Source organism: Citrobacter sp. Cc139 (assembly GCF_030334645.1).
GTDB classification, from domain to species: Bacteria; Pseudomonadota; Gammaproteobacteria; order Enterobacterales; family Enterobacteriaceae; genus Citrobacter; species Citrobacter werkmanii.
The window spans coordinates 20,263-77,933 of the sequence record NZ_JAOWDM010000093.1; the positions used below are offsets into that span (position 1 = coordinate 20,263).

48 protein-coding genes and 6 pseudogenes (1 of these 54 running past the window's edge) are annotated in these 57,671 nt (G+C 47.1%); 27 read left to right on the forward strand and 27 right to left on the reverse strand.

From position 1 onward, the window contains the following. From tssF to OGV69_RS25395, 17 genes and pseudogenes are all read right to left on the reverse strand, one after another. The coding region (gene tssF / locus OGV69_RS21515) for a type VI secretion system baseplate subunit TssF (RefSeq protein ID WP_286469489.1) at positions 1 to 1,437 on the reverse strand (1,437 nt) is incomplete at its 3' end. 290 nt (positions 1,438 to 1,727) lie between these two features. Then, the gene (locus tag OGV69_RS21520; RefSeq protein ID WP_069325351.1) at positions 1,728 to 5,099 is read right to left on the reverse strand and encodes an ImcF-related family protein; all 3,372 of its coding nucleotides are present in this window, start codon (positions 5,097 to 5,099) and stop codon (positions 1,728 to 1,730) included. After that, positions 5,092 to 6,300 (reverse strand): KPHS_23130 family T6SS system protein, encoded by a 1,209-nt coding sequence (locus tag OGV69_RS21525; protein WP_069325350.1) that lies wholly within the window; start codon positions 6,298 to 6,300, stop codon positions 5,092 to 5,094. Before OGV69_RS21525 ends, OGV69_RS21520 begins: the two co-directional genes overlap by 8 nt. Before the next feature lie 2 nt (positions 6,301 to 6,302). After that, a complete protein-coding gene (locus tag OGV69_RS21530) occupies positions 6,303 to 6,566 on the reverse strand; it encodes a PAAR domain-containing protein (protein ID WP_069325349.1) in 264 nt (87 codons plus the stop codon). 1 nt (position 6,567) lies between these two features. Next, the gene (locus OGV69_RS21535; RefSeq protein ID WP_141700259.1) at positions 6,568 to 7,482 is read right to left on the reverse strand and encodes a hypothetical protein; all 915 of its coding nucleotides are present in this window, start codon (positions 7,480 to 7,482) and stop codon (positions 6,568 to 6,570) included. Positions 7,483 to 7,806: 324 nt separating this feature from the next. Further along, positions 7,807 to 8,607, reverse strand: a complete 801-nt coding sequence (locus tag OGV69_RS21540; RefSeq protein WP_069325347.1) for a hypothetical protein — start codon at positions 8,605 to 8,607, stop codon at positions 7,807 to 7,809. 102 nt (positions 8,608 to 8,709) lie between these two features. Then, positions 8,710 to 9,504, reverse strand: coding sequence for a hypothetical protein (locus tag OGV69_RS21545; RefSeq protein ID WP_069325346.1), 795 nt, complete (start codon positions 9,502 to 9,504; stop codon positions 8,710 to 8,712). Between the two features lie 2 nt (positions 9,505 to 9,506). Then, on the reverse strand, positions 9,507 to 12,449 hold the full coding sequence (locus tag OGV69_RS21550) for an N-acetylglucosaminidase (protein WP_176722631.1): 2,943 nt from the start codon (positions 12,447 to 12,449) through the stop codon (positions 9,507 to 9,509). A 12-nt stretch (positions 12,450 to 12,461) separates the two neighbouring features. Continuing rightward, a complete protein-coding gene (locus tag OGV69_RS21555) occupies positions 12,462 to 12,944 on the reverse strand; it encodes a DUF3828 domain-containing protein (protein ID WP_069325345.1) in 483 nt (160 codons plus the stop codon). A 30-nt stretch (positions 12,945 to 12,974) separates the two neighbouring features. Beyond that, complete coding sequence (locus OGV69_RS21560; protein WP_069325344.1) at positions 12,975 to 15,332, reverse strand: type VI secretion system Vgr family protein; 2,358 nt, start codon at positions 15,330 to 15,332, stop codon at positions 12,975 to 12,977. A 110-nt stretch (positions 15,333 to 15,442) separates the two neighbouring features. Then, positions 15,443 to 15,616 (reverse strand): annotated as a pseudogene (locus OGV69_RS21565) (Clp protease N-terminal domain-containing protein); the annotation flags it as partial. 163 nt (positions 15,617 to 15,779) lie between these two features. Continuing rightward, positions 15,780 to 15,914 (reverse strand): annotated as a pseudogene (locus tag OGV69_RS21570) (type VI secretion system tube protein Hcp); the annotation flags it as partial. Positions 15,915 to 15,961: 47 nt separating this feature from the next. Next, on the reverse strand, positions 15,962 to 17,641 hold the full coding sequence (locus OGV69_RS21575) for an OmpA family protein (protein ID WP_069325341.1): 1,680 nt from the start codon (positions 17,639 to 17,641) through the stop codon (positions 15,962 to 15,964). Then, positions 17,641 to 18,330 carry a type VI secretion system protein TssL, short form gene (gene tssL / locus OGV69_RS21580; protein WP_069325340.1) on the reverse strand — a complete coding sequence of 230 codons (690 nt, stop codon included), beginning with the start codon at positions 18,328 to 18,330 and terminating at the stop codon, positions 17,641 to 17,643. Before tssL ends, OGV69_RS21575 begins: the two co-directional genes overlap by 1 nt. Next, positions 18,327 to 19,676 (reverse strand): type VI secretion system baseplate subunit TssK, encoded by a 1,350-nt coding sequence (tssK, locus tag OGV69_RS21585; protein WP_069325339.1) that lies wholly within the window; start codon positions 19,674 to 19,676, stop codon positions 18,327 to 18,329. Before tssK ends, tssL begins: the two co-directional genes overlap by 4 nt. 12 nt (positions 19,677 to 19,688) lie before the next feature. Beyond that, a pseudogene (locus OGV69_RS25390) lies at positions 19,689 to 19,862 on the reverse strand (type VI secretion system contractile sheath large subunit); the annotation flags it as partial. Then, positions 19,863 to 20,060: pseudogene (locus OGV69_RS25395) on the reverse strand (type VI secretion system contractile sheath small subunit); the annotation flags it as partial. A gap of 754 nt (positions 20,061 to 20,814) precedes the next feature. Here OGV69_RS25395 and OGV69_RS21595 point away from each other — a divergent pair. Continuing rightward, positions 20,815 to 20,982 (forward strand): hypothetical protein, encoded by a 168-nt coding sequence (locus OGV69_RS21595; RefSeq protein WP_176722630.1) that lies wholly within the window; start codon positions 20,815 to 20,817, stop codon positions 20,980 to 20,982. 84 nt (positions 20,983 to 21,066) lie between these two features. Here OGV69_RS21595 and OGV69_RS21600 read toward each other — a convergent pair whose 3' ends face one another. Then, positions 21,067 to 21,699, reverse strand: coding sequence for an ECs1377 family protein (locus tag OGV69_RS21600; protein ID WP_038642401.1), 633 nt, complete (start codon positions 21,697 to 21,699; stop codon positions 21,067 to 21,069). 281 nt (positions 21,700 to 21,980) lie between these two features. Here OGV69_RS21600 and OGV69_RS21605 point away from each other — a divergent pair, with 281 nt between their 5' ends. Beyond that, positions 21,981 to 22,589, forward strand: a complete 609-nt coding sequence (locus OGV69_RS21605; RefSeq protein ID WP_038642403.1) for a DUF1062 domain-containing protein — start codon at positions 21,981 to 21,983, stop codon at positions 22,587 to 22,589. A 75-nt stretch (positions 22,590 to 22,664) separates the two neighbouring features. Here OGV69_RS21605 and OGV69_RS21610 read toward each other — a convergent pair whose 3' ends face one another. Next, entirely contained in the window at positions 22,665 to 24,563 is a 1,899-nt protein-coding gene (locus OGV69_RS21610; RefSeq protein WP_069325337.1) for a methyl-accepting chemotaxis protein, read from the reverse strand. Positions 24,564 to 25,092: 529 nt separating this feature from the next. Here OGV69_RS21610 and OGV69_RS21615 point away from each other — a divergent pair. The 6 genes from OGV69_RS21615 to OGV69_RS21640 all read left to right on the forward strand — a co-directional run bounded on the left by OGV69_RS21615 (position 25,093) and on the right by OGV69_RS21640 (position 31,920). Beyond that, complete coding sequence (locus OGV69_RS21615; protein WP_069325336.1) at positions 25,093 to 25,347, forward strand: YdgH/BhsA/McbA family protein; 255 nt, start codon at positions 25,093 to 25,095, stop codon at positions 25,345 to 25,347. Positions 25,348 to 25,482: 135 nt separating this feature from the next. Then, positions 25,483 to 26,076 carry a Slp family lipoprotein gene (locus OGV69_RS21620; RefSeq protein WP_069325335.1) on the forward strand — a complete coding sequence of 198 codons (594 nt, stop codon included), beginning with the start codon at positions 25,483 to 25,485 and terminating at the stop codon, positions 26,074 to 26,076. Positions 26,077 to 26,600: 524 nt separating this feature from the next. Next, a complete protein-coding gene (locus OGV69_RS21625) occupies positions 26,601 to 27,131 on the forward strand; it encodes a helix-turn-helix domain-containing protein (protein ID WP_069325333.1) in 531 nt (176 codons plus the stop codon). A 46-nt stretch (positions 27,132 to 27,177) separates the two neighbouring features. Continuing rightward, a complete protein-coding gene (crcB, locus tag OGV69_RS21630) occupies positions 27,178 to 27,567 on the forward strand; it encodes a fluoride efflux transporter CrcB (protein WP_069325332.1) in 390 nt (129 codons plus the stop codon). Between the two features lie 36 nt (positions 27,568 to 27,603). Then, positions 27,604 to 28,758, forward strand: coding sequence for an efflux RND transporter periplasmic adaptor subunit (locus tag OGV69_RS21635; RefSeq protein ID WP_077224012.1), 1,155 nt, complete (start codon positions 27,604 to 27,606; stop codon positions 28,756 to 28,758). A 24-nt stretch (positions 28,759 to 28,782) separates the two neighbouring features. After that, complete coding sequence (locus OGV69_RS21640) at positions 28,783 to 31,920, forward strand: efflux RND transporter permease subunit (RefSeq protein WP_069325331.1); 3,138 nt, start codon at positions 28,783 to 28,785, stop codon at positions 31,918 to 31,920. 203 nt (positions 31,921 to 32,123) lie between these two features. Here OGV69_RS21640 and OGV69_RS21645 read toward each other — a convergent pair whose 3' ends face one another. Beyond that, positions 32,124 to 32,693, reverse strand: coding sequence for an HdeD family acid-resistance protein (locus tag OGV69_RS21645; RefSeq protein ID WP_069325330.1), 570 nt, complete (start codon positions 32,691 to 32,693; stop codon positions 32,124 to 32,126). 265 nt (positions 32,694 to 32,958) lie between these two features. On the opposite strand from OGV69_RS21645, the gene hdeA reads away from it, so the two are divergent. The 12 genes from hdeA to OGV69_RS21705 all read left to right on the forward strand — a co-directional run bounded on the left by hdeA (position 32,959) and on the right by OGV69_RS21705 (position 42,163). After that, positions 32,959 to 33,273 (forward strand): acid-activated periplasmic chaperone HdeA, encoded by a 315-nt coding sequence (gene hdeA / locus OGV69_RS21650; RefSeq protein ID WP_069325329.1) that lies wholly within the window; start codon positions 32,959 to 32,961, stop codon positions 33,271 to 33,273. Positions 33,274 to 33,383: 110 nt separating this feature from the next. Continuing rightward, positions 33,384 to 33,674 carry an acid-activated periplasmic chaperone HdeB gene (hdeB, locus tag OGV69_RS21655; protein ID WP_227409071.1) on the forward strand — a complete coding sequence of 97 codons (291 nt, stop codon included), beginning with the start codon at positions 33,384 to 33,386 and terminating at the stop codon, positions 33,672 to 33,674. 96 nt (positions 33,675 to 33,770) lie between these two features. Further along, positions 33,771 to 35,030, forward strand: a complete 1,260-nt coding sequence (locus tag OGV69_RS21660) for an ammonium transporter (protein WP_069325409.1) — start codon at positions 33,771 to 33,773, stop codon at positions 35,028 to 35,030. 3 nt (positions 35,031 to 35,033) lie between these two features. Beyond that, on the forward strand, positions 35,034 to 35,336 hold the full coding sequence (locus OGV69_RS21665; protein ID WP_069325410.1) for an urease subunit gamma: 303 nt from the start codon (positions 35,034 to 35,036) through the stop codon (positions 35,334 to 35,336). A gap of 18 nt (positions 35,337 to 35,354) precedes the next feature. Then, positions 35,355 to 35,783 carry an urease subunit beta gene (locus OGV69_RS21670; protein ID WP_069325411.1) on the forward strand — a complete coding sequence of 143 codons (429 nt, stop codon included), beginning with the start codon at positions 35,355 to 35,357 and terminating at the stop codon, positions 35,781 to 35,783. 9 nt (positions 35,784 to 35,792) lie between these two features. Then, entirely contained in the window at positions 35,793 to 37,511 is a 1,719-nt protein-coding gene (locus OGV69_RS21675) for an urease subunit alpha (RefSeq protein ID WP_069325412.1), read from the forward strand. A gap of 13 nt (positions 37,512 to 37,524) precedes the next feature. Continuing rightward, positions 37,525 to 38,088: an urease accessory protein UreE gene (locus OGV69_RS21680; RefSeq protein WP_042307008.1), complete on the forward strand. Its 564-nt coding sequence runs from the start codon at positions 37,525 to 37,527 to the stop codon at positions 38,086 to 38,088. Positions 38,089 to 38,107: 19 nt separating this feature from the next. Further along, positions 38,108 to 38,809 carry an urease accessory protein UreF gene (locus OGV69_RS21685; RefSeq protein ID WP_069325421.1) on the forward strand — a complete coding sequence of 234 codons (702 nt, stop codon included), beginning with the start codon at positions 38,108 to 38,110 and terminating at the stop codon, positions 38,807 to 38,809. 12 nt (positions 38,810 to 38,821) lie between these two features. Then, a complete protein-coding gene (gene ureG, locus OGV69_RS21690) occupies positions 38,822 to 39,481 on the forward strand; it encodes an urease accessory protein UreG (RefSeq protein WP_069325413.1) in 660 nt (219 codons plus the stop codon). Beyond that, positions 39,456 to 40,406 (forward strand): urease accessory protein UreD, encoded by a 951-nt coding sequence (locus OGV69_RS21695; protein WP_077224023.1) that lies wholly within the window; start codon positions 39,456 to 39,458, stop codon positions 40,404 to 40,406. The genes ureG and OGV69_RS21695 overlap by 26 nt, the downstream gene beginning before the upstream one ends. A gap of 31 nt (positions 40,407 to 40,437) precedes the next feature. Beyond that, positions 40,438 to 41,427: an urea transporter gene (gene yut, locus OGV69_RS21700; protein WP_077224025.1), complete on the forward strand. Its 990-nt coding sequence runs from the start codon at positions 40,438 to 40,440 to the stop codon at positions 41,425 to 41,427. Between the two features lie 85 nt (positions 41,428 to 41,512). After that, positions 41,513 to 42,163 carry an MgtC/SapB family protein gene (locus OGV69_RS21705; RefSeq protein ID WP_069325415.1) on the forward strand — a complete coding sequence of 217 codons (651 nt, stop codon included), beginning with the start codon at positions 41,513 to 41,515 and terminating at the stop codon, positions 42,161 to 42,163. A 191-nt stretch (positions 42,164 to 42,354) separates the two neighbouring features. Here OGV69_RS21705 and OGV69_RS21710 read toward each other — a convergent pair whose 3' ends face one another. After that, the gene (locus tag OGV69_RS21710; protein ID WP_069325416.1) at positions 42,355 to 42,882 is read right to left on the reverse strand and encodes a helix-turn-helix domain-containing protein; all 528 of its coding nucleotides are present in this window, start codon (positions 42,880 to 42,882) and stop codon (positions 42,355 to 42,357) included. Between the two features lie 112 nt (positions 42,883 to 42,994). Between OGV69_RS21710 and OGV69_RS21715 the strand changes: the two genes are divergently transcribed. Both OGV69_RS21715 and OGV69_RS21720 read left to right on the forward strand, forming a co-directional pair. Continuing rightward, positions 42,995 to 43,885 (forward strand): AraC family transcriptional regulator, encoded by an 891-nt coding sequence (locus tag OGV69_RS21715; RefSeq protein ID WP_074458567.1) that lies wholly within the window; start codon positions 42,995 to 42,997, stop codon positions 43,883 to 43,885. A 111-nt stretch (positions 43,886 to 43,996) separates the two neighbouring features. Next, positions 43,997 to 44,536, forward strand: a pseudogene (locus OGV69_RS21720) (DUF2058 domain-containing protein). Positions 44,537 to 44,636: 100 nt separating this feature from the next. Here the strand turns inward: OGV69_RS21720 and pgtA are convergent. The 3 genes from pgtA to pgtC are packed head-to-tail and all read right to left on the reverse strand — an operon-like array spanning position 44,637 to position 49,076. Next, positions 44,637 to 45,884 (reverse strand): two-component system response regulator PgtA, encoded by a 1,248-nt coding sequence (pgtA, locus tag OGV69_RS21725; protein ID WP_069325418.1) that lies wholly within the window; start codon positions 45,882 to 45,884, stop codon positions 44,637 to 44,639. Then, positions 45,874 to 47,865 (reverse strand): two-component system sensor histidine kinase PgtB, encoded by a 1,992-nt coding sequence (gene pgtB / locus OGV69_RS21730; RefSeq protein WP_176722634.1) that lies wholly within the window; start codon positions 47,863 to 47,865, stop codon positions 45,874 to 45,876. Before pgtB ends, pgtA begins: the two co-directional genes overlap by 11 nt. Before the next feature lie 11 nt (positions 47,866 to 47,876). After that, entirely contained in the window at positions 47,877 to 49,076 is a 1,200-nt protein-coding gene (gene pgtC, locus OGV69_RS21735; protein WP_227409663.1) for a phosphoglycerate transport regulator PgtC, read from the reverse strand. A 415-nt stretch (positions 49,077 to 49,491) separates the two neighbouring features. Between pgtC and pgtP the strand changes: the two genes are divergently transcribed. Next, the gene (pgtP, locus tag OGV69_RS21740; protein ID WP_069324517.1) at positions 49,492 to 50,883 is read left to right on the forward strand and encodes a phosphoglycerate transporter PgtP; all 1,392 of its coding nucleotides are present in this window, start codon (positions 49,492 to 49,494) and stop codon (positions 50,881 to 50,883) included. 108 nt (positions 50,884 to 50,991) lie between these two features. On the opposite strand, the gene OGV69_RS21745 is transcribed toward pgtP, so the two are convergent. Further along, the gene (locus OGV69_RS21745; RefSeq protein ID WP_038642414.1) at positions 50,992 to 51,234 is read right to left on the reverse strand and encodes a DUF2545 family protein; all 243 of its coding nucleotides are present in this window, start codon (positions 51,232 to 51,234) and stop codon (positions 50,992 to 50,994) included. Positions 51,235 to 51,674: 440 nt separating this feature from the next. Here OGV69_RS21745 and lpxP point away from each other — a divergent pair, with 440 nt between their 5' ends. Beyond that, positions 51,675 to 52,595 (forward strand): kdo(2)-lipid IV(A) palmitoleoyltransferase, encoded by a 921-nt coding sequence (gene lpxP, locus OGV69_RS21750; protein WP_069324516.1) that lies wholly within the window; start codon positions 51,675 to 51,677, stop codon positions 52,593 to 52,595. Positions 52,596 to 52,636: 41 nt separating this feature from the next. Here the strand turns inward: lpxP and OGV69_RS21755 are convergent, their stop codons facing one another. Then, positions 52,637 to 53,251: a lysozyme inhibitor LprI family protein gene (locus OGV69_RS21755; protein ID WP_069324515.1), complete on the reverse strand. Its 615-nt coding sequence runs from the start codon at positions 53,249 to 53,251 to the stop codon at positions 52,637 to 52,639. Positions 53,252 to 53,593: 342 nt separating this feature from the next. Here OGV69_RS21755 and ypdK point away from each other — a divergent pair, with 342 nt between their 5' ends. Then, positions 53,594 to 53,665 (forward strand): membrane protein YpdK, encoded by a 72-nt coding sequence (gene ypdK / locus OGV69_RS21760; RefSeq protein ID WP_010723117.1) that lies wholly within the window; start codon positions 53,594 to 53,596, stop codon positions 53,663 to 53,665. A 67-nt stretch (positions 53,666 to 53,732) separates the two neighbouring features. Here ypdK and alaC read toward each other — a convergent pair whose 3' ends face one another. Continuing rightward, entirely contained in the window at positions 53,733 to 54,971 is a 1,239-nt protein-coding gene (gene alaC, locus OGV69_RS21765; protein WP_038642420.1) for an alanine transaminase, read from the reverse strand. 385 nt (positions 54,972 to 55,356) lie between these two features. Between alaC and OGV69_RS21770 the strand changes: the two are divergent. Together OGV69_RS21770 and ypdB are read left to right on the forward strand one after the other, a co-directional pair. Continuing rightward, a pseudogene (locus OGV69_RS21770) lies at positions 55,357 to 57,053 on the forward strand (LytS/YhcK type 5TM receptor domain-containing protein). Between the two features lie 14 nt (positions 57,054 to 57,067). Beyond that, a protein-coding gene (ypdB, locus tag OGV69_RS21775) for a two-component system response regulator YpdB (protein WP_038642424.1) crosses the window boundary here: on the forward strand, positions 57,068 to 57,671 show its 5' portion. It continues 131 nt past the right edge of the window; 604 of the gene's 735 nt are visible here — the first part of the coding sequence; its start codon is at positions 57,068 to 57,070; the stop codon falls past the right edge of the window.

Sequence of the window (57,671 nt, forward strand, 5' to 3'; positions counted from 1 at the left end):
GTCCATCATGCTGAGGAAGTTTGAACCAAGGTGGCTCATCACCCGCCAGTGAAAACGGTCGTTTGCCGGGGGATATAGCGGCATCGTCGGTGCTGTGACGTTCAGTACTCTGACGGGCACTTTGCCGGTTTTGACCACTCTGTCCAGGAGCGTACTTTCCAGCGCTTTGCGCGGAAGCTGGCCGTTGGTGCCAGTTATTCGCATCGAGAGGGATTCTGATTTTTCGGACAGTTGCTCCAGCTCGAATGAACGTCCCCCGAGAATGAGCCAGGTGTCATACAGGCCAGAGGGGCCGCGTTTCACGCGGGTGTGGTAATAACGTTCAGGGGCATCGTGGCGCATCATACCGCCCCGGTGCCGGAAACTGGTGAACGGTACATAGGGGTGTTTACCATTCTTCACCGCACCGTGGATGTTATCGACGCTGTAAATCTCGGTGTGACCATCCTGAAGACGCAGCGGCCTGAGCAGGTATTCGTTATCCAGCGGATCAAGTGTCAGCGGATCAGCTTCGAGGGTAAAAAGATTGATGACCGGGGCACAGTGCAGCCGGAAGTTTTCTGTCTCAAAAGGCAGATCGGATGACCAGGCTTCACTGAGCACAATGTCGATTTCAAACCAGGTGCTGGCCGCAGTGAGCCCGATGGCGTCGAGGCCACGCAGCTCAACGAACATAAACTTTGGACGGAAGCTGAAATATTCAAGCAGCAGTTGGTAACCACTGAAGGCAGTATCGGCTTTCTTCCACAGGCCATCATTGTCATCAAAACCCATGGGTTTGCACCAGCCATCAAACTGATAACGTTCAGTATGCGTCCCGGCATGACGGGCATACATTGCATGTACACGCCGGGTCATTGCCAGATGCAGCGCAGAGCTAACCGGACTCTCTGCGTTAAGAAAAATGGCGACTTTGTCTACCCCGGCTTTACTCCAGTCCACTTTTTCAGGGCATTCGAAGCGCAGACGGATAGCAGAGCGGCCATCGGTTTCAGTATGGAGGCGAGCATCTGCAAGGTGCAGTGGTTGTAGCGGTACATCGCGGGTCGTCCGGTACTGACAGGCGGTTCTATGCGGCCCGACAGGACGTGACAGAACGGAGAAGCCTTCCGCCAGCATTTCAACCTGACGCAGACTACGCCAGTCAGGAGAGAACTCGACGATGGCCAGCGACGGGATAGTCCGCATATAATGCGGCCACAGCAGACTTACCAGCCCTTCGGTCATTTCCGGCAGATCATCGTCCAGCTTTTCACGCAGACGGCCTATCAGGAAGGCAAAGCCTTCAAACAGACGTTCCACATAGGGATCGCGGGCGCCGGGTTTATCCAGATTAAGCATTGCTGCCCGATCCGGATGGGCTCGGGCAAACTCTTTACCCGCCTCACGCAGGTAACGCATCTCTGCTTCGTAATAGCGCAGGGTCAAATCATCCATGCACGGCATTCCTGAAAATTTTTAAATAGAAAATTAGCCACAGAGCACCATGGCACGGGTCGGGCGGTTCAGTTAACGCGAGATACTCTATCCTCATCGGAGTGTGCTTCCGGGAAAGCGGATCCTGAGCGAGCGTCATACAAACGATATGCGGTGGGGAACGTTACATAATCATGGGACAAAGGAATCCTTCCTTTGGCGCGAGATTATGCTTCAGCCAGTCACAGAGCCATGCCTGACACTGCCGAAAGGCCATAAACTACCACGGGGATAAGTTTGCCCGCCCATCGTTACTGGCGCTCTTCTGCGCCAGCGGCGACACTGAAGATAGTATCGGGCAGCGTGAATCCCTGTAGCTTCAGTAATGCAAGAGGGCCATTGCCGAGCTCGCTGCGCATCACAAACTTCAGAGGATTACCATCGGCAGTGATCCACACCAGTTGCGTACGGCTGGCATCAAGAGGTGTGATCCGGGCTTTGTTCAGCAGGCGAATGAAGCCCCAGTTACCCTGATTACTGGCGTAGAGTTGCATGCCACTGTTTACACTACGCCAGCTGAGCGAGACGCCTGGATAGTAAGTATTCCCCGGCCAGATAAAACTCTGCCAACTTTCCATCTGATTGAAGTAATCCAGGTGCTGCTCATCGAGGGTCAGTTGCACCCTGGCAACATCCCGTGAAGGACGCGCCATCAGTTCGAAGTTAACACCGGCATCGCCCTGAGAAAACACGATATCAGACAGCTCAGCCAACTGATTAATCGCCCGGAGAAAATCCGGACTGATAACCATCCCCTGACTTGCGGAAGGGTCAATGACCCAGCGATTCCCCTCCTGGTGGAGGATCCCGCCAAGATTCGTTTTCAGGAAGGTAGTGATTCGACCCGAGTCGCTACGCAGGAACTGAGCCAGTAATGGCAGGGAGGCATCGCTGCCAGTGGCTTTAAACGGGTACCGTCCCGCAAAGGCCTTATTCCACTGATCGACAATGGTTGCCTGCCAACGGGCATTGAGGCTACCCGCAGCCGGGACAAGTACCTGCCGCCAGGCCAGATCAAGCGGTTGTACAAACAACGACTGGCCAAATCCATTCCACTCCTGCCCCAGACTCGCCGCAACCAGACTGCCGTAGTCGCGGGTATCGGTCAGATCGATGGCTTTGCCCTGGAATATGGTCTGAGCCAGCATCTGAGACATGGCCTGCGGATCCGGGGCGCTGGTGACCAGCTGAAGCTTGAGCCGCACCTGAGTTACGCGGGCCAGCCAGGACTGGAAACTGAGATTACCGTTTCTACTGGTACCTTCTTTACCTTCCATCACCCCCATAAGTGGCCCAAACACCCCATCGAGCGGCCCTTTAGGACCCTGAGCTTGCTCTATAAACTGTTTTGCATTTTTTTTCTGACCGATCAGCTTCTTCGCTGAGTCCACTATCGAGTCGGCAAGTAGCTCCCCCTTCTGCCCCGTTTTCCCCTGGAAGTTTAACGTGTTCATCAGGGCAACCAGCGGGGACTGACGGACATCACCAATGAGACTGAGCTGGGCAATCGCCTCAGACAGTGACGCAGCTTCCTGCCACTGAATGCTGTTGACCATTTTCAGCCAGGCATTACCAAAATCGGAAAAGTAGCGTTCAGTCAGACGGGCCTTCAATGCCTCCGGGGAGATATCACTCCCTGTCTGATGTGTCTTCTCCGTCAGCACCCAGTCAATTTCATCGCGGCGGGCTTTGACGACGTCGTTAATCGCATCCTGTACCTGCTCTTCCCAGGCCTGACGCGTAAACATTCCCGGGACGACTTCGTCAGTGCGGAATACCGTTGAGGCATCAGTATCGCCGGTCATATCGGCAAGCGTTAAATCAGGCCAGTTGCTGGCCACGCGCTTAAGCATCTCCTGATATAACCCGGACTCAGCGTTCCGCTGGCCTATTTGCTTGAGCAGGATCTGACGGACCGTGCTGATTAGTTCAGCATCAGGCTTAATTTTCCATTCCGGGTGTGCCGGGAGGTTCTGCGCATAGAAGCTCAGCAGTTTCGGGGCCAGCGCCTGCCACGTGCCATCCGGCACATTCTGGCGTTTCGGTAAGGCTTTCAGCACGTTTTTTGCCAGCCATTCTGCGTCCGCTTTGTCCGGACGAGCCATCATCAGATAACTTTTGAGCACGTCGTAGGTATACTGTGTACCCTGTGTACGGGCATCACTGGCAGGAGGAAGTTGCACAAAGGCATTCAACTGCTGCCTAAGACTATCTGCTGTGGCATCCCTCATCAGCTGTGCGTTATTTTTCGCATACAGCGGCCAGAGTGCGGCCAGCGTGTCGCCGTCCTGGTTAAGACCAAATCGTGTGTACCATGGAGCGCCGGTCGCCTCACGATGTTGCAGACGGGCAATGGCTTGCTGTAGTACGAGCTGGTTGTGCAGGCGTACAGCCAGTGGTTTTGCGGTATCTGCTGCCTGCCTCGCGGTTTCCTGCGCCTGATAAATTTGGGTAGGGTTAACGATCAGGGACAGCAGTGTACCGGCCCCCCACAGAACAATCAGGGAAAGCAGAATTAACCGCAGCATCTTCAGCCAGTCGAAGCCCAGCTTTCTGCCGCTGGAGGCATCACAGTCATCAATGATGGCTTTCCAGGTCGGTGTGTCGAGGCGTGTGTTTGGTATCGTTCCGGCAACAGCCAGTTCTGGGCTGAACATGACACCGCGTAAACGCCAGGCTGTGGCTCCCTGCATCAGCCCGCTGAGCAAAACAGCCAGACTGTCTTTCAGCTCCTGCCGTAGTCGGAGGGACAACTGAAGCAGACCGAAATCAGCCGGATTAGTCAGTATCTTTGCCATACCCACTTTTTGCAGGTGTAGCGCCAGTGTAGAAAACCCTTCACCCGCGCTTTTTACGGTGCATTCCGGCCCGAAGATAACCCCTGTCGCCGCCGTTTCCTCGCCCTGCTGAGCACCGGTAGTGTTGTCAGTCAGCCACAGCCAGACAGGCGCCTGCCAGCCAAGCTGATGGTCGGCTTTCTGGCGGCAACGCAAGAAGGCATCCCGTTCACTATCCGTAGGGAGAGCTGAGGTACTTATTACCTGAATGATGCCATCAATCGGTTGCCCGGATCGCAGGCGCTTCAGTTTTGAAAGGAAGATCTCATCCGGAAGTGACTGCGCGTCACCACCATAAATCAGCACGTTGCCGTCGCCTTCCTGCCATAGGTCATGACACAGGCCCGGGGCCGCTTTTTGGACGTCATCCGGATGACCCATCACCAGCAGGAGTCGCACCTTATGTTGCCAGCGACGTCCATAGCGAAACCGCAGATGCTCAGACACCGCGTCTTCGCTGAAGACAGGTTCTTCGTCGTCGTCTTCGCTGGCAATGGCATTCATCACCGGAGAGACACACTCCGCTTTTTTCTGCCCCCACTGGAAATACAACCCGGATTTACCCGCGTGGTCGAAAGCCTTCTCAGTCAGCCAGCCGAGTAAAAACAACGCAGCAACCAGTATGGCGCATAATGTGAGTATGCGTTGGCGGTCATAGGGTCCGAAGCCGGTGGCCGAAGCCACGCGTTCCGGAAAGGCATAAAACAGAAATGCCACGATGACCGTCAGAAAAAAGGCGACAGTTACAACGGAGCCAATGAGAGTTTTTACTTTTACCTTAGACATTCCTGGGCGATTCCTTGCGAACTTCTTCTTTGGTGATGACGGCGATCCAGACGTCGTCTTTGTCAGCGGCGGGTTGTGCGGCGATAACCTGCCCCCCTCGTTGTTCAAAGACTGCATCGGCGAGGGTGATAGCAATCCATGGAGCCGCATGGCCGGAGTAACCCAGCACAGGGTCGATACTGAAGTTGTCTTCTGAAAGGCTAAATTCAACTCCGCTCTCTTCGCAGGCATTATTCCAGCTGCTGCCTTTCGTCAACGTGGGGCCGGAGATCCAGCTTCCTTTAAGTTCGTCGGGCCTGGTATTTGCCCAGAGCAGCGCCCGGGTGAGTGACTTTGTGAGCGTTGTTTCTGCTCCCTTTTCGGGGCGATGAAGGCGGAGCGCATCCGGCCAGGCGTGAGTTTTGCGGTTGCTCAATACCACCATCGAGACGGCATCAGCGTCTTCTTCCCGGGGAGAAGGCGGTAAGGACAGCGTGATAGCAACCAGAATGCCCGGGTTGTCCCATCGCTTGTCCAGCCAGACATCAAACGCACCCAGACCTTTTCCAGCCAGCAGGCGAAATATCCTACCTGTTTTGAGTAAGAGCTCGGCTTTTAGCTGCTCTTCAACCAGGGGATACAGGTCACTGTCACAGTCCAGCATCAGCCAGTATGGCAGCTCTGAAGGAAGTGGCTGAACGATTACATCTACACGCGTGGTCAGCTTGGTAACCGCTGCCGTCAGCGCTTTCGATAAATCCGTCTGATATTCTGTTAATGCCGCGTATCTGACCGGTTTGTCGCATCCTCTTGGGTGTGAGAAATCGATAGCGGGAGCAGCGACCTTCATTACCTCCAGCAGGTCGCCGGTTTTGTTTCCGGCCGGACTCTGAATATATGTGCCGAGGATCCAGGCGCAGCGCTGACCGCGCAGAATTTCACTGTCGATGAGTGCTTCCCGCGCGGCATTGCGTGATTCAGCACCAACCTGTTCTGCTTTATAGGCAAACCGGCGTAAACCGAAAATAAGCCCCCAGGTGCAAAATGGAAGAGCCAGAGCGGTGAACCAGAAGACAAAGCCGCTTCGCTCTGACGTCCAGCACCATAGCGTGAGTGCTATGCCCGCCAGCATGACAAACGCGAGAAAAAGCAGCCAACGGCCGGTGCTGGGACGCGCTATCTTAGGAGCCTTTTCAGGGATGGCATCCAGCCAGACGGGCATAATCAGGCAACCTTTGCTGCGGCAAATGAACTAATCAATGTGCAACCACAGGCACATTTGTGGCCGTGAAAGGCAACCGGGATACCATGATCAAGGTAATCAGGGTTTCCTTCTACGATGGTTGTAGGTCCATGTCCCGGAACCGGGCAGGACACTTTGTCGCCTTTGCGGGCAACGCCGATACCGCCAAATGTCATCGTTTCTGAGGCGGTCAGTACTGAACCACCGTGGGTAGTTTTATCGCCTTTACGGATAATCTGGAGCATTTTATTCCTCTCCAGGGATAGGTATCCCCATGTTAATTGATGCTACTTTGTTAGCTTTTAGTGTGAAATCCAGATACATATCACCTGGCGTGTAACTGATTTTTTCAGGTGTTATTTGTGTCTGATTCGCAGTATAGGCTTTAAACACTTTATCAGCAGGGTCGCCAACTTTTATTCCGCGTAGCGTAGAATACGCTGGCGTTTCTATGTTAATTGCCGAGATTATATAATCATCATCAATTGTATATTGTCTCTTATCATAATTGGCATTTGAGGAAACCAAACTTATATCTTTATAATTATGCATTGTGTATTTATATAACCCTCCGACACCATTAGGGAAGTCTCCTATATAAGAAGAACCTGTTTCGTCTTCATCTATGCCAGAAAGTTTATTGCTATAGAAAGAACCAATCCCAATCCATTTCTTATTTTTTATGACGATAAAGTCAATAATATTAATTTGAGTGCTATTATGAAGTGTGGTGGTTGGATTGAATTCTTTTAGTTCTGATTGGGGAATCCAGCCGAATACATCTTTTCCCGAAGTTGTCACATACTGTGCCAAAATGAAATCTGCATATTTTTTGAGGGCATATACATTGTCACCTTTAATAATAAAAGTGCTTTCTTTTGGGCAGTTTCGGTCAGGCGCATTATAGAGCATAACCTTTGTCTTAACCGCTGTTGCGAATGCATTGCTTGGTGTTTTGAGCCCTCCGCTAAAAGCCTGAGTCGCCGCTAAATCAGAAACTAATTCACAATGATTTTTTATAGGGTGATTGCTTTTTATGTTGATGTGTTTTAGTTGTGATTTGTCAAGCCATCCAGTGACTGACCATGATTCATTTTTTGCATAAGAAGCAGAAACATAGCCGTTGTATTCTGTATGCCCGGTTATAATATCTCCTGGCACCAAGAAAAGGTCTTTTATTTTGCAGGTTTTATTCGGGGAGCTAAAGAAATGAAGCCGCTTTGTGGATATCACTTCAAAAGAATTGTTATCCGGATTAATTTAAGTTTGCGATGCTTCAGATTCTCTTCCATAATTTCCGCAAACGTCGTTCGCAAATGCAACACTGGAATATAAATAAATTGAGATTAGGAAGATAAACTTCAGAATTATGCTTTCCTTCATTAAAAGTCCTTTTATCGCTTTGAAGTATGTATTTTTATTAAGGCTCTACCTTGAGCCAAGTATGAACCATCCATGTCTATGTATGCTGAATCAGCAATACTGCTATGGTTTTTTCGGGTAGTTTTCAAACGAAATAGACTGCACAATATTCGATGAATCAAGGCAGAAGCTTAGCTTCATATCAAAGTACTGATAAAATCTGCAACCGTCCTCAGTATCCTTATGACTACTCATTCCATATTTTGAAGTTACCATATTCCAGCTGTCGCCGACTTTTATGCCTCGTGTGGTTTTGTATTTATTATCAATAAATGTGATCGCTGACACATATGTATCATCAAAACCTAATCTTTTCGCTATTATCTCATTGGACTGAGATATTGTTACAATTTCGTTTTTAATTGTTAAAGTCCAGGATTCGAACCCATTATTAAAACCGTGATTGTCGGGATCAGGAAGGTTTACACCAAACTCTTTAGTCCACTTATTTAATTCAGGTGTGGCCTTTCCTAAAAGAACGGTTTTTTGACCATTTTCTGTCCATGCAAAATCATCGTAGGTTAACTCATTATTCTGTTCATCACCAGGGGAAATTTCTTCGTTCTTTACCCATCCATCAACGACTGCGCCATTTTTATTAACAAAGTTTACGAAACTATATTCTTTGTTTTCTCTATACTTAAGCACTTTATCATTATTGATGATGAATATGCTCGTCTTACAATCGCTATTGGGTAAGGAGTATAAATAAACTCGTCCCTTTGATGTAGCTTCTTTGGGTACTGGTTCTTGAGAGGGATTGTAAGAATAATAACTATTGTCTGCTTTGCAATTAGTTGAAGCGATTGAATTCCCTGCAAATATCGACAATGACAAAAACAAATTTAAATTGAGATGCTTCATTATTTGGTCCCTTTAAAACTGGATCATCAAAAATCAGTTCATTGTCGAAATAATGGTAGTCATCGCAAAGCCCTCCAGATACAGACTCATTTCTCAGAACCATTATTTAGGTGGGACATCAGACATTTCTATCATGCTAACTGAATCGTCTTTTTTGCAAAAAGTTAATTTCATCCAAAAGTAAGGGTAAGATAAACATGATTGTCCGTCAACAATCCCCTTGCCTTTGCCATATTTATCTAACATATCATTCCAACTGCTGCCAATTGAGATACCACGATATGTTTCGAACCCCGCGCCAGATATGTTAAAGATAGCTAAATAGGTCTCGCTATCATTATCGATCCTACCTTCTATGGACTTATCAACTTCGTTAAGTCCGACATATCCTCCATCGAATGATACTGTCCAATTGTTTTCATCAATTCCAGCCAATGATGGGTCAGACAATTCCAGTCTGCTTTTCTGTGCCCAGCTATTAAATTTTTTAGATGAGGAACCTAATAAAATAGGCGATTTGCTTTTATAGATTACTAGAAAATCATTTATATTTATAACATCTTGTGTGTTATTTTGAGGTGCTACCGTACTCACGCCATTTGAATGAACCCACCCGCTTGTTATTTTATTTTTGTCACTTAAATAACTTACATATGTGAAGTTTTGACTTTCATGATATGCAAGCAAATGATCACTATTCACAACAAACAAATCTTTAATTTTGCAGTCTTCTTCCGGAGCAGAATAGAAATACAAGCGATTCTGTGTGTTTACAATCATTTCTTTTGGAGGTGAATTTATTAAGATATTTTTAGATGCTATATTGTCAAGGCAAGCTCCGTGTGCGCCTGTGATCATTAAACATGTTAAAATAAAAAATGGTAGGTAGGTTTTCACAATCACTCCTTGTATCTAGGGATATCAAATACTATATCGGAAGATATTGCAGAAAGGTCATGGCCACAAATTTTTCGGATGTTTTTAGATATTTCATTTGCCCAGTTGACAGACGATGCGTATTCATGACTGGCTGGGGCTTCAGGATTCCATTTCATCTTGTAAAGAGTGTTTTGGAATTTATATTTTGTACTGTTAACAAAATTTGCAGATATATATTGAGCACCACCATCAATGGCAAGTTCAGGGGTAAACCATCCTTTATAGTAAGCTGTGCCGAGTCCGCCCAATGTAGCATTGTTGTCAACGGCCCCAATCCCGTACATATTGTATACTTTCCTCTCGCCTTGATTTTTATAATTGAACGTTCGTCCACCCCCCATTCCTCTTGGACTACCGTTTCCTGTTTCAACTACCGCGTGAGCAGCGAGATAACATTCATTTATATCGTATTTCTTAGCCGCTTCGATAAATATCTTCTCTTGGCCAGATAGTGTTCCTTTACCACTTAAAAAAGCCTTTAATTGTTCCTCTGGAACTCCCATATAGCCTTTGATCACCAAGAACTGAAATATACCACCCCCCTCTTTATCTTCATATTTCTCTGGGTTGATATATTCCCCCACAACACGTTCTCTTGACGCGGGTGATATTGGGTCATTTCCATACATATTTAACACTGTCAGTTGCTTCTTCAACATTTCTTGTAGTGTAAGTTTATAATCAGTATATATGTATTTAATTTTGCTATTGAGCTTCATCATCCCCAAAAACATTATTGGATGCATATGCCATAATGAAGGCCCGAGCTTCTCAGTGGACACATCCTGCATCCATGCCATTTTATCGAGAAAATCCTCACTGTATTTCTTCCATTCCGGAGTGTCTTTTTTCAGCGCATTCAGGAATGGTTGCCAGATAGCATCGTCTTTTTTGAAGTACCAGTCGCTGGGATGTTTTACAATAGTTTTCTGAATGACGTCACGATAATCAGGGTTGTGAAGTGCTCTCCAGTATTCCATTGGCGAATAGCGTTCACTTCCGCTGTCAATTTTATCCAGCAGGCGCTGATAATTATGCTTAACCGGGGCATGACTGGTTCGCGTATCACCGGTCGCAGCCTCATAGAGTGAGTTGATAAGGCTGCGGAAGAATCCAACAGGCTGGTTTTTTCCATCCAGGTAATCAAAACTGGTAGGCTCTGAGGTTTCAGTTCTAAAGCCTAGCTTCGCCAGATCATACTGTGACAGAAGTTGAGGCTCCGCCTGGCCTTTGGGCACATAGGCATTTTCCGGCCGCAACTGCCAGTATTCTTGCTTTGTTGAGTTATCAGTTTCTGTTGTGACCTGACTCAACGGTAGAATTCCTGTCCGCGTTGTTGACGTCGCCCCCTTTGCGAAAGTGCCCTTCGCAACATCTTTTGTGAAAAGAGCAAGACCAGGAGCATACTTCAACCAGAGCGGGTTTTTCTCCCCCACTTTTTCTGGGTTGGTCAGGAAGTTCTCCAGATTATCATCCATGCTCGTGCATTCGATATGTACCTGGTATCGTGCCTCATAACCACCGTCTTTTGGTGCCTGATAGTAGCCCATGTGGCCAATCGGGTCACCGGCCTTAATAGCAAATGGAGAACTGAGACTCACTGTCTTATCGAATACCATGACTTCCTTTGCGGGAGGAAGCAAATGCCGCCACCAGCCTGGAGCGGCCCCCGGCGCTGGCTTAATATTGTTGTTATCCACAACAACCCAATAGCGCTGACCAGGTGTGAGGATACTGCTGGTTTCTTCTGGTAATCCTTTTAGTATCACAAGGCCATATTTTCGCTTGTTATTTCCTGTGGCGTTAAGATTGCTGTCTGCTGGGTCCCACTCCACTCTTGCCCCTTTAGGCATGTGTCCGGCAATTTGTGGTGAAGTTTTATCTGAAGTCAGTTTCGCCGTCAGCCAGTCCATTTCAGAATATGCTCTTAGAGTATCCTGAATGACCCACTGATTTTCTGCTTCAGCTTCATAAGCTGAATACGGCGCAAGATGCATATACAGGGTGTAGAAATGCAGCCCGCTGGATTCTTTATCACCCGGTTGAATGTAGTGTTTTACCAGCACAAATGAGCCGGAAAAACTCAGTGGGCCGGATTCCCAAGCAAGCGTCAGATAGTCCTTGCAGATCCGATAAGCAACTACTTCGCCGTCAGCCATGCAACGTACAGCCTGCTCGCCTTTGAAAGCAACCGGGAAATCGAATGCCTCCAAAGGTGCCTTGCCACTGAGAGCACACCACGGTGTCGTGGTATGTGTTATATGAATACCGCCATGCCACATCCCACTACGGCCAATTGCGTATTGTCCGGTTGACTCCCCACCCAGATGCGAAAGGATATCTTCCTGACTACGAAATTCAGTTCCACGGTTGTTAGAGGGGATCGGCCAAACGATATTTATTTTCCCCTTAGTAGAGGCTGTACTTTTATTTACAGCCGTTGCACCAGCATAGCGATAAAGTTTATATGCAACACTATTTTCCCTGTACGCTTGGGCAGGATAGAATCCACGGTCCTGCACAAAGTCAGACACCCATTTGGCTCCATCGAACATGGTCATATGGCCATCGGTATGCTTTCCCACGGCCTGAATGACTGCAACATCACCGGCTTGTTGTCCTGAGATGGAATAAACGCCACCACTAATTACCGTTGTTACACCTTCAACAGGTCTAAAATTATTTTCAACCAACCAAGGCCCGTAATCTTTTGCTGAGTTAATTCCGGAGTTTTTTGCCGACAGCCCACCAGAAATCAATGCCAATTTTACATAATGCGCACATCTGGACTTTCCATATCTCAGTTTTTTATCTTTGCCGCTATCAAAATTCTTTTTGTTTATAGCAGCAATAGACGCCGCATTTGATTTTAATGTGCTCAGAGCAGTGTTTTGATTGAACATTGTCTCTCTCCGTTAGCTCTCGTTGCAATGGCCTGTTTTTCTGGATATGAACTTCACCGAATTCATTAGCCATTTGTCATTCTTGAGAACAAGGCCGATATCATATTTTGATTCACTATCAGCATGTCCAAGCGTTAACTCAGCTGCAACCTTATTACTGCTCACGGAAGATGTTTTAACCTCGATTTCATTAACCCAGTCAGGACATATTTCCTGAGCGTTGATAAAATAATCAGCCCCAGTATCATTGTCACTGTTAAGTTGCTGAAGGTATTGCGTCGTATAGCTATCAATTGCCTTCTGACTTTTCTCTGCACCACTCTCCACATCAGGGTCGTTCCACGCGGTGAGATAGTCAGAGTAAAACTTTTTAACAACGAATTCTGGACTTTTCGCATCGAGTGTCGGGTTGTTATTTTCTCCAAAACTGAAGTTTAAAAATATTGCGAAAACAAAAGTCAACAGAAGCAATAAATTTTTAAGCGTTGATTTCATAGTCTATGTTCCCTGTTCACTATTTTTGTATCAGTCATTGAATGACTTACTGCTGATCTTATTTTCCTGGATAATATCCGTCAGGCTGAAATTGGGGGTTTCATTTGGAAGATTCGCGCCAGTACCCGGTACCATATAATTCGACGTCTTCATAATGAACTCACCTGATGAACCATGCTCAATGCCGTTCTTACTCAGCCTCAGGTAAGACCCACCACCGTTAAGCGTCAGCGTTTCCGGGGTGCTGATAATTATTTCATCTTCACTACTGGTCACCGTCAGCTGCTTTTCGGAAAACAGGGCCATCGTGTTGTGCTGCGCCTGAATCTCGATGTCTCCCTGGTTGGCAACCAGCTTCGCCCCGTCTTTATGCACAAACAGACCGAGGGCTTTTTCAACGCTCACGGACAGATTTTTCATCGCACCGATATCAAGATGCTGGCCTGCATTGATCATGGTATTGCCGGTGCTGCTGAGCTGAAGGTGTTCACCTGAGGTCATTGCCACCCCCTGCGGAGCGCTACCCAGCAGGACCGCTGACTGGAGGGCTTTGATTTTGTCGGTCACAAAATTAATCTGGGTGTTGATGTCACAGACCAGGGCTCCGGCGGCTTCGGCGGCGCTGTTCAGGGCCTGCATCTGGCTGTTGGCCTGGTGAATCTGGTTAATGGCTGGGGCCATTTCCAGCACCGGGCCCTGCGCTTTGGCCTGGGCATCCGCCGTCAGGAACAGCCCTTTTGCCGCACGTACTGCACCATATTCATCCGTTCGCAGTTCAAAACCGGCGCCGCGCTTTTCACGCTGGCTGTTGACCAGGTGCCCCAGGTTCAGCTGCGTTTTGCCATATTCCGTCGCAAGCTTGATATGCTCTTCCTGGCGCTTATCTTCCATCCGCAGCTTATTGTTCGCCGGCGTGCGCCACACGTTCCGCGTATGATTATCGCTGGTGACATGATCCGGATGATCTGAGTCATGCAGGGCATAAGCGATGTAGGGACGATCCGGGTCTCCGCCGTCAAATACGACAGCCACTTCCGTTCCGTCGAGAAGCGGTGAGTGGAATCCGTATGTATCACCGGCATAGGGTTTCGCCAGCCGCAGCCACAAATACGCATAGCCCTGTTCGGAATCGTTGCGGTCAAAGTCCAGTTTCACCCGGTAGCGGCCCTGTGCGTCGAGCCAGGAGTACGTATCACCTTTCTGTGTGCTTTCCACCCGGGCCGGAAGCGAGCCGGATATTACCGGGCGGCTGAGCAGTGCCGGACGCCAGCAGACGGTTTCGCTGTAGGGGATACCCTCAAAGGTCAGCGTAAAGCTGCTTTTGCGTGAACCGCTGGTGCATACCGTGGTGATGACGATGCCTTCCCTGACAGCATCGGGTAACGTGCCGTCCGTTTCCAGTACCTGACCCGGAGCCAGATGGGGGCTGGAGGAATGCCCGCTGACGCGGGACTGCGCGTTCAGAATACGTTCATGACGCAGGCGGGCGAAGTATGCCCCGGTCTCAGTGCTTTCAGCGTCATCTGCTGTCAGGAAAGGTTCCGCATAATGGTATGTTTCCCCGGTGGTGATCCCTTCCTTGCTGAAAATGCTTTCGGCACTGTCCTGAGGTTTCAGCGCTTCCCGGTAGTTGTAGTCCCTGGTGACCACACTCCCGCTCACCACCTTATATGCAGTCTGAATATCCCAGATGCTCTCCTGCCCGCTGTCGCTCATCCCGGCCTGGTTGCGCAATGGCAGGGTGACACCAAATTCATACTGCTGCTGGCTGTCCTGAAAAATCACCACGTCCTGCTCAAGACGGCTGTCCATTTCATAGCGCCAATAAATGCCCACCTCCGCCAGCAGACGCTGGATAAATTCCAGGTCAGTTTCCCGCCACTGGGTGATGAGCTCCCGGGAGGGATATTCGCGGGAGAGCCGGAACTCAAAATCATGCCCTTCCAGACCGTGTTTACGCAGTACCTGTTCGACCACCTCAATCACTGACTGACTGAGGTAGATTTCGCTCCCTTTCGTATACTCCAGCAGGGCGATACGGGGAACGATCGTCAGCGCGTAATGGGTCTCATCATTCGAGGTGGACACGCGGCGAAAGGATTCCACCACGCCGAACACCGTCCTGACCGGCAGCGCCGGTGTTCCGTCAAACACCGGGGTCTGGAAAGTAAATGACGCGGGTTTCAGCAGTAACGCGCCGCAGGCAATATCCACAGAGGAGCTGGTGACCGCAACGTCATACCGCCAGGGCTGACTGAGGGATTCCACCGCGCTGTAGTGCAGAACATCCAGAAATTCGCTGCATTCATGCACCTCAACCCGGTACCGCGACTGCCCTAAAAGCTGCGGTACCACGCTAGTTGCCTTGTTGATCAGGGAACTGCTCATGACGGCTCTCCTTCTGCCCGTTCATCAAACGCCAGCACAATGCCCTTTTCGTCATCCCAGGTCAGTTGTAATGAGGAGGGCTTTTGTTTTGCCGCTATATGGCTTAACAACTGTTGACTCAGAACCGGCAGGTCACCTTCACCCTGATCCAGCAACTTTAACAACCAGTGCTCAGGCGTGATTTCTGCATCCGCACGGATCTGACATAAAGAAGCCGCCCCCTCCAGTGCTCTGGCGCAATAAGGGTTAAGTCGTCGTAGCAGGACTGCTGAATAATGTTCCATGTCGTTCCCTCTTGTTCAGGCACGCTACCGCCCTTGACCGTCAACCGATGCCCATAAGGTTCATGCCGATAAATTGTGTGACTGCTCTGCAAAGCGTCCACCTGACAGGCGCTGTGCGGAGCAATACAAAATGGCGGACAGAAGGGATATGTCTGCCTGGGGCTTACGCCGTGGTACGTTCGTTCCAGGAATCGGAATGAATGATGTTGCCGTCTTTGTAGGTCCAGGAGATTTTTTCGTAGCGCAGTTCGATCTGCTCAAGGTGGTTATGCTTCTCAAAAGAAGGCTCCTTGATGTCAGCGCCGCCATCGTCTTTCAGCCGCAGAAAATCCGGGATTGCCATGTTTACTTCTCCATTTGTTTAGTTGAAACGTCACTTACATCCTGTGGCGCGAGTTTTGCATCTGGCAGACGACAGGCGTCAGCCTGCGGTACCAGGCTGATCTCGACACGCCGGTTGTGCGCACGGCCATCAGGCGTGTCGTTTGATACAATCGGTCGGCTGTCACCGTAACCCTGCACGGCAAAACAACTTTCCGGTATATCCCCGGTATCACGCATCCAGTTACGGACGGCCTCCGCTCGTTGCAAAGACAGGGTCTGGTTGAGTTGTACGCTGCCGGTATTGTCTGTGTGGCCGCTGACCACGATGAGCCAGCCTGTTCTGGCTTTGATCCCCACCAGTGCGTTGACGAGTATTTTGGTTGAGCCGCCTTTAAGTGCTGATTTGCCAGAATCAAACAGCGACATGCTGTCGAGCCGTACAATTTTGGGTACCGGTTTTGGTTTAGGGGCAGGTGGGGGAGTCCAGGTATCGATAGCCTGCTGCAAGGCCAGCCACAGGCGTTGCCCCGGATAATAGCCCAGGCTGTAACGTAAAGGCTCTCCCTGACGCTGCCACCGCTCAAGCAGGAGCACATCCTGTTTCAATGCGGCCAGTGATTCTGCTTTAGGACGGTAATGTTTCATTGGAATAGCATTCCAGCGCTGTAAATTGGCACTGACATGACGAATAAGATTACGATTATTGAGCGCGGACATGCCCATAGCCGTCAGAACGCACAGCCACATCAACAGAACCAAACGGCGGGTACGCTGGCCCCCCTGAACTGTCGAAGTAAGCGGTACCAAAAGTGGCAGAACGGCATCCGGGAACAAACCGGTATGAAGTGGCTGCAGGGATTCCCGTGAAAACTGCAAGCAAGTGCGGGAATAGAGCCAATCGGACCAGACAGACTGAGTCTCTGGATTGACTACTCCGAGGCGCATGGCCACGGAAAATACGCGCACAGGCGGTGTTAACCGGTCAGGTTTCTCCAGCTCATCGGCCAGCATATTACGGATAAAGGAAAATGCCTGGCTGACTGCTGGCAGCGCCAGGATATTGTCTCCCGCCTGCTGCCAGTCAATGAATGCCTGAGGCGAATCATTAACTTGGCATACAATCCGCTTATCACCCCGAACGATTATCCACGGCGTTTCAGGCCCGGAAAATTCGGCACTCAACACAACCGGCAGTGTGAAACCCGTCAGGGATTTAATCTGTTTACACTGCTGGCGGAGCGTTTTCAGTGCGGAACGCAGAACGGCTTCATCCTGATGATGGTCTGGCAGGCAACGGTACATCACCGAGAGCTGTCCGACCTGGCGCGGGAACTGCTTCTGTATGCTGCGGACAATGTCAGTTAACCAGCTGACGTCACCGGCCCGTAGCCACCATCCCTGGGCTGTTTTACGCAGAGGACCTCCCTGAAACAACGTTTCCAGCATGTCACCACACACCAGTACAACGGGGCCCTGGGTGTCGAGTAATGGCAGTTCAGCAACCGGGAGGGTAACGTCAGAAGTAGGCTCTTCACTCCGACAGTTTTTAACAACATACCCGCCTGCCAGAAGGAGGAGCAGCAGAGTGATCAGACCGTTAAAAACATTGCCTGTCGGGATAAAACACCACAGCAACCACAACAACGTGGCAACGGCTACCAGGGTGTGCAGAACTACCGGAATGATGACTGTTCTACGCATTAGCCATGCAGCTCCGGTATTTGTGCTGACAACAGAGCCTGAAGCCACAGATGGCCCCCCCACCAGATAACGCCGGTAAGAATGACGGCAAGCGCTATCCAGAACCAGACTGAACGGAACAGACTCCAGCGATGTTTCCCCATCAGGTCAACAACCAGTGACAGACCTGCATCAGGCGGAGAAACGCGTTCAGAAAGGGCTTTCACTACCTCATCACGCTGCGACTGGCTGACCTCTTTCAGGCTGTATAACCCCTGAAAACCCAGGGCAATCACCCGGTGATAACAGGTTAAAACGGCCGGGTTCGGTGAGGGCTGACGCAGGACTTCTGCAATGCGATCCCATAACACTTCACCTGCCCGAAGTGATCCAAAAAATCGGGCCTGAAGCGGCGCTTTACGCCAAGCTATCTGGCCTTCATCAACTTTCGTCTCCTCTCCTTCCTCGCTTTTTTCAGGCTTACGGCTCATCACCGTCTCGTCGAGCAGGGCGCATTGTGCGTAGGAAATATGCCCGACACTGGCCTCGTCATAACCGGCACGCTCCAGCGCTTCCCGCACACTTTCAACCTGTTTAACGCATTTGTGGTAAAGCGCAGAGCCATTAAACGTGACAGCGCCGTTCTTCAGCATGGTGACGGTGAGCCAGGTCTCCGTCATCAGTTGGTCGATATCAATATCCTGTCTCATGAGCGCAATACCGCAAACAGTTCAAGTTCCAGAGCGCCAAGTAACTCAGGCACATAGAACATACACACCCCCTGCTCCAGCATTTCATGCGCAGCGGAGCTTTCCATATCAAGCGCGAAGTACTGGTTCTCCATACGTACAGGCAATGCTGCCGGGACTCTGCTCACCGGAATCAATGGAATCCCCCTGAGCGCGGCGCCATAAATGGTATTAACTTCATCAGGTGACCCCGCCTGACAGAGTGCCGGGAATTTGTCGGCAACCTGCCAGGCCGGGATATCTGAGCGCACAGAGAGCCAGAGGTCGGCCTCTTCACGCAGACGAATATCGTGAAGGTTGGCCTTCCATGTCTGTCCGTCCGGGCGGGACATTTCCAGTGCAATGACCCGGGATGGCAGACTTGCCTCCAGCAACCCCGCTATCAGGTCAAACAGCGGGGGAAACGCATTGGCTGGTTCCTCGTGGTCATACCCCGGTATAGCGTCAAGGTCATGGTCCAGGGAAAAGGTCAGCATACTGCCTGCCAGACGAGCGAGCTCCGCCCACACCTGTTCAGGTGGACGGCACGGAAAACGTTCGTATTCCGTCAGCACTCTGGCGTGAGAATTCAGTGCATTCAGCAACCAGAAAAGGGAAACATCCGCGACAGCAAAATCGGCAAGTCTTTCGTTGCTTTCACGACGCATGGTCATCAGACGCTGGCGTCGGGAGCGTAACTGGCGATTGAGCAGCACCAGACGTTCGCGAAGAACCGGACTTGCTCCGAATGACGCCACTGGAGGAATAAAAGACGGATCCTGTCGCCACGCATTTTGTCCATCCCGGAGCAGTCTTGCTACCGGGCAGACTTTCCAGGCCTCATTACTTTCATGGGCAAACCGGATGGTGAAATTAAACCGGGCAACTGCCATGGATTCTTCTTCAGAACCAAAAACATCCGGTATAGTTACCCATTCCTCCCGGTAACGAAGCGGACGGTCAGCGGTCATGCCTTCCTGTTCAACATTAATAACACCGGGCTGCAAATGAGGGAGTGCGATAACGACTGTTACCGCATCCAGACCAGCCAACAGATCCGGGTCTAACTCGCGAGGAGGGGGAAGCAGATCGCTCCTTTGCGCATCAATCAGTGAACCATCTTCCAGCCAGAGGCGTAACTGCGTAATCTGGATCAGGCCGGACGAAAGAAAACTGTCATTAAACTCAATCTTTTCCACGCCCCAAGGGAATGGGGTGGCTAGCGCTGATGCACCGGCACTGCGAAAAGATTCCCATTCAGCCTGCTGCTGGAACTGCTGAGGGGACAGCAAAGCCCCCTCGTTCCACAGTGGACGATAAATTTTCATCCCTGTCCTGCCTTATGCTTTTGCTTTAGGCATCCGGGATGCCACAGACAGATTGACGTCCATGCCATCGACCTGGAAATGAGGGATTGCAAAGCGTTTCACACGGAAGAAACCCGGCTTGTCCTCAATGTCTTCAACAATGACTTTGGTATCGCGAAACGGATGGGACGCCTGCAGATCGTCGCCTACGCTGTCGAAATTGCTCTTCGAAATGTTTACCTTTTCGCGTTCAGACAACGGACGATTTTCCCGGCCATGACAGAAGTCCCTAACTGTCAGCAGTTTCAGCGGCAGCTCGGTTTTTTTCTGGGCCCCACCGGTGTGCAGGGCTAAATATAAGTTAATACGAGCTTTGGGTATTTCTTCCTGGTACGAACCGGACATGCAATGTTCCTTCATTTGACGTGTCTACGACAGCAGAAGAAGTGAAAGCCAAAGGGGCTTTCCACAGAACGACTCCACCGCCCTGACAGCGATAAATAATGATGAATAAAACAGAGGGTTACGATGAAAATCGTACGCCGGTTGATGGCGTTAACAAGTCTGCACGCCCAATGCAAATGTAAATAATAATTTCACTTAAAGTCCGTCACTGCTATTTTCCATTTCAGAAAATGAACAAATATTTCTTTCCGGATCCATTGCCCATAAAGGATTTAAGCGTATACAACCTGCCATCGCGCCACTTAATTCCCGTTATTAATTATTTCGGTTAAGTAACAATTTAGCGCCCAGCTCCGATTAAGTTTTGCCAATCTGATGATTATTCAATCCGCAAACTTCACCCCATAAATACAAACAACATAAACAATATCTTTTGACAATTATTAATTACCCACCATGTACATCAGGCAGAGAATTCAGAGTGGGTTTTATGTATATTTTAAATGTTAAACCATTTTCCAGAAAATCAAATTATTTATTCCAGAAACTTATTCTCCATTGAAAAATAATTCTTCACAACAATAATCATGAATGCGTCAAAGTATTTATAAAATAGATATATATTCCAGCAATCATTGATTAATCGCCGAAAAAGATCGAATTTTAAAAATTGAAGTGTGAAAATGGTCTGGCTTTTCAAAATACCTCTGCCAGCATATGCCATAAATGCCCATTAAGCCGAGAACGGTTATTAATGAATCCAACTTTTACGCTGCCGGCCAAACTGTCGCCCCTGGCCTATCGTCAGGTTGCCAATCAGGCCTGGTGCCCTGCCACAACCGGCGAGCCATTGCTGAATTCTGCCCGTGATATTGCCGAAAGCTGGCTGAATGCTGTCATATCTGCTGCAACGATGCCATGATTCAGTCCCACATCGTCCGGGCGCTGTCTCCCCAGGATGCGATTAACTATCTCATTGAACGTTGCAGGAAAATATCTTTTTAGCTCAGCCCTGAGCCAGGCGATAAAACGGTACAGGCCTCATTGTTGCAGTGAGATTATCAGACACCAATATCTGGCCCGTCGCTACCCGCATCCCTGATTTTCTCAACCTCAGTACGTCAGCTGCTATACGTTGGCTACCAAACCAGAAAAGCCCGTCCAACGCCGTGACATCAAGTCCTGATTCGAGCGCTATCTTCAGGCGTTCCCGTGGAGATTTCACCGCTTTTGCGATCTGCTGGTAAGGGGCTTCGGTCAACCCTTCTGGATCTATGCGCCGGATACGATGCGACAGGCGATACTGAAATTCATCCGGTATACCGTCAAGGCTCGCTTTCAGGGTATACACACACCCAAAGCGTTTACCATTAAAGATGACGTTTTTCTGGCTAAGCTGTAGCACGTCACGCACGCTGGCAATCAATTGCGGGGTGCGAAGCAATAACAACCGAAAAGGCAGTTCAAAGCTGGTCACATAGTCCACGTTCAGTAAGGCAATACGCAGACGCTCTTCCGGGCCGGCCTTCATTTCCCGACATTCAGCAATGACGTCAGCCCATTGGCCGGTAAGACGAGAACTTTCAGCAGCCTCTGTAAAGCTGTACTTTTCAGTCTGATAATCAATACGTCCGCTCACACGGCATTCCCTTCTGGCCACATTTCGGTATTTGCTGCTCACTTTACCAGCGACAGACGACTACCGAAAGCCCGGCAACCTAACAAATATTGATTCAACTCATATACTTAATTGTTATCACACTGATAATCTCATGGAATTCATTGGCTGGCGGACAGGGTCACCGTGTTAGAAATCTTTTCTTAACCCACTGAAAAATATCTAACAAATATTTTTCTCATATAAAAACGATGGTTCGTTCAATACGGATCCGAATTTATTTGGGTTAAAAAAGGTACGGTATGAAAGTCACATGGACTGTCACTCCTGCCGGGTACCAGCGTATTACCAAACGCTGTCCCGCATGTAATGTAAAACGCGAGTTTGCACCTTCCGGGTCCTTCAGGGTCAATTCACAAAAAAAAGTGCTCGATATCTGGAGCATTTATAAATGTACGCATTGTGAATATACGTGGAATATCTCGCTGTTCTCACGGCTTCACATCAGCAAAATTAACCGAGAGCTGTACCAGCGGTTTATCACTAATGATGCCAGTACGGTTCACTATTATTCTCATGATAAAGCCACTCTGAGCCGAAACAACGCTGAGCTTGCGGGTAAGCCTGATTTTCGTGTTCATGAACAATGGCAGGCCAGCATCAACATTGACCAGCACTTCGCCGTCAGCATCAGGCTTACCTGTGCTTTTCAGATCAGTGTGCTATCGATATTGAAGCGCCAGCTTTTACTCAGCACGGCGGAGATTAAGAGCCTGATAGATGAAGGTCATATTCGCGGTATCACCATGAAAGAACTCAAATCCCGAAAGTTACGGACAGCAAATGTCGATTTTCACTTGTCTGCGGTAACGTTGTATGCCCGGCGAAGGGTGGTTCTGGCGCCACGTTAATAGAATAAGGCTCATCCTGAGGTAATGAGCCCTCCCGATCCGACACCTTTGCCGGATCGGGATAGCGGTGTCATGTCAGACAACAAAACGATTAACCAGATCCCTCATGGTTACTGAGAGATTATCCAGCCGCTGGCTGTCATTCGCGGCCTGAGAAACCAATGCCGCGTTTTGCTGTGTAACTTGCTCCATGGGTCTCAGCGCCAGGTTTATCTGGGAAACACCCTGCGATTGTTCCGTCGCTACCCGGGCGATATCGCCGATATATTGCTTCATACTGGTGGTATTATCCGCCGCCGCTTTTAGCGCGGTAGCTGATGCGGTAACCCGCTCAACGCCCTCGCTGATTTTTACCATATTCTGCGCCACCAGCTCCCGGATCTGATTCGCTTCTTTAGCACAGCGCTGTGAAAGGTTACGCACTTCACTGGCTACTACCGCAAACCCCCTTCCCATCTCTCCGGCGCGAGCCGCTTCAACAGCCGCATTCAGCGCCAGCAAATTCGTCTGAAAAGAAATATCATCAATTGAGGTAACGATATTTGAGATTTTCTCACTGGAGGAGCGAATATCCCCCATGCTCTGATTTGCCGCGCTGGCGACGTTACTGGCCTGGCGAACCTCTTTTTCCAATCTTATTGTCAGGAGCTCCGCTTCGCGGGCATTGTCCGCCGTTTGCGTAATCGTCGTTGAGAGCTGTTCCATACTGGCCACGGCTTCTACAATCGATGCGGCCTGTTCATCGGTGCGCTGGGCCAGATCCTGATTTCCCGCCGTAATACTACTGCTGGCATCGTACAGCACCAGAGAGCCTTGTTTAATCTCCTGTACGATGTGCTGAATATTTTCCAGCATCGTGTTATAGGCGCGATTGAGCGAAGAAAGCTCGTCTTTCCCTGGTGTCGCCAGACGTTGAGTCAGATCGCCGTTCATACCCGCAATCTTGTTTAGCGTGTCGCTGAACTGACGGTGCATATTGAGTGCGATGGCCCCGGCGAACGCCAATGATGCCAGTAGCGCCAGCAGGCTCACGGCCATATATATCTGCCAGTTCTTACGCGCATCCTGCGCGAGTTTTATCGCACTTTCCCACAGAAGATTCGCTGCCACATTTTCAATCTGTCGCATCACTTCAATACGCTGGGTTTGTACTTTAAACCAGACGGTAGGATCGACGTCAAATCCACCATTCGCCGCATGACTAAACGCAGCTTCGCGTAATGAAAGCGCTTGGGTAGCGTCGGTGGATTGTAAGCGACTTTTGAGCATGGCGGCCTGTTCAGGTGGACTCAGGCGCAAAGATTGCGCCAGCCAGACATTCTGTTTACTGACCACATCGCTAAGCTGATGTAATTGTCCGTCGGCGAAATGACCAGAGGAAAAGATATTTGCCAGCAGCGCCCGCTCAATACCCGCTTGCTCCTTCAAATTCAGCAGGTTGTAGTAGGCTGCGAATGAATTCGCCATCTCGCCGGAATCCGTCAACGTCCCTAACCGGCCCACAAAATTCAGTACATCAGCAATAACGTTGGTATAAAACTTAACCACCTCAGAGGCTGGCAGACCCAATTGCGTCACCTTTTCCCGGAGTGTCGCCAGTGACAGAATATTTTTCTTAAACGCGGCGACAGAGGTGGTGACATCCCCTGCCTGTAAGGCGGTATCGGACAGCGAATCCACAAATACCTCGATCTCGCGATCGGTTAAGGCCCGTTGTGCGTTTAGTTCATCTTTGAACGTCTTCCCTTCGGCCCCAAGAAACCCGACACTCATTCCACGCTCTTTTTGCAGTTCATGCACCACATTTCCGGCACTGCGCGCGAGGGCTGTCAGTTGGGCAATATTCTCCATCTGTCGTTCTGTTTCGATGCGCGTCCATATTCCTGAACCAGCAAACCAACATAACGCCAATAATAGTGGTTGCAGCGCGATTATTAACTTCATTTTCATCGGCATTCGATAAACCCACCACATGCCACTTACCTCCCTTATCCATATTTTCGTCATGGTTATCGGCGTGACATAGCTGCACTTTAAATTTTTTCAAAAGAAGGATGGGTATTTTTAGGTTTAAAATCAGAAAATACACCTCTATTTAATTACTCATAACAGAGCAAACATCTGCACTATCAATAATTTCAGATCTATATTTTGTGATTTCATAATTTATAGAATATTATTCTATCCATCAAAATAACGTAATTACTGTTCCTGGCCAAGACCGCTAACAGGAAAGTCTCAGTAATCAGTTGAAATCTTAATTACCCCTGCGGATATAATTAGTTCATAGAGATAACAATCGATATTCTTTGCAGATCGCAACTGGAATCCAACGTTAGGATTATTATATTAAATATCAATTCATCAAAAAATACTTTTAGATCAACTAATTAATCACCTCTAAAAATGTGGCATCGGTAATAAACTCACTTTCGCATTGAATTAAAAAATAAATTATCTAACATAATTATTGTTCACCATTACTCTATAAGAGAATCAACTTATGAAAAAATTTAGCATCATGGTATTGTTAGGTTCGGTAATCGCATTTTCAGCATATGCCGCAGAGCAAATTACACCAGAACAGGCAAGCAAATATACCAAAATAGGAGAGATTAGCGTAACGGAAGATGGATTCACAATGACTGATGATGGGCTCAGCAAAAAAGTAGATGAAAAGGGTGGCAAATACTACGTAATTACATCAACTGAAGGGCATGCTGAACACAAAACTATCAATGCGGACATTTACAACTAAATGCCATGATACAAATAAGTCATTTATAAATTATTCCTACCTGAAAACTCGATTCTCCTGATAAGGGAGAATCGAGTAGCTTTATTATAATGCTTTTCTATTTAACCTTACATTTAATCTGTTTAAGGAGATAATATGTTAAAGGTTTATCCCTCTGGGAAATTACCATATATCGCGGTCATCGCGATTACACTCTTTCTCTCTGGTTGTAGCACTATTCCTGCATCGATTAAAGGTAATAATCAACCAGACTTGCAAAAAGATTTTCTAAAACTGAAGCAAACCCCTGGTCTCTATGTTGGGCAAGAGGTTCGACTGGGAGGCCTCATTATTAATGTTGTTAATCAGCCTCAAGAAACGTTGCTTGAAATAGCTGTACTGCCGCTTAATTATAATGCGCAGCCAGAAATTGGGGCACAATATCAGGGACGGATACTGGCCAAAAGCTTAATGTTCCTCGATCCGGTAAATTTCCGCAATCACTATGTTACCGTACTGGGTAACCTGACGGGGAGTCGTACTGGCCGGGTTGGTAATTCCACCTATTCTTTTGTTACAATGAATATTGTTGGTTATCAGGTGTGGCAAGAAGAAACGCGTATTATGCCGGCCCCAGGTTTTGACTACGGTATTGGGCCAGTTTGGCCTGCCGACTGGAATGGCATGATGTATCCCGGTTGGGGATGGTACGATCCACCACTACAGGTAGAGAAAACCCTGTATCCTTAACATTCGATAATTATCTTCTGTCCATTCTATTCAATGCCTGGAAAACTATGTTTCCAGGCATTACCGCATGAATCTCTCACCTTTTCTCTGTTGAATATAAATAAAAAAGCTGGCGAAGTTATCGCCAGCAAAAGTCTGTATAGGAGTCTCAAGTTCGTCACTAATACAAGTGACATATTTATCCTAATGTTCCAGAAGATATTGTACAAGCTAGCTTTATATAAATTAATCCTGGATAACATAAAACATAATATTTCATACCAATATCTAGTTGGCATTTTGCACACTAGGAATTTTCTTATACTAAAATATAAAAACCAGTTATTTCATAGCACTGAGAATTTTACTTAGGATTATTATATAGATTTACATCTGGATTAATCAGAAAAATAGATTATGTTTATAACATTAAATAAACATAGCATGGAATAACTGCCTCCTGCATCTTCAATCTCAATAACCAATGTAAAACTCTATTATTTACAAATATTATAACTAGATATATGCACCAAAGGAGCATTGTTATGATTTTCATCATCACAAAGGATTTTTTCCTTTTCCAGGGTATTATTCACCTACAGGAAAAGGAAAAAATCATCAAGATTAATCAACTTTCAGACATTAACTTTAATGACATCGATCACACTGTAAGAATAGTTATCGATACTTATCACAATAATATTATAGATGAAGTTACGGTCAGACTGCTTAATCACATTGATGTGCAAAGAATCATCATCCTTGCCCCTTTTCAAATTAGTAAATTGAAAAGCGCATCGCCTTTACTGTTTGTAAACAGAAAAGAGCCACTTATGAACTTACTCTCACTCATCATAGATGAAAAAATTTCATATCAGAAACCGAATGTGGCACTTTCGCATAACCAGCTGAAACTTGTTAATTCGATTATTAATCAGCAAAACATAAATGACATCACCCAATCACTTAACATCTCTGAGCAGACGATGCGTATTCAAAAATTCAACATTATGCTTAAGCTAAAGCTTCGGCGAATAAGCGATCTGGTCACTCTAAAAATATCACCTTACTTTTAGCATACAAGTGAGTAATATTTCAATTTTATCAGGAAATTAATATTATATGCTAACATCATTAATTGCCATTATGATTGGTGGCGGTATAGGAAGTGCGTTACGTTGGGGTATATCTCAGCGATTAAATGCTTTTTTTCCTTTATTGCCGCCGGGTACTCTCATCTCAAACATCATTGCTGGATTCATTATTGGCTTTGCTACGGTCTTTTTTACACGACTTACATCATTCTCACCGGCAGTTAAACTGATGATCACAACTGGGTTATGTGGTGGTCTGTCGACCTTTTCAACCTTTTCAGAGGAAGTTTTTTCACATTTGCAAAACGAAGATTATATCTGGGCCAGTACAGAAATTGCCGTTCATGTACTGTTTTCCTTGCTCGCCGTTTATACCGGCTTCTTAGTTGCGTCGTTTATTACCAATTGGTGCCGATAAACCGCAAACTCTCGTGACATTAATGTGAGCGATATGATGCAGATAAAAAGAAAATTCGCGGTAATTGGTCTGCTTAATCTTCTCTTCATCGGGGGATGTGACGACAGTAAAAATACGCTTCCACATCCCGCCGTACCGGATGTGGGGGTTATTACTCTGCAGGCTGAATCAATAAATATCACCAGCAAATTACCAGGACGCATTGTTCCTTTCGAAATTGCCGAGATACGCCCTCAAGTTGGTGGAATCATAATTAGTCGTCAGTTTAAAGAAGGCAGTAAGGTCAATGCAGGAGAGCAGTTGTTTCAGATTGATTCTGCCCCCTTGCTGGCAGAACTGGATCGAGCGAAGGGTAATCTGGCGAAGGCTCAATCCGCTGCGGATAACAGCCGTTTAACGTTAGATCGTTATACAGCATTACTAAAATCAAATTATGTCAGCCGACAGGACTATAACACGGCTCAAGCTAACGCAAAGGAAGCGCAGGCAAACCTCTTAGTGGCAAAAGCGGCAGTACAAAGTGCCAGAATCAACCTGAACTATGCCAGTGTCACTTCACCACTGAGTGGATTAAGCGGAAAACCCACAGTCACCATCGGTGCGTTAGTCACCGCCAACCAAACACAAGCACTGGTCACGGTTCAACGACTTGACCCGGTTTATGTCGATGTGACCCAGTCCGCCAATGATTTTCTTAAGCTAAAAACTGACATGGAACAAGGCGTAATTGAGCAAAGCCAAGGGCAGGTGACGGCCTTGCTGGAGTTTGATAACGGTAAGCGGTATGCCCACACGGGAAAATTGCAATTCTCTGACCTCACGGTAGATGAAACAACGGGATCAGTTACGCTCAGAGCTATTTTCCCGAATCCTGATAATACTCTTTTACCCGGCATGTATGTTACTGCTGTACTCAATGAAGGCATCCAGCACCATGTATTGCTGGTTCCGCAAGAAGCGGTCACCCGCAACGCCAGCGGCAAAGCGACAACGCTCATTCTCGATGCCGAGAACATCGTCCAGTTGCGTGAAATCACAGCTGCAAAAGCGATAGGAGATAAATGGCTGGTGACGTCAGGATTACGCCCTGGCGACAGAGTAATTGTCTCTGGTCTCCAGCAGATTCGTCCAGGCATTAAAGCCCATGCCCTTTCCTCCCCCCTGGAATCAAATCCCCCTTTACCTCAGTAAGGCCGGGTAACAGGAGTCTTCCTTATGGCGAATTTCTTTATTGAGCGCCCAGTCTTCGCCTGGGTTCTTGCTATTATCATGATGTTAAGCGGCATTATTGCCATCACTCAGTTGCCCATCGCCCAATACCCCAGCATTGCTCCACCTGCGATAACAATCACCGCGACTTACCCAGGCGCGGATGCACAGACCGTGCAAAACTCGGTGACGCAGATTATTGAACAGAATATGAATGGTCTGGATGGATTAATGTATATGTCCTCTACCAGCGATGCCTCCGGTAATGCGGTCATGACCCTCACGTTCGAATCGGGAACCAATCCAGATATCGCTCAGGTCCAGGTACAAAATAAACTCCAACTGGCGATGCCATCACTTCCGCAGCAAGTACAACAACAAGGTATCAGTGTTGATAAAGCAAGTAGCAACATTTTACTTGTTGCCGCATTTATTTCAGATGATGGGTCGCTTAACCAATACGATATTGCCGATTATGTCGCGTCAAATATCAAAGATCCTCTCAGCAGAATCGCAGGGGTGGGTAGCATTCAGTTATTTGGTTCACAGCATGCCATGCGTATTTGGCTAGATCCGATAAAACTCAATCAATACCAACTTGTCCCTCAGGACATCATTCAAGAAATCAAAGTACAAAATAACCAAATATCCGGAGGGCAATTAGGTGGTGCGCCTCAGGCGAATAATCAGCAACTGAACGCCTCCATTATCGTTCAGACCCGGCTGCAAAATACTGATGAATTTGGAAATATTCTTCTGAAAGTTCAACAGGATGGCTCGCGAGTTACGCTGAATGACGTTGCCCATATCGAGCTGGGTGCTGAAAGTTATGGCACCGTTGCGAAGTACAATGGGAACCCCGCAGCAGGAATTGCGATTAAATTAGCGACCGGCGCGAATGCCCTTGATACTGCCAAATTAGTAAAAGAGGAAATATCCCGACTTTCCCCCTGGTTTCCCTATGGGCTCAAAACAGTTTATCCCTATGATACAACCCCTTTTATTCAGATATCGATACAAGAAGTAGTTAAAACTCTGGTTGAAGCTATTGTTTTAGTTTTCATCGTTATGTATCTATTCTTACAAAATTTTCGGGCAACACTTATTCCAACAATTGCAGTCCCGGTTGTCATATTAGGCACCTTTGCAGTGCTCGCCATAGCCGGCTTTACCATCAATACTCTGACCATGTTTGGCCTTGTTCTGGCTATTGGCCTGCTCGTTGATGATGCGATTGTGGTTGTCGAAAATGTTGAACGCGTGATTGCCGAAGAACACCTTTCGCCAAAAGAGGCCACACATAAATCGATGTCGCAAATTCAGGGGGCGCTGGTGGGAATTGTTCTTGTCCTCTCAGCGGTATTTGTACCAATGGCGTTACTGGGTGGCTCCACCGGTGAGATATACCGGCAATTCTCGGTAACTATTGTTGCCGCCATGGCGCTTTCCTTATTAACCGCCTTGTCATTAACCCCCGCACTGTGCGCCACATTGATCAAGCCGGTTCATCCAGATTACCCTCACTCTCCACCACGTTTTTTCGCGTTGTTTAACCAATACTTTGAGCGTTTTACTCAACATTACAGCGACAGTACATGCAAAATACTGCGAGTAACGTCTCGATATATCTTTTTGTATTTACTGATTATTATTACCATGATAGTGCTTTTTCTGCGCATTCCAACCTCGTTTTTACCTGAGGAAGATCAGGGCGTTTTGCTGACCATGGCACAGTTGCCGCCTGGCGCGACACTGGTAAAAACCAATCAGGTACTTGCAGATGTAAGCCGCTACTACCTGGAACAGGAAAAAAAGAATGTGGAATCGGTCTTTACGGTTAGCGGTTTTGGATTCAGTGGGCAAGGTCAGAACAATGGCCTGGCTTTTGTCAGTCTGAAACCCTGGTCTGAGCGCACAGCCAGTACTGACGGTATTAATGCAATTATTCAACGTGCGGTTAAAGCACTAAGTACCATCAATCAGGCTATTGTCTATCCTTTCAATCTACCCGCCGTACCTGAACTTGGAACGGCCTCAGGGTTTGATCTGGAACTTATTGATAAAGCCAATCTGGGTCATCAAAAACTCACTCAGGCAAGAAATCAGCTCCTGGGAATGGCAAAACAGCATCCCGAACAGGTAGTCGGCGTTCGCCCCAATGGACTGGAGGATACCCCCATGTTCAGGGTACAGGTCAATGCAGCAAAAGCAGAATCCATGGGAGTCTCTCTCAGCGATATTAATCAAACGATCTCAACCGCTTTTGGTAGCAGCTACGTTAACGACTTTCTGGATAACGGACGCGTCAAAAAGGTCTTTGTGCAGGCAGCCATCCCCTACCGCATGCTGCCGGAAAATATTAATAGTTGGTATGTTCGTAACGCATCAGGAGATATGGTTCCGTTTAGCGCTTTTGCCTACACAGAATGGACTTATGGATCACCGCGTCTTGAACGCTATAACGGTTCCCCTTCGATGGAGATTCTTGGCGAAGCCGCGCCAGGTAAAAGTACCGGTGATGCCATGGCATTTATGGTCTCGCTCATTGAAAAGCTACCTGCTGGCATCGGATATGACTGGACAGGAATGTCTTATCAGGAGCGCTTATCCACTGAACAGGCCCCTATGCTGTACTTTATTTCAATCATTGTTGTTTTTCTGTGTCTGGCTGCGCTCTATGAAAGCTGGTCAATTCCAATTGCAGTAATGCTGGTTGTTCCACTTGGTGTTGTTGGAGCGTTGTTAGCGACCTGGCTACGCGGATTAACCAATGATGTTTATTTTCAGGTAGGTCTTTTGACCACGATTGGGTTATCCGCCAAAAATGCAATTTTGATTGTGGAATTTGCCGTTGAAATTATGCAAAAACAGGGGAAAAGCGATATCGAAGCAACATTGGATGCAGCACGTATGCGCCTAAGACCGATCCTGATGACCTCTCTGGCATTCATTCTTGGTGTGCTTCCATTGGTCATTAGTCATGGTGCGGGCTCGGGTGCGCAAAATGCGGTTGGAACAAGTGTGATGGGCGGGATGATAGCAGCAACCATTCTGGCGATATTTTTTGTTCCAGTATTTTTTATTGTTGTACATCGTTTGTTCACAAAAATAACAACAACAAAAGAAACCAAGAATAATCATTAAGATTTATTTATTAAAATACAACTGAGATATCTTTTGAAATGTATGTCGATATTATTTAGGATTATACAGGCATCAGTACATACTGATCCCCTGAGAACATATTTAGCTATGCTTCCATTTTTACTGCCCGAAAGGGCAGTTTTTTTATATCTTAATGACCCCGTTACCGGGGCCTGGTGATAATATTATCTGAGGCTGTAATGCTATGGCTTACGAAACTGATTGGCAATAAATACGCAGCTAATCCCACTCAACATTAGTTCAATACCCGTTACCATTGACACCATATAAATTGATGCCTGCGGTGCAGCAGTAATAAAACACCATGCAATAAAAAGATCCACAACACCGATCCCCCCTTGCAACCATACTTTTTTATCTTTACGCCACTTAAAAAATGTGGTCAGTCGAATAACGCCTCCCAGACAAAACAGACACGCTAAAAATGTTGCAATAGCAAAAATTCCCAACTCGGGTGCCGTAATGAAAAAATAGCCCATCAAAAAATATGCGATACTGACGACTACCCCAGAAACAACGGGCCAAAAGTTATGCACCCTGTTCTTAAACATACCTATCGCCAATGCCACACCGCTACACATCAAAATTACGCCGACAATAATACTCAGTACACCTCCGGATACATACGGAAAAAGGATAAAAAGTACACCACCTAAGAACATCAGGCATGCCAGAAACTTAAGAAATCTCCGCTGTTTAACCAGCACATCATCGTCAAGCTTAGATAAAATATCTCGTGTTACATTTAACATTTGCTTCTCCTGTTAGCCAGAGTTCTACTGACAACATTAATTTATGCTAAATATCTTTAATAAATAACATATCGTTAATAATATAGTCTGATAACTTCATCTTAAACAAAGTGCAACTCTTTAAAATAAAAAGAAAATATTAAGCATATAAAAAAATCGGTTTCATTCAAAATATGACATTTATGCGGTTCCAGGATATATATTAATAGTCGCAATGAGACTTTCCACCCGTCGATATTAATTGATACAACAAGAGGCACCTTAGATGAATAAAACATTAAGCATTGTCGTTGGCTCTCTACTCATTATCCCTGCGTTAAGTCAGGCGGCAGACAGTCACAAGCCAGTCAGCCAGTGGACATGTGAGGATTTTCTTGCCACAGATGCCACCTTCCAACCCACCGTTGTTGGCTTTGCTGAGGCCCTGAATAAGAAAGACAAACCGGAAGATGCGGTACTGGATGTTAAAGGCGTTGAAACTGTGACTCCTGCGCTGGTTCAGGCATGTATGCAGGATAAAAAAGCCAATTTTAAGAAAAAAGCCGATAGTGAGTGGGATAAAATCAAAAAGGATCTGTAGTAAAGCCAACACCAATAGTTTTATTTATTGACATCACTGAAGCGAGGACTGTCCCCCAGCAGTTCCCGCTTCAGTAAATAGATTTGATTCAATACACCGCGAGGTTATATATGAAACACGTACTCATCACATTTACTCCTCTATTATCATTATTAATGCTAAGTATCCCGTTGGCGCATTCGGCAGAAAACAGTCCTGACAAAATGACCTGTCAGGAGTTTATCAATCTGAATCCCAAAGCAATGCTTCCTGTCGCATGGTGGATGCTTAATGAAGAAACGGTTTATAAAGGAGGAGACTCAGTCTCTTTGAATGAAACCGATCTTACCAGCATCCCGCAAGTTATTGAATATTGCAAACGTAACCCGCAATTAAAATTGTATTCATTCAAAGATAAATAATTATCTGTCAAAACAACAAGTCGTGATTAGCCCTTCGTACTAAGAATAGCTAAAACACATCATCTTTATAGACCTTAAGCAAGGGGCACAGGAGATATGGGAATATTACCTGTACAGTTTCAGATACTGGATCCAGCTAATACAGCATTTATGCTGTTGTGCACCAGTCTGGTCATGTTAATGACACCGGGGCTTGCTTTTTTTTACGGTGGTTTAGTCCAGCGTAAAGGCATACTCACCATTATGTTTCAAAGTTTTGTATCGATGAGCTGGGTAGCGATACTGTGGTTTTCTGTCGGTTATTCTTTAGCCTTTGGCCCTAGTCTAAATGGTATTATCGGCGATCCACTTCACTATGCTTTTTTAGATAATATCAATGCCAACACGCTGTTTACCGGTAATAACGCCGGGATCCCCCTTCTGGTTCATTTTGTTTACCAAATGATGTTCGCTATTATCACCCCAGCCCTGATCACTGGCGCTTTTGTTGGCAGGGTGAAGTTCAAGGCATATTTGATATTTATTACTCTATGGACCTTATTCGTTTATTGTCCGTTTGTACATATGGTCTGGAGCCCACAAGGCGTAATGGCTAAATGGGGTGTGGTTGATTTTGCCGGTGGTATCGTCGTCCATGCAACAGCTGGATTCGCGGCGCTGGCCTCTGCTTTATACGTTGGGCGACGAGTCATTCAACCTGATGGTAGCCATAACATTCCTTATATCGCTCTGGGTGCAGGATTGCTCTGGTTTGGCTGGTATGGTTTTAACGCAGGCTCAGAATTACAGGTTAACACTATTACCGTTTCCGCTTTTGTCACCACCGATATTGCTGCTGCTTTTGCGGGAGCAACATGGCTATTAATTGAAAAAATGCACACCGGCAAACCTAAGTTCGTAGGTTTCCTGACCGGGGCCGTCGCAGGTCTTGCCACCATCACACCTGCAGCAGGATATGTTTCAATTCATTCTGCCGCATTTATTGGCATTGTTGCCGGTTTTATCTGCTATTACTGCGCACTACTCGTTAAAAAATATGTCGATGATGCACTGGACGTTTTTGGCGTACATGGTATGGGTGGGATTACTGGTTCTATTCTACTCGGTGTTTTTGCCTCTCAGGCCTGGAACAGCAAAGGGCCATCAGGATTGCTGGAAGGTGGTGGAATATTGCAGGTTGCGAAACAACTTGCCGCAGTACTGATTACCAGCATATGGTCTTTTATCTTTACTCTGCTCATTTTATGGATAATTAATAAAGTTACCCCAGTGCGAATTTCAACCAATGACGCGCGCCAATCTCCTGATTATTCAGCATTTGGCGAAGATGCTTATGCCCCTTCAGGTAAGGAGTAATTAATGAAACTTAGCCCCAGAGAAATAGAGAAAATAATGATTTATTCACTTGCCAGTGTAGCTCAAATCAGGAAAGAAAAAGGAATAAAATTAAATTATCCAGAAGCCGTTGCTATTATTGCGTCAACAGCCATGGAGAGTGCCAGAGAAGGAAATGATCTGGAAACCGTCATGAATAAATCAAGAGATATTCTGAGTAAAGATGACGTCATGGAAGGCGTCGCAGATCTTATCCCACAAATACAGGTTGAAGCTATTTTTACCGATGGTAGCAGACTGATAACTGTGCACGATCCTATTCGTTAATGGCAGGAGAAACGGACTATGTCTGAAGATAAAAACGCAATACCTGTACCCTATGGTGGCTACGTTTTACACGATACCCCTGTTTCATTTAATACAGAGAAACCTGTAACAAAAGTACGTGTCAAGAATACGGGAGATCGCCCTGTTCAGGTAGGCTCACATTTTCATTTTTTTGAGGTTAACAAAGAACTAGAGTTTGATCGTGAAAGTGCACTGGGTAAACGCTTAAACATTACGGCCACGACTGCAATACGCTTTGAACCAGGTGATGAAATAGAGGTAGAACTCATCCCCTATAGTGGTAATAACGATATTTTTGGATTTAATAATCTTGTCGATATGACTGGTCAACAGCTCGCTGACGTCATAAATGATCCAATAAAATTGAAATCACTAATTGATAACGCCCGGCAAGCCGGCTTCAAAATGCCAAACCATCCCAGCTAAGGATCTCTTATGCCAACTATATCCAGAAAGGAATATTCCAGTCTGTTTGGTCCAACGACCGGTGATAAAATTCGTTTAGGTGAAACTGATTTATATATTGAAATCGAAAAAGATTTACGTGGTTATGGTGACGAATCAGTCTATGGTGGAGGAAAATCTCTACGTGATGGAATGGGCGCGAATAATCAGTATTCCCGTGACCAGGGGGTCCTCGATCTGGTTATTACAAATGTCACGATAGTTGATGCAAAACTTGGTGTGATTAAAGCGGATGTAGGCATTAAGGATGGACTGATCTCGGGAATTGGTAAAAGCGGTAACCCCGCAATTATGTCCGGCATAACACCTGGAATGACGGTTGGGCTTAGTACCGATGCTATATCAGGCGAGCATTTGATTCTGACTGCGGCAGGCATCGACTCCCACATTCATCTCATCTCACCTCAGCAAGCTTATGCGGCATTGTCTAACGGTGTTACCACCTTCTTCGGTGGAGGTATAGGACCCACTGATGGTACGAATGGAACCACAGTGACTGCCGGTCCTAAGAATATGCGTGCTATGTTACGCGCATGGGAAGGAATTCCGGTCAATATTGGTCTCCTGGGCAAAGGCAATGCCTACAATAAAGCGCCTCTCGAAGAGCAAATCATTGCCGGTGCAGTTGGGCTAAAAGTACATGAAGACTGGGGCGCGACGCCAAATGCGCTTCGACATGCGCTTCGCACCGCCGATGCTATGGATATTCAGGTTTCTGTACACACTGACAGTCTCAACGAAGCAGGATATGTCGAGAATACGATTGCCGCCTTTGAAGGAAGAACAATTCACACTTTTCATACAGAAGGCGCTGGCGGTGGTCATGCCCCGGATATTATTAAGGTCGCCAGCCAACCAAACGTCCTGCCAAGTTCCACCAATCCAACACTACCTTTTGGGATCAACAGCCAGGCAGAACTGTTCGATATGATTATGGTGTGCCACAACCTCAATCCTAACGTGGCTGCCGATGTTTCATTTGCAGAAAGCCGCGTTCGTCCTGAGACCATTGCAGCAGAAAATATCCTGCATGATATGGGCGTAATATCTATGTTCTCCAGCGATTCTCAGGCTATGGGACGCGTGGGCGAAAACTGGCTTCGCCTGGTACAAACTGCGCATGCCATGAAAGTTGCTCGCGGAAAATTACCGGAAGATAGTCCAAATAATGATAATTTCCGCGTTCTCCGATACGTCGCCAAAATTACGATTAACCCGGCCATTACGCAAGGCGTTAGTCATATTATTGGTTCTGTCGAAGTGGGTAAGATGGCTGACCTGGTACTCTGGGAACCACAATTTTTTGGGGCCAAACCAAAACTCATTATTAAAGGGGGAATGATTAACTGGTCTTTAATGGGTGACCCTAACGCTTCGCTGCCTACTCCTCAGCCAGTATTTTATCGCCCTATGTTTGGTGCAATGGGGAAAACCCTGCAGGATACCTGCCTTACTTTCGTATCACAGGCAGCCTTTGATGATGACGTTAAAGAAAAAGCGGGTCTTGAAAGACAGGTTGTCGCAGTCCAAAACTGTCGAAATATCAGTAAACACGATCTTATCAGAAATAATGCGACCCCAAAAATTGACGTCAACCCAGAGACATTCGCCGTCAAAGTTGATGGTGTGCACGCTACCTGCCAACCCATTCAAACTGCGGTAATGAATCAAAAATATTTCTTTGGTTAATAGGAAAATAGCTATGTACTTAATTGAAAAAACTCTCGGGAATATCAATTCTCGTGGCGAGCTTGACCTCTCTGCTGAAGGTATTAAACATGATGTGTTGGTACTCGAACAATGGGAAGCACAAAAAAGTCGTTGCCGAAAAAAAAGTCAATTCGGCTACGATATCGGTTTATCTCTGGACCGTCATCTCCGTCTTAATGATGGCGACATTCTTTTATATGACAAAAATAACCGTTATTTACTTACTGTAAAAATACAGCTCCGACGCGTGATGATTGTCGACCTGGGATTATTTGGCGTAGAGAAAATTACCGACCTTCTCACCCGTGCTTTTGAATTAGGTCATGCTCTAGGGAATCAGCACTGGAAGGCCGTCATAAAAGGATACTGCGTTTTTATTCCTATTGTTGTTGCTGATAAAATGTTGGCTTCGGTAATGAAATCTCATGGGTATACAGAAGGTCAATATTACTTCACTGAAGGTGAAAAAGTCATTCCACTCTTAACCCCATCTGAGTCAAGACTTTTGTTTGGCGGTACTGAAGAAGCGCATACACATGTACACATTGATCACTAACGTAATAGGATTGCCGAATATGCCAGATAGTTCATACAGATTACTGAACATTGCACGAATACTGCAGTTTGGAGATTCGGTCCTTCCTGTCGGGGCATTTACTTTTTCCTGCGGGGTTGAGTCTGCAATTTCATGCGGAATTGTCTATGACGACAAGACCCTCAAACAATATGTCTGTACAGCACTTTTGCAGGCTGCAAAATGTGATGCTGTCGCGCAAATACAAAGCATGCGCGCCTGCCGCAATAACAAGTTAAGTGAGCTTATCTCTATTGATAATGATGTAATCAGTAGAAAACTATCACCTGAATCCCGATTAATGACCCAAAGAATGGGTAAAAAATTAACTGAGCTTGCAGCGGCTATTTACCATGATCGGGTATTTGACTGGTGGCTTGAACAAATTCGTCAAGGCCGTGTTAATGGCACTTATCCTGTCTCGCATGCTTTGTTGATGCATCGTTTAGAGCTTGATGAAGAAGCTATGCTGGTCATGCATTTTTATGGTGTAGCGATGACTATTCTAAGTGCGGCGCAAAGATTGATGAGGATTACGCATCTGGATAGCCAAAAAATCCTGGCTGAGGCCACGTTACTTTTTCCTGATTATGCTGAAATGGCGCTTAACACCCGTCCGGAAGAGATGTCTTCATTTTCTCCGGTAGTCGATATTCTGGCGGCTATCCACGTCGATGCCCATGTACGTTTATTTATGAATTAACTGAGGTTTGTAATGAAGAAAATTACCCGGATTGGTATTGGTGGTCCCGTAGGTTCAGGAAAAACGGCTATTATTGAAGTTATTACTCCTGTTCTTATTCATCGGGGATATAAACCCCTGATCGTAACCAATGATGTTGTTACAACAGAAGATGCAAAGCAGGTCAAAAGGACATTAAAAGGAATATTAGAAGAAGAAAAAATCATTGGTGTTGAAACAGGGGCATGCCCACATACCGCAGTACGTGAAGATCCCAGTATGAATATTGCTGCCGTTGAAGAAATGGAAGACAAATTTCCAGATAGCGATTTAATAATGATTGAAAGCGGTGGTGATAATCTCACCCTCACCTTCAGCCCTGCATTAGCAGACTTTTATATTTATGTCATTGACGTAGCAGAAGGGGAAAAAATCCCACGTAAAAATGGTCCAGGCCTGGTACAGGCGGATATTTTGGTTATCAATAAAATTGATTTAGCACCATATGTCGGTGCCAGTCTTGAGGTAATGGAATCGGATACCCGTCATGTCAGAAATAGTCGCCCTTATATTTTAACTAACTGTAAAACGGGTGAAGGTATTGAGCAGCTTGTCGACATGATTGAGCGTGATTTTTTATTTGGCCACACGATTAAAGGAAAGCTGGATGACTCACCCACAGAATTTGAATAACCTGGTGGAAAAGGCCGGGATGTGTTGGGAGAAGCAGATCCCTGTAGAATATCGTCAGCAGCCCGAGCAAATGCCCAGCGGAGCGATCGGGAAGGATGGTTTTTTATATCTCAGCTTTACCCGTTCCGGGAGCAAAAGCATTCTTCATCGTATGGAAAAACGAACACCATTGTTTGCCCAAAAGGCCTTGTATCATGACGAAGCGCTGCCCGCTCTTCCCTGCGTGACCGTGATCTCAACTTCAGGCTGTGTGCTACAAGGGGATCGCATGGTGTTATCCATTAATGTGGGTGAAAATGCTTTCGCCAGCGTCAGTACCCAATCAGCCACCAAAGTGCATTCCATGGATAAAAACTATGGGGCACAGCTTCAAATTATTCAGCTGAACGAAAATGCTTATCTGGAATATCTACCCGACCCTTTAATCCTGCACCGCAACGCAAGATTTATTAACGATACCGTGATTGAATATAAAAGAAGCGCAACACTTATTTATTCAGAAATCATTATACCTGGTCGTCGTTATCACCATGAAAATGAGCTGAACGGTTTTGACTATTATTCATCAAATGTAACTGCAAAAGATGAGTCCGGACACGTTGTTTTTAAGGAGCAAATTGCGCTAAAACCCAGAGAACATCCAATGACAGAGATCGGAGTTATGGGAGATTTTCAGGTTCTCGGCACCATTTTCATATTAACCCCTACAGAAAATATATCATCCATTCTGGCAGCTTTCCCTGCGCATTATGGTAAGGATTGTTGCTATGGTATGTCAACACTACCAGCGGAATCTGGTCTTGTATTTAAGATGCTCGCTAATGACAGTGCCGTTATAAAAGAACATCTTCGCAAGGTTTGGGCTATGGTAAGAAAAATCGTTCTGAATGCAGAATTACCGCCACCGTTTATCTGGAAACAATAATATCCTTTACAATCTCTACTGGTACATAATGATGACAATACACCCCATTTCGGTATTATGGAAGAATAATACGGATAAGCATTATTCTCTCAAAATTATTGATATATCATTACGTGGTTGTGCTCAGGTAATGTTCCAAAATAATCCCATCACAGGGTTACTTTTTTTTATTGCTATATTTATTGCCGCTTATAACAATAACAACCCTTTAGCAGCATGGGGGTGTATAGTCGGAACTGTCCTGGCTTCGATAACAGGGGCAATAGCCCATGATGTTAAAAGTTGGCGGGATGGTCTCTATAGCTATAATGGCTGTCTGGTCGGCATTGCTATTCCTGTATTTATAACTGCGACACCAATAATGTGGCTATGCCTGGTCGTTGGTAGTGTTGTATCGGTTATTGCTACGGTATGCATTGCGGATATACTAAAAACATGGAAAGTCGCTGCGCTAACTGCCCCATTCGTGCTGACAACCTGGGTAATTCTACTTGCCAGCTATGCTTTTCATAATATCTATGGCTCTGGTCTTCCTGCCCCTGAATTGTCACAACATTACATAGCAGCGTCTCAAAACCAATACTCAATTAGCTTTTTTATCGACGGTACACTACATGGGGTCTCACAAGTGTTTTTATTCCCTGGGATCCTTGCTAGTTTGTTCTTCATTGCTGGTCTGGCGGTAGAATCTGTCGTATGTGCCTGTTATGCCATCATTGGCTCTTTTATTGCGACACTCCTTGCTTGTTATCTGGGAGCCAATCCTCACGAGATTGAGGCAGGATTGTATGCCTTTAGCGCCGTTCTCACATCAGTTGCACTGGGCACAGTCTTTAATCACCCTGGCTGGCAAGTCTTTATTTACACCGTTTCAGGAATTATCTTTACGGTCTTTATCCAGGCAGCAATGAATGTGCTTTTAATGCCTTTTGGCCTGCCGACCTTAACCATGCCGTTTGTTATTTCATCATGGTTATTCTTAGTTCCAAATAAAGAATTAATGCCAGAACATCGTCATTAATTAAATAATACGGTTGAGGTGAGAATATTTTAATTATTTCTGCATGTGTGATTTTCGTTTTAACTGCAGCACAGAGAGAATCATTATGATTGAAGAGTTTCTTTTACGGCTCATGTTAGCCAGTTTCTTAGGTGGCGTAATTGGTCTGGAACGTCAAATACGCGCCAAAGAAGCAGGAGTACGGACTCATATATTGATTGGTATTGGCAGTGCCATGTTCATGATTGTTTCTAAGTACGGTTTCTATGATGTTATTGGGCATGAACATATTGGATTAGACCCCAGCAGAATCGCAGCTCAGGTTGTCACAGGTGTTGGTTTTCTGGGCGCGGGGAATATTTTGGTCCAAAAACAAACCATTAGAGGTTTAACGACAGCAGCGGATGTGTGGGTCACTGCAGCAATAGGTCTGGTTATCGGCAGTGGAATGTATGAAGTCGGCATCGCTGGTACGATTATGGCACTCATCGTGCTGGAGTTCTTCCGTCAGCTTACCTATCGCTTTTTAAATCATCACTTGCAACTACGCATACGTATTGCAGCAGGTGCAGCACAATCTGTTCTGGCCTGGATTACTGACCAGGGTTATCGCATACAAGTGCGTTCACTGGCTAAAGATACGGGTGAATGTTATGTACTTACGGCAAATTTAGAGTGCATAAAAGAAATCGATGTATTTCAGGTAATTTCTATGCTTAATAAAAACCCTGCTATTAAAGAGGTCTCTGTGGTGTAATGTTATAAATATTATGCTACATACAATAATAACTTGCTTTATTATTGCATGTGGTGCTTATTTTTGAGAATAGGATTAAACTATCATTTTAAAAGATACAGGCATGGTAAGCTGTGCTATACAATACTTGCCATTTCTGCACTTTAACAATTTAATCCTAATCTCGAAACACGACATCCTGCATCTGGTTACTATAGATAACATGATATTTGATGTCGTACTAAATCACTCATTTTCCTGAGTTTCAGCAACAACATGATATTATACTTATGGCAATAGTAGGTCTTTAATGAGATATGCATTTCCTCAGCAATTGAGTAACATGATTTTTGCTGCAAAATGTAGGTAAGAATTTGATGCTGGCGACGAGAAAACGATAACTCTGGAGAGATATCAAGATTTTCATCGCAATTCAGCAAAGTAATGAAAGCATGCAGCGAAACGTTTCGATTGATAAAAACAACAGGGATATCTCCGAAACATCTTTTGATTCTAAATGGCGCAAGTATGAAAACCTTAGCTGGTTGTATCCTCTCCAGTTGATAATCTATACTGGTATAGAAAATATTGTTGTTAAACGTATCAATTATCACTTTTACATTACGCTCTTCTATAGTGCAAAAGTCTTCAGCATGCTGAATATGGACAATAACGTCTGTTTTGATAAGGTGATAAATAGCCTGTAGCAACATAATATCTTTAGTAAATACCAGAAACACTACCCTCTCCTGCAATACATAACTTGATTAACAAATCTTATAGTTACTTAACGAAACTATCTATACAACATCGTTTCAAAATCATTTTATTACTGACAATATTGGGGAATACATGAATACTTCAGGCTGGCTACTTAAAGGAGGTGAAGCAAGTACATCCGTCTTCCACCTCGGCAGATATTGTAGCGAATGGAAAGCATCAACATACCCCTATGGAGAACCGAGCTTTCATATCGTTCTGGGCGGGGAATGCTGGCTGGATTTGTTAAACCAACAACCGCGTATCATGCTGGAACAAGGAGATATTCTGTTTTTTTTTAATAACTTCCCATTTTTTCTTACCTCCTCACCAGATACAAATATTGTTGACTTACCCCGCAGAAAGATGATTAAAATTGAAGATTCATCTTCTAATTCCACCGATCTGCTGTGTGGTTTCATCCAACCTAACTCTATCGCCAGTCAATTGCTGTTTGCCTTACTACCGGATATATATCTTATTAAGAAAAAAGATGACGTCAGTAACAAAATACACTCTCTATTTGAGTTATTAATGACAGAAGTTAATGCTTCTGCCGATGAAAATAATTGCATTATTGCCCATTTAACTGACGCTATTTTGCACTATGTGGTTAGTGAATCTACTTCCTTATATGACATTGATATAAATATACTGAATGCCGCTAATGATGAACCGTTAGCAAAATTAATTATTGCTATACTAGATAATCCTGAGCATTCATGGACACTGGACGATATGGCTCGCTTCACTTATATGTCACGCTCAACATTTATTCGCCGCATATTAAAAGCGACAAGCTATACACCGAACCTGGTATTGAGCAAACTAAGAATTTATGTGTCATTAAACATGCTCAGAAGGGGTATGAAAACAGAGGATATTTACAGCCTCGTCGGGTATGAGTCATTGTCTGGATTCTACCAGGCATTCAAACGCGTTATGGGAACTGCACCCGGGGATTATCTATCTTCCTTCAAATAAAACGACCAGCGGGATGAATGTCAGGGGCTCGAGAAAAGCTCCGCATTCTGGCTTCCCACCGAACCTTAAGGTTATAATCCTTACAACGATTTTATTGGATTAGAAGCGACGATGACAAAACTTACCCTACAGGAACAGATGCTTAAGGCCGGTCTGGTCAGCAGCAAAAAAATGGCAAAAGTGCAGAGAACGGCGAAAAAATCGCGCGTTCAGGCTCGTTAAGCCAGAGAAGCGGTGGAAGAGAATAAAAAAGCACAGGCCGAGCGTGATAAACAGCTCAGCGAGCAGCAAAAGCAGGCTGCGCTGTCTAAAGAGTATAAAGCGCAGATCAAACAACTTATTGAAATGAATAAAATCACCATTTCTCGTGGCGATATTGGTTACAACTTCACTGATAATAACCTAATCAAAAAAGTCTATGTTGATAAAGTGACCCAGTCGCAGTTAATCAAGGGCCGTCTGGCCATTGCGCGTCTGACGGCTGAAAGCAGCAGCGATAGCGAATATGCCATCATTCCGGCTGTCGTCGCCGATAAAATTGCCCAGCGCGATGCAAGCTATATTGTATTAAATTGCGAGCTTAGCCAGGAAGCGAAGGACGAAGACGATCCGTATGCTGATTTTGTCGTCCCTGATGATTTGATGTGGTAAGAAAAACAAACAGATAATTCAGACTTCCGTCGCGTATTTCGGTGAGCGCTCGCGCCGCCACCGAAATACTGTCAACGTCTCTTCTTCTGGAACCTCGCCACTAAAACTTATAGTGTTCTTTGCTCAGCCCGTATTTTCTCATGCGTAAATACAGTTTTTTACGCGGAATTTGTAAATACTCCGCCACTTCATTAATGCGTCCCTGATGAATATTTAACGCCTCGGTAATAATCTGCCGCTCGTACTCCTCCACCCGGCGATCGAGCGGCGTCGGTTCAGGCATATGCAGCTGCGGATTTGCGGTTTCAGCCAGCGGAAGTAGCCCAACGGCAAAAAGCTCAGCGGCGTTCGCCAGCTCCCGAACATTACTTAACCACACGCGGCGCCGCATGCCTTTCAGGAGTTCCCCGTCAACGTCAGGTACCGGATGATTCAGGCGCAGACAGGCTTTCTGCAGATAATGACGAAACAGGGGCTCAATATCATCGGGACGCTGTGATAACGGCTGACAAGCGATTTGCGTCATCGCGAAACAGTAATAGAGTTCTGCCACAATCTGGTTAGTTGCCGCCAGTTCCACCAGCGATGTGGCGCCAATGCCGATTAAGCGAAAAGGACGCCGCTCCTGGCTTTGCAGGTGCACCAGTTGGTGCTGCTGTTCGCGCGTCAGGCATTCAATATGGCTCAGGACCAGCGTACCGCCTTGCGCCTGGGCAATAAGGTCATTGAGTTGTCCCGCATTGCCTGGCGTCAATTCACCGCGGATAAACGGTTCCTCGGTGCTGCGCCCAAGCTGATGCAAATAACGGGCTCCCGTCATACGCCCCGTTCCCGCCTCGCCATAAAACCAGACGGCAATATCCGTTTCCGCCAGCTGCTGCAGACGCTGGCGGTACTGATTGACCCATTCGCTGTAACCGATCAGCTCAACCTGCAGCTTTTGCTGACAATAGTGGCGACGCGCAATCACCGATTTTCGCTGACGCAGCGCATCTTCTACCAACAACAGCAGTTTGCCGGGGTCGACCGGTTTTTGCAGAAAATCCCAGGCCCCTTTTTTCACCGCTTCCACGGCCATCGGGACGTCGCCATGGCCGGTGATCAACAGGATCGGCAGCTGATTATCATCCTGATGAAACAACGTCATGAGATCGATTCCATTGCAGCCAGGCATACACACGTCGCTCAGGACAATCCCCAGCCAGTCGGCCTGTAGCCAATTTCGGGCGTCAAAAGGGTTACTGCATGCGTATACACGATAACCCTCCTGTTCAAGCAACAGCGTGTAAGCGTCGAGAACATCGGCATCGTCATCAATCAGCAAAACAGCATATTCATCACACAACATCGTTTACATCCGTCAGATTAAATTGCAGCACGACGCAGGCATTGCGCCCCGGCGTCGAGGCCAGTCGCAGCTCGCCGTTCATTTGCGTCATTAACGATACACAAATTGATAAACCAATACCGAGACCCACATCCTTACTGGTGGTAAACGGCTTTAATAGTGATGGCAACAACGCGCCTGGCCAGCTAGGGCCGTTATCACAAACTAAGACACATAATCGGTGGCCTTCAGCCTGCCAGTGAACCTCTATTTCCGCGGCGGCCGGACAGGCATCCAGCGCATTTGCCAGTATGTTTACCAGTACCTGCTGAATACGCACTTCATCACCTGCCACCCATACACTGTGAGCAGGAAGCGTCAGCGTGCCTTGCTGCTTATGGCGCATAGCCAGCAGTTCCCAGGCAGCAGTAAACGTTTGTCGTAGATCGACCGGATGTAAAGGCGCGCCCGGCTCAGCCCGACGCGCAAACTGACGCAGCGAACGGATAATGGCATCGATGCGGTTAATCAGCCCCTCCGCTTTGGTTAACGTGCTTCTGGCCTGAGCGGATTGCCCCTGCTCAATTGCCCTTCCCGCCGTAAACAGGTACATCGACAGCGCATTCAGCGGTTGATTAATTTCGTGCGCCAGAGTGGTCATGGTCTGGCCGACCACCGCCAGTTTAGCCGTCTGGATCAGCTCATCCTGCGTCGCCCGGAGATCGGACTCAATCTCCTTACGCTCCGCCACTTCCTGCTCAAGCTGATTTTTTTGCGCATTCAACTGGCCCAGGGTATGGCGCAGCAGGCCCGCGATACGCCCCAATTCATCGCGCCCGTAAACCGGGATAGTGGCGTCCGTTCGCCCCAGACCGATTTGCACCACAGCCTGGTTGAGCGCGGTAAAACGCTTCACCAGCCGGGAACGAATGAAGTAGTGGTTAAGTCCCCAGGCGAGAAGGAGCGCCAGCAGCGTCGCCAGCAGAATAAGTCCACCGCTGACGCGAACAATTTGTTCCAGCCGCTGGTTAAACATCTGCATTTGCTGATGGCTACTTCCCAATTGCGCTTCAAGCAGTGTTCGAAAGCGCCCGAGCGTTGCCTCTCTGGCGTGGTTGGCATCAATGAGCGCTTTTTGCGCAGCGACATAATCGCGCATCGTATCGGGCATTTTATTTTTCATCATCCCGATTTCCAGCAGTTCATCAATGGTTTGCCGCAGGGTGATGGTACTGGGCCAGTCATCGAGGGTACGGATGTTTTCATCGGCGGTTTTCTTCAGATTCTCCAGGTAGTGGATATGGTTCTCCACCAGCATCCCGTCGTCGCTGCCCGATTTCAGTTCATTAAGCCTGTCGCGTAAATCATCGACGATCTGATTTTCAATTCTTGCCAGGGTGTAAACCTGCTGCTGCTCGTTTTGCACCTCTCTGGCACGTTTGAGATACAGCGCCGCATCGCCACTTTTTGCCTCAATTTGATCCAACAACGTCCCCTGCTGCCAGGTAAAATCCTGCACCAGTGAATTCAGCTCGGTGTTAAAATCATCGTGTAGCCAGTCGATGCGTGCGGAGAGTTCACTCACTTTTTCACGCACGAGGAACATGTTGTAGAGCACCCGGTCCAATTCCGCCATCAGCGCCCGGCTGTCCTGCAAAATCACCGCCAGCTGCTGTTGTTCTGCGGGTTGTAGCCCCCGGCTCAGTGTCTCGATTTTATCCAGATGCGAAATTATCTGATTGCGCAGTTGCAGCCTCACCGTCGTGTTGGGGGCCAGCAGGAATTCATTAAGCTGATCCACAACCAGGTTAAGATTCCCTTCAATCAAAAAAGCGGAATGCACGCGCGGGAAGTAATCATCAAGCGAATAGCGTATCTGCGAGCTCTGCTCATGCCATGAGTACAAACTGACGCAGCTTACGCTCAACGTCAGTAGTGCGCCCGTCAGAAAGGCTCCCCGCAGGCTGCTGCTGATGTTGAGCTGCCGCAGGCGTTGCAGTATCGATCCACCTTTCATTTTAATTCTTCCAGTTTTGCTATCGCCTGACGTTGATTTTTAAGAAACCACAGCTGCCATTCCATCATCTGCTGTTCGGCAAAGCTTTTGTTATCGAACTGAGCAAGCCAGGCCTCATCTTCACTACGCCTGGCATCTATCGGGACGCTGGTCAGTAAGGCTCTGATTTCGGGTAACGGGCGTTTCAGGCGCGCTTCCGCACTGTATAGCGCTCGCCAGGCATCTTTCAGTTGTGCGAGACGAAAACTGATGGCGGTATCAAACATCCGTTGCACCAGCCGCTGCCGCTTAAGGATCAGCCGATAATTAAGCGCAGGCTGATTCATCAACATAGCCTGTTGAGCGGCCCGTGGGTTATCTGGCGCGAGCTGGGTAACCGGATATTTTCCCGTATTCGCATCCGCAAGGATCCGCTGTCCTTCCGGACTTAATAAGTAGCGGATAAAACGACGCGCTTCACTGGCGTGCTGGCTGTTCTTGAGAACGGCGACATAGGTTGGCGACACTGCGGAGCGAGGAAAATAGGTAAAGGCCAGATGCGGATCGTTGAGCAACAGGTTGGCATAGTTATCAATGACCGGTCCGGCAACGCCAAGACCGCTCTTAATTTTGTCGGCGACGCCAAAACTGCGTGATGAAATCGTCACCAGATTACCCGCGCTCGCTAACAGCGTCGCCCAGCCCTCTTCCCACCCTTTTTGCTGCAACAGCGACTCAACCATCAGATGATTGGTATCGGAACGTGACGGACTACTCATCAACAACGCATTCTGATATTTAGGCTGCGTTAAATCCGTCCAGTCAGCAGGAGGAGAAAGGTGTCGCGCCGCCAGCGCGGAACGGTTAATTAGCAGGCCAAAACCGGATATCGCCACCGCCACAGAGGTAGAACGAATAGACTCAGGCACCAGCCTCTGGCTTTCCGGCAACGCATTATCAAAGGGCGCCAGCTTCTGATGCTCCTGAAGATGCTGTAACAGCATGGGCGATGAGGTCAAAATGAGATCAACGTTTTCCGCATTCGCGGTATCAAACAGTTGTTCCAGCGAGCTGCTGGTCCGGTTTAACGTGCGAATCATCACCGATCCCGGCTGCGTCTGCCAGCGCTGGATAATCCAGGCCGTGGCGCCGGGGGAAAAGGTTGTGGCCATCACCAGCTCTTTACTCAACGCCTGGCGACCCGCCAACAGCGACATGAAACAGAGCGAGATTGCCCAAAAACGCCGCCAACAGAAAAGTCTGTTTGTGATCCCGTTCATAAATACCAACATGTGCAAAAAATAATATTGAGACAAAACTTACCCGTTTATCACTACAGTTGAGAGGAATAAGGTTATTCGCAAGTTTACCAAACGGAAAGTGACTACATCAGCAAAGAATACCCGAAAATACAGTATGAATTTGTTAATATCCGCACATGACAGCAATAAAAGTCCGCGTAAAAGAACAGAAATAAAATACCATTATTTAAAAAGAGTCAAAATCCGGCGCGCCACCCACAAAATGGGTCAATAATGACACATTTCATCGACTTGAGTTTCTCTCCTGCCTATTTCACTCTTCACCACGAAAACTCCTGATATTCACATCAATATAAATTTAGGTGATGATATGTTATCAATATTTAAGGCAGGGCCTACGGCAAATAAAGTCCCGGCGGAGAAAGTCCAGGAAACTTATGGCCGCTATCGCATTCAGGCATTACTCAGCGTATTCCTGGGCTATCTTGCGTACTATATTGTGCGTAATAACTTCACGCTCTCAACGCCTTATCTGAAGGAGCATTTGGATCTCAGCGCCACGCAGATCGGTTTACTCAGCAGTTGTATGCTTATCGCCTATGGGATCAGTAAAGGCATTATGAGCAGCCTGGCAGACAAAGCCAGCCCCAAAGTCTTTATGGCATGCGGTTTGATTCTGTGCGCCATCGTCAACGTAGGTTTAGGATTCAGTACCGGATTCTGGATTTTTGCCGCGCTGGTTGTCTTCAACGGCTTGTTCCAGGGGATGGGCGTCGGCCCTTCATTTATTACTATCGCCAACTGGTTTCCGCGTAAAGAACGTGGACGCGTTGGCGCATTCTGGAATATCTCACACAATGTCGGTGGTGGTATTGTTGCCCCGATCGTTGGTGCCGCCTTTGCCATTTTGGGAAGTGAACACTGGCAAAGCGCCAGCTATATTGTTCCGGCCGGCGTTGCCGTCCTGTTTGCATTTATCGTGCTGATGCTGGGGAAAGGTTCACCACGCCAGGAAGGTTTACCGGCTCTGGAACAAATGATGCCGGAAGAAAAAGTTGTATTAAATGCCCGACACGCTGTCCAGGCGCCAGAAAATATGAGCGCCTTCCAGATCTTCTGCACTTATGTCCTGCGTAATAAAAATGCCTGGTATGTTTCACTGGTGGATGTTTTTGTCTATATGGTACGTTTTGGCATGATTAGCTGGTTGCCAATTTATCTGTTAACCGAAAAACATTTCTCGAAAGAGGAAATGAGCGTCGCTTTTTTATTTTTCGAATGGGCGGCAATCCCTTCCACATTACTGGCGGGTTGGCTTACCGATAAACTGTTTAAAGGCCGTCGCATGCCATTGGCCATGATTTGTATGGCACTGATTTTCGTCTGTCTGATCGGCTACTGGAAAAGCGAATCGCTGTTGATGGTGACTATTTTTGCCGCCATCGTTGGCTGCCTGATTTATGTTCCTCAGTTCCTGGCCTCCGTTCAGACCATGGAAATCGTACCCAGCTTCGCAGTGGGTTCCGCAGTAGGATTGCGCGGATTTATGAGCTACATTTTTGGCGCGTCATTGGGCACCAGCCTGTTTGGCGTAATGGTCGACAAAATGGGATGGCATGGCGGTTTCTATCTGCTGATGGGGGGAATTGTCTGTTGCATCCTGTTCTGCTACCTCTCTCATCGCGGGGCGCTGGAACTTGAGCAACAGCGGAAAAATGCTCAACAAGAAGAAGCATCACTCCAGTTGGCTGACGCCCGTTAATCGATTTCAGTCTCGCAAAAAGTGCCAGCGCAGCTGGCACTTCCCTACTCTCAGCTAAATAAAAAACAGCTAAACGTGAAAATTCATTTCCAATCGTAACACGCCGGATTATTGCCTACCGTCCCCCACCATAAAGCGAATGATCAAACCGCATGTTGGGGCAAGAAAAAGGAATAATCCGGTTACCATTTCGTTACCATTAGTCAACCGCATAGTAAAAACGTAAATTAAGGCGGTGAGTATGACCATGCCGATAAAAGCGCTTATTGACGCCGCAGCGCCCATTACCTGCCAGATGTAGCAACTGACGCTCAGAATACTCAATGCGAGAAAGGTCCAAAAATAGAGCATAGCGATACCTCCTGTTTGCCATAAAACTTTACGTAAGTCCTTACACTCCCTTGTTTTTATATTCTAAGATAACTTCCATCAGTTCGCAATTTAAGCAACATTTACGTTACAAAAATCACTCATCTGCTTACTATTTAGATATACACCTGGAGTTTATTTATTCATCATAAAAACAATGAATTATAAATAGTCTTTTTTTTGTTCTTAATCGCCCCCAAAATATTTACGAAACTTGAGTAATTATTTCTGGCTGACATTAATCTTCGGGTGTACATTGTGCGTCCGATCATTCATGCCCCTCGTGGTTTTGTCCTGACTCAGTTTTACACTCTCTGCAGGAACCAATGTCGTTTATGGCGGCCTAACGATCTGTGCAGAGTGTAACGCGCCAGACCCAGCGTCTTCGCGATACATCTATTTCGTATCAACAACAGGTGCTTATGTTTCCCCAATGTAAATTTTCACGCGCGTTTTTGCATCCGCGCTATTGGCTCATGTGGTTTGGCGTCGGTGTGCTCTGGTTACTGGTACAACTTCCCTATCCCGTATTATGTTTTCTTGGTACCCGTACAGGAACACTGGCTCGCCCATTTTTAAAGCGCCGTGAATCTATTGCACGTAAAAACCTCGAACTCTGTTTCCCCAATCTGTCGCAGGAAGAAAGAGACAAACTGGTCGATGAGAACTTCCGTTCACTCGGCATGGGACTGCTTGAAACAGGTATGGCCTGGTTCTGGCCGGATCACCGCGTTCGCAAATGGTTTGATGTAGAAGGGTTGGACAACCTGAAACGCGCCCAGATGGAAGACCGTGGCGTGATGGTCGTAGGCGTACACTTTATGTCGCTCGAATTAGGTGGCCGCGTAATGGGGCTGTGCCAGCCGATGATGGCAACCTATCGCCCGCACAACAATAAGTTGATGGAGTGGATCCAAACCCGCGGTCGTATGCGTTCCAACAAAGCCATGATCGGCAGAAATAATCTGCGTGGCATTGTCGGCGCCCTGAAAAAAGGGGAAGCGGTATGGTTTGCTCCCGATCAGGACTACGGCCGTAAAGGAAGCTCATTCGCGCCTTTCTTCGCCGTTAAAAACGTGGCAACCACCAATGGTACTTACGTGCTGTCGCGCCTGTCAGGCGCAGCGATGCTGACCGTAACCATGGTGAGAAAAGCAGATAACTCAGGTTACCGCCTGTTTATCACACCACAAATGGAAGGTTACCCAGCAGATGAAAGCCAGGCTGCGGCTTATATGAATAAAATTATCGAAAAAGAGATCATGCGCGCGCCCGAGCAGTATCTCTGGATCCACCGTCGCTTCAAAACCCGCCCCATGGGTGAAGCCTCGTTATATATCTAAAAAGAAAGGCCTTACGGCCTTTCTTTTTGTCTGTGGCTGAATTACTTAACGCCCCACTCGTTCTGTAGTTCAGCCATGCGCTCATTGTAGTTACGAGCAATACAGGCTGGTTTATCCTGCTCTTTCCAGCACTCGTTTCGTCCTTTAACCCAGCCGCGCTGCTCCGCTTTCAGCGTTGGGTTATTTTTCGATTTAACCAACGCCTGTTTGTAGACCCCGTTCAACTTAACATCCAGCTCGGAGAGTGATGGACTCTGGCAAATAACTTCTTCAATACTTCCCTTTGCCACCGCTGAGCAGGAGAAAGAAGGACCGCTGTGGGGCGATTTTTCCCCCGGGGCGTAGTCAATATTGTCTTCAGGCTGACAAATTCCGTGCTTACGATTTGGCCCTGACCATGAAACTTCCGGGTTGCCGTCATCTTTACGGGAGATGGAAAGCGTATTTTTGCCGCTTTTGGCTTCCCAGTAGTTTTCATTGAAGCTCTTTACGGTCGCCTTGGCACCGTCAATCCAAACGTTACCTTTACCATCACTATTCACACCACCAATACTTGCGCAGCTGAAATTAAACGCCAACGGTGAGGCCGCCATCGACGTCACTGGCGTAAGAACGAGTGCTAACATCATTAATCTGGTCATTTTTAACCTTTTCATTATTGAATTCCGCGAAAAATTAACCACATTCATACTATGGTGATATGAGAATTCTCCGACTAATCATTACGTCGCTCAATAGCAATTTATTACCGGCAGAAATTAAACTGTCGCCGAATCACGACACTTGTAAGTTATTAAAATTAAATAGAAAAATGCCTCTTGTCTCACCTCATTTTTAGGCGTACATTAGCGCCGTCTGGAGCACTAAAGCTCAGAATTCTGAGGTGATGCAGCCAGGCAAACGAGGGATATTCTCCATTTCGTTTGCGCGTGCATCAGCTCTCTGTCAGGTAAGCATATGTTCATTCAGACGTACCCAGGTACGCGGAGAGATGAAAAGTGAAATATTTCTTTATGGGCATTTCTTTTATGGTCATCGTTTGGGCCGGTACGTTCGCCCTGATGATCTAAATAAAAGACGCAGCAAAAAAACAGGAGCCATCAGGCTCCTGTTTGCTTTTGGAGATCTCACGATCGGTTAGTCGGTACTTTCAATAGCCGATTTCGCACTGGCAGGCAGTAAGCCATCTGCGCGGAACATCGCTTTGATGCCGCGGATCGCCTGGCGGGTACGGTCACGGTTTTCAATTAAGGCAAAACGCACGTGCGTATCGCCATAATCACCAAAGCCAATCCCCGGCGAAACGCATACTTTCGCTTCGTTCAGCAGTTTCTTGGCAAACTCAAGTGAGCCCATCGCGGCATATTGCTCAGGAATTTTCGCCCAAACGTACATTGAAGCCTTTGGCATCTCAACCATCCAACCGGCCTCATGCAGCCCTTTAACCAGCACATCGCGACGGCGTTTATACTGCTCGGCAATATCCCGTACGCATTGCTGATCGCCTTCCAGCGCCGCGATTGCCGCAACCTGCAACGGTGTAAACGTCCCGTAATCGTGATAACTCTTGATGCGTGCCAGCGCGTTGACCAGCGTTTTATTGCCAACCATAAAACCGATACGCCAGCCCGCCATGTTGTAGCTTTTCGACAGGGTGAAAAATTCAACCGCGACATCACGAGCGCCAGGTACTTGCATAATCGATGGCGCTTTCCAGCCATCGTAAACGATATCGGCATAGGCGAGATCGTGAACCACCAGCACGTCATAGCGTTTAGCCAGCGCGACGACTTTTTCGAAAAATTCCAGCTCGACGCACTGTGCTGTCGGGTTGGACGGGAAACCTAAGATCATCATCTTCGGTTTCGGGTAGCTTTCACGGATCGCGCGCTCCAGCTCATTAAAGAAATCGACACCTTCAACCAGCGGCACTGACCGTACCTGCGCCCCGGCAATCACCGCGCCATAAATATGAATGGGATAGCTCGGGTTGGGTACGAGAACCGTATCACCATGATCGAGCGTTGCCAGCATCAGGTGCGCCAGTCCCTCTTTGGAACCAATAGTCACAATCGCTTCGGATTCGGGATCAATTTCAACGTCATAGCGTTCCTGATACCAGCGGGAAATCGCCCGACGCAGACGCGGAATGCCGCGAGACGTGGAATAGCCATGCGTGTCCGGGCGCTGCGCCACGGTACACAGTTTTTCAACAATATGAGGAGGCGTGGCCCCATCCGGGTTCCCCATACTGAAATCGATAATATCTTCGCCGCGCCGACGCGCAGCCATCTTCAGTTCAGCGGTAATGTTAAAAACGTAAGGGGGAAGGCGATCAATACGCGTAAAGCGACGTTCAGGGCGGGTGTCAGCCATAATATCCTCAGATTAACGTTAGCGCCCGGACCGTCCGAGCGACGCTGCCACGATGGTGGCACGTTTAGAAAATAGCCTGAATAATTTCCTTCTGTCGAGAGGCAAAACAAAATATTTTTTCGACACAAATGAGGAACAGGCAAACAAAATGAGGAAATATTCATTTTCACACACAGCTAAAAATTACCATCATTTAACATTTTATTGTTGAAAACATTACCTTGATCTTTGCGCTTAGAAGACAGGTATTGTAAATACAACAACAATGCAACAATCCCCTTTTAATATTAAGGTTTTTCCTCATTAGCCGCAGGCTGCGCGGGCGCTGGTCATCCAGACTCAGGTTGCCTATCATAGAGGTTTAACCCCTGCGCAAGAGTCACCCGTGCACGAAATATTTAATATGCTGCTGGCGGTATTTGACCGGGCAGCGCTGATGCTGTTTTGTCTGTTTTTCCTGATTCGTATCCGCCTGTTTCGCGAACTGTTGCACAAGTCAGCTCACTCCCCGAAAGAGTTGCTCGCCGTCACCGCGATTTTCTCGATGTTTGCCCTGTTCAGTACCTGGTCCGGCGTACCGGTTGAAGGCTCACTGGTAAACGTACGTATTATCGCGGTCATGTCAGGGGGAATTTTGTTCGGTCCGTGGGTCGGCATCATTACGGGACTCATCGCCGGCACCCACCGCTACCTGATTGATATTGGCGGCGTAACCGCCCTACCCTGCTTTATTACCAGTATTCTGGCAGGCTGCATTGCCGGGTGGATCAACCGTAAGATCCCCAAAGCGCAACACTGGCGCGCAGGTATTTTAGGCGGAATGCTGTGCGAATCCCTGACCATGATCCTCGTCGTTGCCTGGGCGCCTACGACCGCGCTGGGGCTGGATATCGTCTCGAAAATCGGTATCCCGATGATCCTGGGCAGCGTCTGTATTGGTTTTATCGTCATGCTGGTTCAAAGCGTGGAGGGCGAGAAAGAAGCCAGCGCCGCGAAACAGGCCAAGCTGGCACTGGATATCGCCAACAAAACTCTGCCGCTTTTCCGTCACGTCAACAGCGAGTCGCTCCGCCAGGTGTGTGAAATTATTCGCCATGACATCCATGCAGACGCCGTCGCGATTACCAATACCCAGCACGTTCTGGCCTACGTTGGCGTGGGTGAACTGAATTACCGCGATAACGATGACTTCGTCAGCCCGACCACGCGACAGGCGATCAATTATGGAAAAATAATTATAAAAAACAATGATGAAGCACATCGGACACCGGAAATACACTCCATGCTGGTGATCCCGCTTTGGGAGAAAGGCGTTGTCACCGGCACGCTGAAGATCTACTACTGTCACGCTCACCAGATCACCTCCTCGCTACAGGAAATGGCCATCGGCCTGTCGCAAATTATCTCGACTCAGCTTGAGGTTTCTCGGGCGGAACAGCTACGCGAAATGGCAAATAAGGCAGAACTGCGGGCACTGCAGAGTAAATAAATCCCCATTTCCTGTTTAACGCCCTGAACGCTATTTCGTCGTCGGTGCGACTTAACCCGGACACCGCGCGCCAGCTCATTTTTAATTTGTCGCGTTATCTTCGCTATAATATTGAATTAAAAGATGATGAGCAGATCGACATCAAGAAAGAGCTGTACCAAATCAAGGATTACATCGCCATCGAACAGGCCCGTTTTGGCGACAAGCTAACGGTTATTTATGATATTGATGAAGAGGTAAGCTGTTATATTCCCAGCCTGCTGATTCAGCCGCTTGTCGAGAACGCCATTGTTCATGGTATTCAACCCTGCAAAGGGAAAGGCGTGGTGACCATCAGCGTTGCAGAGTGCGGAAATCGGGTACGAATTGCCGTGCGGGACACCGGTCATGGGATCGATCCGAAAGTGATTGAGCGGGTCGAATCCAATGAAATGCCGGGTAATAAAATTGGCCTGTTGAATGTCCATCATCGCGTTAAGCTGCTCTATGGCGAAGGATTACTGATCCGCCGTCTGGAGCCGGGCACAGAGATTGCCTTTTATGTGCCTAATCAGCACTCGCCCGCAGCCGCACCGGCCACATTATTGCTTTAACCAGGAGTGAAGTCGTGAAAGTCATCATTGTCGAAGATGAATTCCTGGCCCAACAGGAACTAAGCTGGCTGATAAAAGAGCACAGCCAGATGGAGATTGTCGGCACATTTGACGACGGTCTTGACGTGCTGAAATATCTCCAGCACAACCGCGTTGACGCTATTTTTCTGGATATCAATATTCCCTCGCTGGATGGTGTACTGTTGGCGCAAAACATCAGCCAGTTCGCGCATAAGCCCTTTATTGTGTTTATTACCGCGTGGAAAGAGCACGCTGTTGAAGCTTTCGAACTGGAAGCTTTTGACTATATTCTGAAACCGTATCAAGAATCGCGCATTGTTGGCATGCTACAAAAGCTGGAGACCGCCTGGCAACAGCAGCAAGCGGGAACCTCGCCAGCCAGCCCGGTGATCCGTGAAAACGATACGATCAACCTGATCAAAGATGAGCGGATCATCGTAACCCCGATCAACGACATCTACTACGCTGAAGCCCATGAAAAGATGACCTTCGTCTATACCCGGCGCGAGTCGTATGTGATGCCAATGAACATCACCGAATTTTGCAGCAAACTGCCTGCTTCGCATTTCTTCCGCTGCCACCGCTCATTCTGTGTGA

Bases quoted from the DNA above. Each gene is read 5' to 3' on its own strand.
- crcB (WP_069325332.1), top strand. From the start codon at position 27,178: ATGCTAACATCATTAATTGCCATTATGATTGGTGGCGGTATAGGAAGT.
- OGV69_RS21745 (WP_038642414.1), bottom strand. From the start codon at position 51,234: ATGCTCTATTTTTGGACCTTTCTCGCATTGAGTATTCTGAGCGTCAGT.
- OGV69_RS21615 (WP_069325336.1), top strand. From the start codon at position 25,093: ATGAAAAAATTTAGCATCATGGTATTGTTAGGTTCGGTAATCGCATTT.
- OGV69_RS21575 (WP_069325341.1), bottom strand. From the start codon at position 17,641: ATGCGTAGAACAGTCATCATTCCGGTAGTTCTGCACACCCTGGTAGCC.
- OGV69_RS21610 (WP_069325337.1), bottom strand. From the start codon at position 24,563: ATGTGGTGGGTTTATCGAATGCCGATGAAAATGAAGTTAATAATCGCG.
- alaC (WP_038642420.1), bottom strand. From the start codon at position 54,971: ATGGCTGACACCCGCCCTGAACGTCGCTTTACGCGTATTGATCGCCTT.
- OGV69_RS21595 (WP_176722630.1), top strand. From the start codon at position 20,815: ATGAATCCAACTTTTACGCTGCCGGCCAAACTGTCGCCCCTGGCCTAT.
- OGV69_RS21645 (WP_069325330.1), bottom strand. From the start codon at position 32,693: ATGTTAAATGTAACACGAGATATTTTATCTAAGCTTGACGATGATGTG.
- OGV69_RS21695 (WP_077224023.1), top strand. From the start codon at position 39,456: ATGACTCACCCACAGAATTTGAATAACCTGGTGGAAAAGGCCGGGATG.
- pgtP (WP_069324517.1), top strand. From the start codon at position 49,492: ATGTTATCAATATTTAAGGCAGGGCCTACGGCAAATAAAGTCCCGGCG.
- OGV69_RS21670 (WP_069325411.1), top strand. From the start codon at position 35,355: ATGTCTGAAGATAAAAACGCAATACCTGTACCCTATGGTGGCTACGTT.
- OGV69_RS21560 (WP_069325344.1), bottom strand. From the start codon at position 15,332: ATGAGCAGTTCCCTGATCAACAAGGCAACTAGCGTGGTACCGCAGCTT.
- OGV69_RS21665 (WP_069325410.1), top strand. From the start codon at position 35,034: ATGAAACTTAGCCCCAGAGAAATAGAGAAAATAATGATTTATTCACTT.
- OGV69_RS21520 (WP_069325351.1), bottom strand. From the start codon at position 5,099: ATGTCTAAGGTAAAAGTAAAAACTCTCATTGGCTCCGTTGTAACTGTC.
- OGV69_RS21635 (WP_077224012.1), top strand. From the start codon at position 27,604: ATGCAGATAAAAAGAAAATTCGCGGTAATTGGTCTGCTTAATCTTCTC.
- OGV69_RS21680 (WP_042307008.1), top strand. From the start codon at position 37,525: ATGTACTTAATTGAAAAAACTCTCGGGAATATCAATTCTCGTGGCGAG.
- tssK (WP_069325339.1), bottom strand. From the start codon at position 19,676: ATGAAAATTTATCGTCCACTGTGGAACGAGGGGGCTTTGCTGTCCCCT.
- OGV69_RS21675 (WP_069325412.1), top strand. From the start codon at position 35,793: ATGCCAACTATATCCAGAAAGGAATATTCCAGTCTGTTTGGTCCAACG.
- lpxP (WP_069324516.1), top strand. From the start codon at position 51,675: ATGTTTCCCCAATGTAAATTTTCACGCGCGTTTTTGCATCCGCGCTAT.
- OGV69_RS21660 (WP_069325409.1), top strand. From the start codon at position 33,771: ATGGGAATATTACCTGTACAGTTTCAGATACTGGATCCAGCTAATACA.
- OGV69_RS21550 (WP_176722631.1), bottom strand. From the start codon at position 12,449: ATGTTCAATCAAAACACTGCTCTGAGCACATTAAAATCAAATGCGGCG.
- OGV69_RS21640 (WP_069325331.1), top strand. From the start codon at position 28,783: ATGGCGAATTTCTTTATTGAGCGCCCAGTCTTCGCCTGGGTTCTTGCT.
- OGV69_RS21555 (WP_069325345.1), bottom strand. From the start codon at position 12,944: ATGAAATCAACGCTTAAAAATTTATTGCTTCTGTTGACTTTTGTTTTC.
- ureG (WP_069325413.1), top strand. From the start codon at position 38,822: ATGAAGAAAATTACCCGGATTGGTATTGGTGGTCCCGTAGGTTCAGGA.
- OGV69_RS21755 (WP_069324515.1), bottom strand. From the start codon at position 53,251: ATGAAAAGGTTAAAAATGACCAGATTAATGATGTTAGCACTCGTTCTT.
- OGV69_RS21605 (WP_038642403.1), top strand. From the start codon at position 21,981: ATGAAAGTCACATGGACTGTCACTCCTGCCGGGTACCAGCGTATTACC.
- pgtC (WP_227409663.1), bottom strand. From the start codon at position 49,076: ATGTCGCTGTTGGCGGGTCGCCAGGCGTTGAGTAAAGAGCTGGTGATG.
- tssL (WP_069325340.1), bottom strand. From the start codon at position 18,330: ATGAGACAGGATATTGATATCGACCAACTGATGACGGAGACCTGGCTC.
- pgtA (WP_069325418.1), bottom strand. From the start codon at position 45,884: ATGTTGTGTGATGAATATGCTGTTTTGCTGATTGATGACGATGCCGAT.
- OGV69_RS21525 (WP_069325350.1), bottom strand. From the start codon at position 6,300: ATGCCCGTCTGGCTGGATGCCATCCCTGAAAAGGCTCCTAAGATAGCG.
- OGV69_RS21625 (WP_069325333.1), top strand. From the start codon at position 26,601: ATGATTTTCATCATCACAAAGGATTTTTTCCTTTTCCAGGGTATTATT.
- OGV69_RS21715 (WP_074458567.1), top strand. From the start codon at position 42,995: ATGAATACTTCAGGCTGGCTACTTAAAGGAGGTGAAGCAAGTACATCC.
- OGV69_RS21530 (WP_069325349.1), bottom strand. From the start codon at position 6,566: ATGCTCCAGATTATCCGTAAAGGCGATAAAACTACCCACGGTGGTTCA.
- OGV69_RS21620 (WP_069325335.1), top strand. From the start codon at position 25,483: ATGTTAAAGGTTTATCCCTCTGGGAAATTACCATATATCGCGGTCATC.
- hdeA (WP_069325329.1), top strand. From the start codon at position 32,959: ATGAATAAAACATTAAGCATTGTCGTTGGCTCTCTACTCATTATCCCT.
- hdeB (WP_227409071.1), top strand. From the start codon at position 33,384: ATGAAACACGTACTCATCACATTTACTCCTCTATTATCATTATTAATG.
- yut (WP_077224025.1), top strand. From the start codon at position 40,438: ATGACAATACACCCCATTTCGGTATTATGGAAGAATAATACGGATAAG.
- OGV69_RS21705 (WP_069325415.1), top strand. From the start codon at position 41,513: ATGATTGAAGAGTTTCTTTTACGGCTCATGTTAGCCAGTTTCTTAGGT.
- OGV69_RS21685 (WP_069325421.1), top strand. From the start codon at position 38,108: ATGCCAGATAGTTCATACAGATTACTGAACATTGCACGAATACTGCAG.
- OGV69_RS21540 (WP_069325347.1), bottom strand. From the start codon at position 8,607: ATGAAGCATCTCAATTTAAATTTGTTTTTGTCATTGTCGATATTTGCA.